At 60.3% G+C, this 51,102-nt stretch carries 46 protein-coding genes, 1 rRNA gene and 4 pseudogenes; 18 read left to right on the top strand and 33 right to left on the bottom strand.

The window, feature by feature from the left end:
• Window positions 1-1,165: 1,165 nt before the first annotated feature.
• The 3 genes from uvrA to FH061_RS28265 all read left to right on the top strand — a co-directional run bounded on the left by uvrA (window position 1,166) and on the right by FH061_RS28265 (window position 5,069).
• A complete protein-coding gene (gene uvrA, locus FH061_RS28275) occupies window positions 1,166-3,727 on the top strand; it encodes an excinuclease ABC subunit UvrA (RefSeq protein ID WP_151639173.1) in 2,562 nt (853 codons plus the stop codon).
• 166 nt (window positions 3,728-3,893) lie between these two features.
• On the top strand, window positions 3,894-4,715 hold the full coding sequence (locus tag FH061_RS28270) for a ParB N-terminal domain-containing protein (RefSeq protein ID WP_151639172.1): 822 nt from the start codon (window positions 3,894-3,896) through the stop codon (window positions 4,713-4,715).
• 108 nt (window positions 4,716-4,823) lie between these two features.
• Complete coding sequence (locus FH061_RS28265; protein WP_151639171.1) at window positions 4,824-5,069, top strand: hypothetical protein; 246 nt, start codon at window positions 4,824-4,826, stop codon at window positions 5,067-5,069.
• A gap of 482 nt (window positions 5,070-5,551) precedes the next feature.
• On the opposite strand, the gene FH061_RS28260 is transcribed toward FH061_RS28265, so the two are convergent.
• The gene (locus tag FH061_RS28260; protein ID WP_151639170.1) at window positions 5,552-5,929 is read right to left on the bottom strand and encodes a hypothetical protein; all 378 of its coding nucleotides are present in this window, start codon (window positions 5,927-5,929) and stop codon (window positions 5,552-5,554) included.
• Window positions 5,930-6,117: 188 nt separating this feature from the next.
• On the opposite strand from FH061_RS28260, the gene FH061_RS28255 reads away from it, so the two are divergent.
• The 3 genes from FH061_RS28255 (at window position 6,118) to FH061_RS28245 (ending at window position 8,393) form a co-directional block, all read left to right on the top strand.
• Complete coding sequence (locus FH061_RS28255; protein WP_151639169.1) at window positions 6,118-6,306, top strand: hypothetical protein; 189 nt, start codon at window positions 6,118-6,120, stop codon at window positions 6,304-6,306.
• Window positions 6,307-6,542: 236 nt separating this feature from the next.
• The gene (locus FH061_RS28250) at window positions 6,543-7,292 is read left to right on the top strand and encodes an ABC transporter substrate-binding protein (protein ID WP_151639168.1); all 750 of its coding nucleotides are present in this window, start codon (window positions 6,543-6,545) and stop codon (window positions 7,290-7,292) included.
• Between the two features lie 99 nt (window positions 7,293-7,391).
• Window positions 7,392-8,393 (top strand): MBL fold metallo-hydrolase, encoded by a 1,002-nt coding sequence (locus tag FH061_RS28245; RefSeq protein WP_151639167.1) that lies wholly within the window; start codon window positions 7,392-7,394, stop codon window positions 8,391-8,393.
• 132 nt (window positions 8,394-8,525) lie between these two features.
• On the opposite strand, the gene FH061_RS28240 is transcribed toward FH061_RS28245, so the two are convergent.
• Together FH061_RS28240 and FH061_RS28235 are read right to left on the bottom strand one after the other, a co-directional pair.
• Window positions 8,526-10,127, bottom strand: coding sequence for a class I adenylate-forming enzyme family protein (locus FH061_RS28240; RefSeq protein WP_151639166.1), 1,602 nt, complete (start codon window positions 10,125-10,127; stop codon window positions 8,526-8,528).
• Window positions 10,128-10,168: 41 nt separating this feature from the next.
• Entirely contained in the window at window positions 10,169-10,951 is a 783-nt protein-coding gene (locus FH061_RS28235) for an ABC transporter substrate-binding protein (protein ID WP_151639165.1), read from the bottom strand.
• A gap of 31 nt (window positions 10,952-10,982) precedes the next feature.
• Between FH061_RS28235 and FH061_RS28230 the strand changes: the two are divergent.
• A pseudogene (locus FH061_RS28230) lies at window positions 10,983-11,795 on the top strand (acyl-CoA dehydrogenase); the annotation flags it as partial.
• 202 nt (window positions 11,796-11,997) lie between these two features.
• Here the strand turns inward: FH061_RS28230 and FH061_RS28225 are convergent.
• On the bottom strand, window positions 11,998-14,052 hold the full coding sequence (locus FH061_RS28225; protein WP_151639163.1) for an Ig-like domain-containing protein: 2,055 nt from the start codon (window positions 14,050-14,052) through the stop codon (window positions 11,998-12,000).
• 285 nt (window positions 14,053-14,337) lie between these two features.
• Here FH061_RS28225 and FH061_RS28220 point away from each other — a divergent pair, with 285 nt between their 5' ends.
• Window positions 14,338-15,003, top strand: coding sequence for a Crp/Fnr family transcriptional regulator (locus tag FH061_RS28220; RefSeq protein WP_151639179.1), 666 nt, complete (start codon window positions 14,338-14,340; stop codon window positions 15,001-15,003).
• On the opposite strand, the gene FH061_RS28215 is transcribed toward FH061_RS28220, so the two are convergent.
• From FH061_RS28215 to FH061_RS30770, 7 genes and pseudogenes are all read right to left on the bottom strand, one after another.
• Complete coding sequence (locus FH061_RS28215) at window positions 14,954-16,534, bottom strand: AMP-binding protein (RefSeq protein ID WP_192805305.1); 1,581 nt, start codon at window positions 16,532-16,534, stop codon at window positions 14,954-14,956. The genes FH061_RS28220 and FH061_RS28215 overlap by 50 nt on opposite strands.
• 121 nt (window positions 16,535-16,655) lie before the next feature.
• Window positions 16,656-17,212, bottom strand: a pseudogene (locus tag FH061_RS31575) (AMP-binding enzyme); the annotation flags it as partial.
• 9 nt (window positions 17,213-17,221) lie between these two features.
• A pseudogene (locus FH061_RS31570) lies at window positions 17,222-17,422 on the bottom strand (ABC transporter substrate-binding protein); the annotation flags it as partial.
• The gene (locus tag FH061_RS31565; RefSeq protein ID WP_192805302.1) at window positions 17,422-17,880 is read right to left on the bottom strand and encodes an ABC transporter substrate-binding protein; all 459 of its coding nucleotides are present in this window, start codon (window positions 17,878-17,880) and stop codon (window positions 17,422-17,424) included. The gene FH061_RS31565 and the pseudogene FH061_RS31570, both read right to left, overlap by 1 nt.
• 207 nt (window positions 17,881-18,087) lie before the next feature.
• Complete coding sequence (locus FH061_RS30775; protein WP_225984946.1) at window positions 18,088-18,333, bottom strand: porin; 246 nt, start codon at window positions 18,331-18,333, stop codon at window positions 18,088-18,090.
• Window positions 18,300-18,704, bottom strand: coding sequence for a porin (locus FH061_RS28195; protein ID WP_192805300.1), 405 nt, complete (start codon window positions 18,702-18,704; stop codon window positions 18,300-18,302). Before FH061_RS28195 ends, FH061_RS30775 begins: the two co-directional genes overlap by 34 nt.
• A gap of 634 nt (window positions 18,705-19,338) precedes the next feature.
• Window positions 19,339-19,905 (bottom strand): glycoside hydrolase family 16 protein, encoded by a 567-nt coding sequence (locus FH061_RS30770; protein WP_192805299.1) that lies wholly within the window; start codon window positions 19,903-19,905, stop codon window positions 19,339-19,341.
• A 157-nt stretch (window positions 19,906-20,062) separates the two neighbouring features.
• Between FH061_RS30770 and FH061_RS30765 the strand changes: the two genes are divergently transcribed.
• Window positions 20,063-20,398, top strand: a complete 336-nt coding sequence (locus FH061_RS30765; RefSeq protein WP_192805298.1) for a hypothetical protein — start codon at window positions 20,063-20,065, stop codon at window positions 20,396-20,398.
• A 577-nt stretch (window positions 20,399-20,975) separates the two neighbouring features.
• On the opposite strand, the gene FH061_RS28185 is transcribed toward FH061_RS30765, so the two are convergent.
• The 5 genes from FH061_RS28185 to FH061_RS28165 all read right to left on the bottom strand — a co-directional run bounded on the left by FH061_RS28185 (window position 20,976) and on the right by FH061_RS28165 (window position 26,420).
• Window positions 20,976-22,208: a Bug family tripartite tricarboxylate transporter substrate binding protein gene (locus FH061_RS28185; RefSeq protein ID WP_151639157.1), complete on the bottom strand. Its 1,233-nt coding sequence runs from the start codon at window positions 22,206-22,208 to the stop codon at window positions 20,976-20,978.
• A 68-nt stretch (window positions 22,209-22,276) separates the two neighbouring features.
• The gene (locus tag FH061_RS28180; protein WP_404822523.1) at window positions 22,277-23,254 is read right to left on the bottom strand and encodes a Bug family tripartite tricarboxylate transporter substrate binding protein; all 978 of its coding nucleotides are present in this window, start codon (window positions 23,252-23,254) and stop codon (window positions 22,277-22,279) included.
• Window positions 23,255-23,345: 91 nt separating this feature from the next.
• On the bottom strand, window positions 23,346-24,764 hold the full coding sequence (locus FH061_RS28175) for a sensor histidine kinase (protein ID WP_151639155.1): 1,419 nt from the start codon (window positions 24,762-24,764) through the stop codon (window positions 23,346-23,348).
• The gene (locus FH061_RS28170; protein WP_151639154.1) at window positions 24,765-25,430 is read right to left on the bottom strand and encodes a response regulator; all 666 of its coding nucleotides are present in this window, start codon (window positions 25,428-25,430) and stop codon (window positions 24,765-24,767) included.
• Between the two features lie 195 nt (window positions 25,431-25,625).
• Window positions 25,626-26,420: an amidohydrolase family protein gene (locus FH061_RS28165; RefSeq protein WP_151639153.1), complete on the bottom strand. Its 795-nt coding sequence runs from the start codon at window positions 26,418-26,420 to the stop codon at window positions 25,626-25,628.
• A 107-nt stretch (window positions 26,421-26,527) separates the two neighbouring features.
• On the opposite strand from FH061_RS28165, the gene FH061_RS28160 reads away from it, so the two are divergent.
• Together FH061_RS28160 and FH061_RS28155 are read left to right on the top strand one after the other, a co-directional pair.
• Window positions 26,528-27,253: a GntR family transcriptional regulator gene (locus FH061_RS28160; RefSeq protein WP_192805297.1), complete on the top strand. Its 726-nt coding sequence runs from the start codon at window positions 26,528-26,530 to the stop codon at window positions 27,251-27,253.
• 8 nt (window positions 27,254-27,261) lie between these two features.
• A complete protein-coding gene (locus FH061_RS28155) occupies window positions 27,262-28,233 on the top strand; it encodes a tripartite tricarboxylate transporter substrate binding protein (RefSeq protein ID WP_151639151.1) in 972 nt (323 codons plus the stop codon).
• Window positions 28,234-28,395: 162 nt separating this feature from the next.
• On the opposite strand, the gene FH061_RS28150 is transcribed toward FH061_RS28155, so the two are convergent.
• Window positions 28,396-29,235, bottom strand: a complete 840-nt coding sequence (locus FH061_RS28150) for an alpha/beta hydrolase (RefSeq protein WP_225984943.1) — start codon at window positions 29,233-29,235, stop codon at window positions 28,396-28,398.
• Between the two features lie 463 nt (window positions 29,236-29,698).
• Here FH061_RS28150 and FH061_RS28145 point away from each other — a divergent pair, with 463 nt between their 5' ends.
• From FH061_RS28145 to FH061_RS30760, 3 genes are all read left to right on the top strand, one after another.
• Window positions 29,699-29,983 carry a hypothetical protein gene (locus FH061_RS28145; RefSeq protein WP_151639149.1) on the top strand — a complete coding sequence of 95 codons (285 nt, stop codon included), beginning with the start codon at window positions 29,699-29,701 and terminating at the stop codon, window positions 29,981-29,983.
• Between the two features lie 75 nt (window positions 29,984-30,058).
• The gene (locus FH061_RS28140; protein ID WP_151639148.1) at window positions 30,059-30,343 is read left to right on the top strand and encodes a hypothetical protein; all 285 of its coding nucleotides are present in this window, start codon (window positions 30,059-30,061) and stop codon (window positions 30,341-30,343) included.
• 167 nt (window positions 30,344-30,510) lie between these two features.
• The gene (locus tag FH061_RS30760; RefSeq protein ID WP_192805296.1) at window positions 30,511-30,681 is read left to right on the top strand and encodes a hypothetical protein; all 171 of its coding nucleotides are present in this window, start codon (window positions 30,511-30,513) and stop codon (window positions 30,679-30,681) included.
• A 345-nt stretch (window positions 30,682-31,026) separates the two neighbouring features.
• Here FH061_RS30760 and FH061_RS28135 read toward each other — a convergent pair whose 3' ends face one another.
• From FH061_RS28135 to FH061_RS28075, 14 genes and pseudogenes are all read right to left on the bottom strand, one after another.
• Complete coding sequence (locus tag FH061_RS28135; RefSeq protein ID WP_151639147.1) at window positions 31,027-32,019, bottom strand: tripartite tricarboxylate transporter substrate binding protein; 993 nt, start codon at window positions 32,017-32,019, stop codon at window positions 31,027-31,029.
• A gap of 59 nt (window positions 32,020-32,078) precedes the next feature.
• Window positions 32,079-32,519, bottom strand: coding sequence for an SRPBCC family protein (locus FH061_RS28130; RefSeq protein ID WP_151639146.1), 441 nt, complete (start codon window positions 32,517-32,519; stop codon window positions 32,079-32,081).
• 6 nt (window positions 32,520-32,525) lie between these two features.
• Window positions 32,526-34,244, bottom strand: a complete 1,719-nt coding sequence (locus FH061_RS28125) for a flotillin family protein (protein ID WP_225984942.1) — start codon at window positions 34,242-34,244, stop codon at window positions 32,526-32,528.
• Between the two features lie 40 nt (window positions 34,245-34,284).
• Window positions 34,285-35,115 carry a phosphoenolpyruvate hydrolase family protein gene (locus tag FH061_RS28120; protein ID WP_151639145.1) on the bottom strand — a complete coding sequence of 277 codons (831 nt, stop codon included), beginning with the start codon at window positions 35,113-35,115 and terminating at the stop codon, window positions 34,285-34,287.
• 8 nt (window positions 35,116-35,123) lie between these two features.
• Window positions 35,124-36,350 carry a Tm-1-like ATP-binding domain-containing protein gene (locus FH061_RS31350; protein WP_225984944.1) on the bottom strand — a complete coding sequence of 409 codons (1,227 nt, stop codon included), beginning with the start codon at window positions 36,348-36,350 and terminating at the stop codon, window positions 35,124-35,126.
• A 546-nt stretch (window positions 36,351-36,896) separates the two neighbouring features.
• Window positions 36,897-37,394 (bottom strand): annotated as a pseudogene (locus FH061_RS31345) (ABC transporter ATP-binding protein); the annotation flags it as partial.
• Between the two features lie 4 nt (window positions 37,395-37,398).
• A complete protein-coding gene (locus tag FH061_RS28110; protein ID WP_151639144.1) occupies window positions 37,399-38,199 on the bottom strand; it encodes an ABC transporter ATP-binding protein in 801 nt (266 codons plus the stop codon).
• Between the two features lie 105 nt (window positions 38,200-38,304).
• The gene (locus FH061_RS28105; RefSeq protein ID WP_225984941.1) at window positions 38,305-39,546 is read right to left on the bottom strand and encodes an ABC transporter substrate-binding protein; all 1,242 of its coding nucleotides are present in this window, start codon (window positions 39,544-39,546) and stop codon (window positions 38,305-38,307) included.
• 33 nt (window positions 39,547-39,579) lie between these two features.
• Complete coding sequence (locus FH061_RS28100; protein ID WP_225984940.1) at window positions 39,580-40,710, bottom strand: branched-chain amino acid ABC transporter permease; 1,131 nt, start codon at window positions 40,708-40,710, stop codon at window positions 39,580-39,582.
• Complete coding sequence (locus FH061_RS28095) at window positions 40,707-41,672, bottom strand: branched-chain amino acid ABC transporter permease (protein WP_225984939.1); 966 nt, start codon at window positions 41,670-41,672, stop codon at window positions 40,707-40,709. The genes FH061_RS28100 and FH061_RS28095 overlap by 4 nt, the downstream gene beginning before the upstream one ends.
• Window positions 41,669-42,964: a metal-dependent hydrolase family protein gene (locus FH061_RS28090; protein WP_151639143.1), complete on the bottom strand. Its 1,296-nt coding sequence runs from the start codon at window positions 42,962-42,964 to the stop codon at window positions 41,669-41,671. The genes FH061_RS28095 and FH061_RS28090 overlap by 4 nt, the downstream gene beginning before the upstream one ends.
• A 65-nt stretch (window positions 42,965-43,029) precedes the next feature.
• Window positions 43,030-43,815: an alpha/beta fold hydrolase gene (locus tag FH061_RS28085; RefSeq protein WP_151639142.1), complete on the bottom strand. Its 786-nt coding sequence runs from the start codon at window positions 43,813-43,815 to the stop codon at window positions 43,030-43,032.
• A gap of 42 nt (window positions 43,816-43,857) precedes the next feature.
• Window positions 43,858-44,643 carry an alpha/beta fold hydrolase gene (locus tag FH061_RS28080; RefSeq protein WP_151639141.1) on the bottom strand — a complete coding sequence of 262 codons (786 nt, stop codon included), beginning with the start codon at window positions 44,641-44,643 and terminating at the stop codon, window positions 43,858-43,860.
• Between the two features lie 25 nt (window positions 44,644-44,668).
• Window positions 44,669-45,541 carry a fumarylacetoacetate hydrolase family protein gene (locus tag FH061_RS28075; RefSeq protein WP_151639140.1) on the bottom strand — a complete coding sequence of 291 codons (873 nt, stop codon included), beginning with the start codon at window positions 45,539-45,541 and terminating at the stop codon, window positions 44,669-44,671.
• 236 nt (window positions 45,542-45,777) lie between these two features.
• Between FH061_RS28075 and FH061_RS28070 the strand changes: the two genes are divergently transcribed.
• The 3 genes from FH061_RS28070 to FH061_RS28060 all read left to right on the top strand — a co-directional run bounded on the left by FH061_RS28070 (window position 45,778) and on the right by FH061_RS28060 (window position 48,770).
• Window positions 45,778-46,626, top strand: coding sequence for a helix-turn-helix domain-containing protein (locus FH061_RS28070; RefSeq protein WP_151639139.1), 849 nt, complete (start codon window positions 45,778-45,780; stop codon window positions 46,624-46,626).
• Window positions 46,627-47,046: 420 nt separating this feature from the next.
• Window positions 47,047-48,090, top strand: a complete 1,044-nt coding sequence (gene pstS, locus FH061_RS28065) for a phosphate ABC transporter substrate-binding protein PstS (RefSeq protein ID WP_151639138.1) — start codon at window positions 47,047-47,049, stop codon at window positions 48,088-48,090.
• Between the two features lie 206 nt (window positions 48,091-48,296).
• Window positions 48,297-48,770: a hypothetical protein gene (locus FH061_RS28060; protein ID WP_151639137.1), complete on the top strand. Its 474-nt coding sequence runs from the start codon at window positions 48,297-48,299 to the stop codon at window positions 48,768-48,770.
• 688 nt (window positions 48,771-49,458) lie between these two features.
• Here the strand turns inward: FH061_RS28060 and FH061_RS31945 are convergent.
• The gene (locus FH061_RS31945; protein WP_404822522.1) at window positions 49,459-49,848 is read right to left on the bottom strand and encodes a PilZ domain-containing protein; all 390 of its coding nucleotides are present in this window, start codon (window positions 49,846-49,848) and stop codon (window positions 49,459-49,461) included.
• A 316-nt stretch (window positions 49,849-50,164) separates the two neighbouring features.
• On the opposite strand from FH061_RS31945, the gene infA reads away from it, so the two are divergent.
• Entirely contained in the window at window positions 50,165-50,383 is a 219-nt protein-coding gene (gene infA / locus FH061_RS28055; protein ID WP_151639136.1) for a translation initiation factor IF-1, read from the top strand.
• Window positions 50,384-51,005: 622 nt separating this feature from the next.
• On the opposite strand, the gene rrf is transcribed toward infA, so the two are convergent.
• Window positions 51,006-51,102, bottom strand: a 5S ribosomal RNA gene (gene rrf / locus FH061_RS32010); the annotation flags it as partial.

Genomic DNA, 51,102 nt, shown 5'->3' with positions numbered 1-51,102 from the left:
CGCGGATCTCATCAAGGCTGCGGGCAGCGTATCGACATGGCCCAACAAGCTAGCCGTATACATGCATGCAGACCGCTTTTTCGTCATTCGAGGCCTTGCAAAAGGTGTCGGGTCCATACATGCAGTAAAAACGAAAGCACCCCATAAGAATTGGACGCGATAGAGCGCTGCTTGACTTGGCAATTGACTATCGCGTCAGAGAAAGCCGAACAGCGCTAAATAATCGAGAGATCATTGCCAACAGTAGGCGGCTAAAAGCATTGCACAAGACAGTTTATCGGACTTGGCACAGGCAACACCTGCACCATCGACATGTTCATTCAGGCATGTCAGCAAATTGATGTGTTGGTAATCTTTCTAACTGAGTCGGCGGAGCACTACCAATAACGCTACTTGGATTAGCTAGCGTACACAGAGGGCATAGGTTCCACTCTTCGAGTTAGTTTGCGCATGAATCGAACGTATTATTACTTGAGCAGTATTAAAGAATGTTTCTGATGGTATCTTTACATAACTTGTGAATAAGAAGGTAGTTTTACTTCAAGAATATTTCATTGAAATATCGTTCCTATTTGAACAAGTTTCTATAAAAATTAGTCCCTTACCTTGGGAAAAGAGAATAGAAATTCACTTCAGAGCGCTCCAGAAGCTGCATCGGTGTGGCAGCTCGTCTCCTGTCTGCACCATGCAGTGTTTGATAAGTGCCGCGAGCGGTTCGGTGTTGCGTTAAGTTAAAGAGCGGGAGCGCATGCTTCCCGACGTACGCCAAACCCCGCAGACGCGTCTCCGCCCCCGCCCAAGACAGCAGCTTGGCAAACACGGCCCGAGGCATAGCTCACTCCATTTTTGCCAGGACGGCCTGCCGACAACCTTGGAATGCAATGCGCAAGCTTAAGGCATGCCGTACGGAGAACCCCGCAAGCGGCGGGCAACGCTGCGATGCGCACCAGGCAGGCCGAGGCGAGGCGACCATACGCCCGCCATCTTCTCCCGTACTCGGTCGACAGTATCGATGCGAACTAATGCATTGCTTTCCCGGTCCTATTAATAATATTGCCATTCTTATATGAAAATGCACGCCTCGCTTGGGCCGTATCGCTCATCCGCGGATCCATCTGCTGCGGCGTCGAGCTCGCGCAAACCATCGGCATCGGGATTAACGTGAATGCGTAAAAAGGATAATCAACTTGACGTACCGCCTTCGGGAAGCGAGGTCACCGGCTTCGTCCATGTCCGCGGGGCTCGCGAACATAACCTCAAGGATATCGATCTCGACATTCCCAGAAACTCGCTCGTCGTCTTTACCGGCATTTCTGGTTCGGGCAAGTCGTCCCTGGCCTTCGGTACCCTTTACGCCGAAGCGCAAAGGCGTTACCTCGAATCCGTCTCGCCGTACGCCCGTCGGCTTTTCCATCAGATGCCTGTCCCGGAGGTCGACAGCATTGACGGACTGCCTCCCGCCATAGCCCTGCAGCAGCAACGCGGCGCTCCCACGACCCGGTCTTCCGTGGGCAGCGTCACCACCCTGTCGAACTCGCTGCGCATGCTGTACTCGCGCGCCGGCGACTATCCCAAGGGGCAAGAGCTCCTCTACGCTGAATCGTTTTCGCCGAATACGCCGGAAGGGGCCTGCCCGACCTGCCATGGCCTTGGCCGGGTGTATGAAGTCACGGAGAAATCGATGGTGCCGGACGATTCGCTGACCATACGCGAACGGGCGGTCGCGGCGTGGCCTACCGCCTGGCATGGCCAGAACCTGCGGGACATCCTGACCACCCTTGGCTTCGACATCGATCGCCCCTGGCGTGAACTGTCAAAAAAGGATCGTGACTGGATACTCTTCACGGAGGAACAGCCTGTCGTGCCGGTGTTTGCGGGGTTCAGCCTGGAGGAAGTGCGCCGCGCCCTGAAGCGCAAGGAAACGCCAAGTTACCAGGGGACCTTCACCGGCGCCAGAAAGTATGTGCTGGATACCTTCGCCAACACGGAAAGCCCCTCGATGAAGAAGCGGGTGTCTCAGTACATGGTGGGCAATGAGTGCCCCCTGTGCAAAGGCAAGCGGCTTCGGCCCGAATCGCTTTCCGTCACCTTCGCCGGATACGATATAGCGGAGTTTTCCAGAGTGCCGCTCAAGAATCTGGCTACGCTGCTCAGCGCGTACGCAGAGGGAAAAGCCCCGGGCTGGGAAAAAATGGCTGCAAGGAGCCCCGAAAAGGCGATTGTCACCCAGCGCATCGCGGCAGACCTTTGCGCCCGCCTTGCCGTCCTGCTTGCAATGGGACTGGGCTATCTGAATCTGGAAAGGAGCACGCCAACCCTGTCGCCTGGAGAATTGCAGCGCTTGCGGCTTGCGACCCAGGTGCACTCCAGTCTGTTCGGTGTGGTGTATGTGCTGGACGAACCCTCGGCCGGACTGCATCCGGCGGATACGCAGGCGCTGCTCGAAGCGCTCGACCGGTTGAAGCAAGCCGGAAATACCCTGTTCGTGGTGGAGCATGCACTCGGGGTCATCCGTCATGCCGACTGGATTGTCGATGTCGGGCCGGAGGCGGGCGAACGCGGCGGCCACATCCTGTACAGCGGCCCCCCGAAAGGTTTGGCGGAAATAGGTGCATCGCATACACGGCGGTATCTCTTCGGCGAAGACTCCCCTGCCCTGCGCGCAGTTCGCGCACCCGCGGGCTGGCTGCGGCTGTCCGGGGTGAGCCGCAACAATCTTGACAAGCTCGATGTCGCTTTTCCCCTGGGCGTCCTCACCAGCGTCAGCGGAGTTTCGGGCTCCGGCAAATCCAGTCTGGTCAGCCAGGTTCTGGTCGACCTGGTCGCCGCAGAGCTGGGACATGAAAGCATGCGCGAATCGGAAGAAAGCGATCCTTTGGAAGAGGCGCTTCCGGTCACCGCAGACGGCAAGATAACGGATGGCATGGACAGCATCAGGCGTCTGGTCAAGGTCGATCAGAAGCCCATCGGACGGACGCCCCGCTCCAATCTCGCGACCTATACCGGACTGTTCGATCATGTCCGCAAGCTATTCGCCTCGACACGCTCGGCACGCGCGCGTCACTATGACGCCGGCAGGTTTTCCTTCAACGTGGCAAAGGGACGATGCGACAACTGCGAAGGCGAAGGCTTCGTCATGGTCGAACTGCTTTTCCTGCCAAGCGTGTATGCGCCCTGTCCTGTCTGTCATGGAACGCGTTTCAATGCCAAGACGCTGGAAATCAAGTACCGCGACAAGAGCATTGCGGACGTCTTGGCGATGACGGTGGACGCGGCATACGATTTTTTTGCCGACGAATTGTCGATCCAGCGCCCCTTGAATACGCTGCGCGAAGTCGGACTGGGGTACTTGCGCCTTGGTCAGCCGGCCACCGAACTGTCGGGCGGAGAGGCCCAGCGCATCAAGCTCGCGACCGAACTGCAGCGTGCCTCGCGCGGCAATACGCTATATGTTCTGGACGAGCCTACGACCGGATTGCATCCGGCCGATGTCGACAAACTGATCCTCCAGCTCGACCGACTGGTGGAGTCCGGCAACACGGTAATCGTCGTCGAACACGATATGCGGGTACTTGCGGCGAGCGACTGGGTCATCGACATCGGCCCGGGTGCCGGCGATGAAGGCGGCAAGGTGGTCGCGGCAGGTCCGCCTGCAAAAGTCGCTGCGGCGCCGCGGAGCCGGACTGCTCCTTTTCTGAAAAGAGTGCTTCCGCATAGCCTGTCTTGAGAAGGTCCTGTTTTCTCCACTTCCGAATGCCTCCGGAACACCCGGCCAAACTATGTGACGGATTTGACAACGTTGCGCCAGCATCAATGAAGCGGGACCGCATTGAGCGCCCTCACCGGCTTTCGTTGTGTAAACTACTGCCACTATTTTCTATTTTGGCTTGTCCATGACGATTACGATCAGTGAAGAGCTGCGGGCCTATATCGACCCGCTGACTGAAAATGAATACGATGCGCTGGAACGCAGCCTGCTCGCCGAGGGATGCCGTGATGCGCTGGTGCTGTGGGGCGATCTGCTGGTGGATGGTCACAACCGATACGGGATATGCCAGAAGCATGGCATACCGTTCAACACGGTGCAGAGCAAGAACTTCAAGACCATGGAGGATGTGCACCTGTGGATGATCGACAATCATCTGGGGCGCAGAAGCGTATCCGATTTCCAGCGCGGCGTGCTTGCATTGCGAAAAAAGGAAATCCTTTCCGCCCGCCAGACGCCGGCGCATGTGCCCGAAGCACCGGAACCTGCGGAAGCGGCGCAGCCGGAAATTGCCGCACCGACCAAAGCCGGTCCGCCGTTGACCCGCGAGGCTGTCGCGCGCACCGCCCGAGTCAGCAGTGCAACACTGGGCCAGATCGAGAAGATACAGAAGACGGCCGCTCCTGAACTCGTCGGTGCGGTGAAGGCAGGGATCATTTCAATCAACGCAGCGGCTACGGTTGCTTCCCTGCCGGTTGAAAAGCAGGTCGAAGCGGTTGCCGGCGGCAAGAAGGAATTGCGCAAGACCGCCAGGCAAGTGCGTGAAGCGCGCCAGCCTGCGAGGCCGACGCCAGTGGCGGAGCCGCCTCCCGAAGACGCAACGCCGGACCAACTGGCCATCCATCGTCTGCAGCTATTGGTGGATGAACTGACCAAGGAACGCGACCAGCTCAAGCTGAAGGTGCAGCATCTGACCATCGCCCTCGCCGAGGTGCGTTCTGGAAAGTGATGCCAGCAATCCCGCAGCAGCAAGGATTTGACTGCACCGCACCGGAAACAAGGCGCCTCCTATACTGTATGCTACACGCCCACATCACTTTCCCTTGCAGCCATGGCAATGACATACGAAGACTATCTCGATGAAGTTACGACGCTCCTGACCGAGATGTACGATATGAGCGACGAAGATGCCATCAGCGAAGTCGTACGTGCGCAAGCGGCGGATTACTTCAGCTTGCACGACGATCGGCCCGAGATGCGAACCCAGGAGCGGGCGGTACAAGATGCAAAGACCCTCTACGAGCGGCGCAGCAAGGCTCGCTCCGCCACACCGCCTAAACGGCCCGGCAAGGCCAGGAAATAAAGACCTGCGCGGCCGCATGCGGATGCTGCATGGTCGTGCCGATCGTCTTTGCAGTGCAAATGTGCTTTGTGTACCGCTTGGTGTCGCTGGATGCCGCCTCTCATTTCGACAGGCGGCGTACGTATCCGCATGCCAGGAGGCTCTCCCGCGTTCCGCGTCAACGCCATCGGCGCTGAATCGACCAATGGGCCATCACCCTCATGAACAGATTCGTGCGGTCGGCTTTCCGGGGTTGAGCTGGCAACGCTTCTGCTTCACTGCACTTCAACGTCGATAAACTGGAGATGTCGGATCAGGCGTGGGACAGAAGGCAGGAATGTGCTTCTTATACCAATCTCAAGCCGCTCCATCGCATGAGCTCGCGTTTATTCTGCCTGACCGCACTGCACTCGTTATCCATACCCACGCCATGAACGGCTGATTTGCCACCTCGACCTTGCCTGACGCCCCGGTTTCATCTGTAATGGAATAACTCAGAATCGTTATATCCCGTCCGAACCGGTCTTGTTTTTTGCGGCGCGCTTCTTTTTACCAAACAACAGGTGCATGGCAAACACGTAGAGACCGGCCGCACCGCCAATGAAAGCGACAGCCATTGCGAACCTGCCTAGAAGCGTCAAATAATAACTGGCCGGATCGGAGTCTTTCAAAGCCCTGTCTGCCGCTTCCATCTGCTGCCGCTTTTCGGCCGCCAGCATTTCGCGCTTGCGCATCGTCGCTTCGCATTCTTGATTGCCGCCGCAGAAAGCCACGGCGCGTTCATTGGCAATGGCAGGCTCCTGCCCGCTGTCGGCCATGGCAGACGTTGCGAACAACACGGCATAACAGAGCACAACAAGCAAACGAACGATGATGGACATTATGGAATGAGAAAAGGCAGAGCGAGACTATACCGGCATTTTTGACAGATGGGCACTCTACCTAAAGATACGATTGGCCGCAGCGGCTGATCCGCGGGTGCAAGGTCCTCCGGCTTGCTTATGGCGAACAGGTTCTCTTGCATCACATGGAGTCCACGCCTGGCCCTGATCGCGAGGTTCAGGAATCCATGCTTGCTCCCAAGGTTTCCGAGCTGGAAGTCAACGATGACGAACCGTGCGAGAGCATTGAAGGCAACCAGCTCGCCGAGAGGAAGAAGCGCGGTTCCGAGCTCATCATCTGTAGGGCTTTACGACTTTACGATTTGCGCGACCCGCTGGAGAGACCGAGGCCGGATTTTTTCTTGCCCTCCCGTTAATCATGAACAAGACGGTTCGAAATCTACAATTGGGTTAGACTTTTGTTTAAAACAAGGCAACAGCTTGTTATGCCAACGAGCTGAGAAACCAGGAGACAATTGTGATAATTCCAACAACAAAGGCACCGGATCGATCTTCCAGAGCCGGCCGGCTTACCGACGGACGTCCAGTGAAACGAGCTGCCCGTGCAATAGGCGCATTTTCGCTTGCCGTCTTGCTCGCCGCGTGCAGTTCCATGCCTTCAGGTCCGGATTCCTCCAAGGCCGCAGCCGCCGAACTGGCGCCATCCGGAACGCTGCGCGCAGCGATCAATTTCGGCAATCCAATCCTGGCGGTTAAAGATCCGGCCACCGGACAAGCGCGCGGCGTTTCGGTGGATCTTGCGCAAGAACTGGGGAAAAGACTTGGCGTGCCGGTCGAACTGGTGACCTATTCGGCCGCGGGCAAGGTCGTGGAAGGAGCCAAGTCGAAGGAATGGGACATTGGATTCGTGGCGATCGATCCCAAGCGGGCAATGGACATGGACTATACGGATCCCTACGTGATCATCGAAGGCGCCTACATGGTGCCGCAAGCATCGCCGATCAAGAGTAATGCGGATGTCGACAGGGCCGGCACGCGTATCGTAGTCGGTGCCGGCAGCGCCTACGACCTTTATCTCTCGCGTGAAATCAAAAATGCCCAGATCGTACGGGCGCCGACCTCTCCACTGGTAGTGGATACGATGGTAAGGGATTCCCTGGAAGTGGCGGCCGGCGTCAAGCAGCAGCTTGAGGCCGATGGCAAGCGCATTCCCGGACTTCGGCTGCTTGATGGACGGTTCATGGTCATCAATCAGGCCATGGCCACGCCGAAGGGGCGTCCAGTCGGGGCAACATACCTCAGGCAGTTTATTGAAGAAATGAAGGCGTCGGGCTTTGTTGCCAACGCGTTGAGCAAGCATCGTATCGAAGGCGCTGCGGTTGCACCCACGGCGAGTCGCTAAACGACATGCATCCGGCAGACCTGACTGGCCGATATCTGCAGCTCAATATTTCCAGACTCTTTCCAGCCTTATCGTGTCACTTAACAACAGGGAGACTTTATGCGTCATCTGACTTGGCTTGCCGCCTGGGCGGCCTTAAGCACGACCGTAGCTTGTTCAACACAGCCACAGGCACCAGCCCAGAACTCGAACCAGGCGCGCCCGGCAACCGTGAAGGTGACGCCGCTTGGCGGCATTGACGGCGAATTCTGTGCGCAGGACCGGGCTCTCGTCTTCGAGGACCCCAACGGAACACGCATTCTCTACGACCCGGGCCGCACCGTCGCCGGCGCGGACGATCCCCGCCTGGGCAAGATCGACATCATCCTCGTCAGCCACATGCACGGCGACCACGTCGGGAATGCGCATGCCAAGGCGCCGAACTCGGGAAGCTGCGCAGCTCCCGACATGTCAGTGTCGGCCATGCCGAATTCGAGCGCGGTCAATATTGCGCTGGCCAAGAAAGCGAAGATCGTCACCGGCAGCGAAATGCCGCCCTTCTTTGCCGAAAAGCTCAAGGCCAATGGCGGTGATCCCGCCAATTCGGTACTGGCCCGGTTTGGCGGCAGCGTCACCATCAATGGCGTGCGCATCGCCACCGTGGCGGCACTGCATAGCAATGGGCTGGATCCCGACTACTTTGGCGGCGTCATCGGCAAGGCCATGAAGGAAGCCGGGATCGCTGGCGCCGTGGGGCCGGCAACCGGCTATATCCTGAAGTTCAGCAACGGGCTTGTCACCTATCTCTCTGGAGATACCGGCATCATGGCGGACCAGGAGCTGGTCGTTCGCAATCACTATAACGCCAAGCTGGCGGTCATGAACATCGGCGACGGCTTCACGACGGGTCCGGGCGAAGCTTCCTATGTGATCAACAACCTGGTCAAGCCCGCTGCGGTGATTGCCTCGCACGCCAACGAAGTCGGGACAGTGGGCGGCAAAGTGCGTGCCGGCAGCAAAACCGAAACGTTCATGAAGGCCGTCAAGGTGCCGGTGCATATCCCGCTATCGGGAAAGACCATGGAGTTCGACGCGGCAGCCAATTGCACCGCGGGTTGCTGATCGGGTGCATCGCACTGGAACGGTTTCACCCCGGCCGGAGTACGCCTAACAGCCATTCTCCGGCCGCGACCTTGATCAGTCGGGATGCACCATGCCGGGTGTTTCCTGCCCTGCCATCGCCGCGCGTCGAGATTACGCGTCAGGCGGCACTATCCTGTCGCGGAGTTCGCGCTTGAGCAGTTTGCCATTCGGATTGCGCGGCAAGGCTTCCGACTGGATCGTGAAGCTTTCCGGAACCTTGTAATCGGCCAGACGCTGTGCGCAGAATGACGCCAGTTCCCGTTCACTGACCGCGGAGGCTATGGATACGAAGACATGGACACGTTCCCCGAGAACGGGGCAAGGCTTGCCGACAACCGCAGCTTCGATGACTGCGGGATGGGCAACCAGCACGTTCTCCACCTCGACGCTATAGATCTTGTAGCCGCCGCGATTGAGCATGTCCTTCCGTCGGTCGAATACCGACAGGTATCCATCCCTGTCCAGGCTGCCGATATCGCCGCTATGCCAGAAGCCGCCGGTGAAATTCGACGCGGTCGCGGCCGGATTGTCCCAATAGCCCTTGACAACCATCGGGCCGCGCAGCCAGACTTCTCCGGCCTCTCCGCACGGCAGTTCCCGGCCGGCTTCATCGACGATCAGGATCTCTCCGCATGGCACCGCCTTCCCCACGCTTTCGCCGCGCGTGCCGGCATCGCCGGGCAAGGTCATGGTCGCGGGCGAGGTCGTCTCGGTCGCGCCATAGGCATTGATCAGGGTGAGATCCGGGAATGCCTGCGCCATCGACCGAATCGTTGCCAGCGGCATCGGTGCGCCGCCATAGCCGCCGATTCTCCATGCCGACAGGTCATGCCTGCCGATGTCTTCCTGCATCAGGCACAGGTTGTACATCGCCGGCACCATGATGGTCATGGACATGCGCTCCTGCGAAGCAAGCTGCAGGAAATCCGGCGCGCGGAATTCCGGCACCACGATCAGCGCGCCGCCGCAGCGTACCGTGGCCAGCATCAGCGCCACGAGGCCGGTGACATGGCTGAGCGGCACTACCACCGCCGCCCGGTCCTGCGCATTCAGCCCCATCACAAGTTCGTAATGCATGGCCGAGTGGACAATGTTGAAATGGGTCAGCATCGCCCCCTTGGGCTTGCCGGTCGTGCCGGAGGTGTAGAGAATTGCCGCGACGTCCTCTTCCTCCACCGATGCCGCATTGTCCAGGGGAATGGAACGCAGCAAACCGGAAAAATCTTCCGAGCCCGCGAACGGGTCGGCGGCAATGCGCAGCCGGACCGCGGGCGCATGGGTGGCGGCGGGCAGCAGGCCGCCCAGCGCGCCATCGTGGACGACCGCCACCGCGCCGCAATGATTGAACAGATAGGTCAGGCCCGGCGTCTTTTCCCGCGTGCTGACAGGCACGATGATCGCCCCGATCGCCATTACCCCGAGTGCGGCGATGACGAATTCCGTCCGGTTGCCAAGCAGCAGGACCACGCGCTCGCCCTGGCGGACGCCTCGTTCCTTCAGGCCCGCGCCGAAGCGCATCGCGGCATCATGCAACTCGTCCCAGGTCATGCGTGTTGATCCACAGACGAGCGCTTCCTGCCCGCCCCGGCGCTTTACCGTTTCCCTGAACATGGCATGCACGCTCCCGGGCCGGTCGCTGAAGCAGCGGACCACACGGTCGCCGAAATGGGATTCGAGCCGCATTGCAAACGCTGCGCTGTCTTCGGGAATCATCGTTGCTCCTTGCTGGAACGTGTTGCCGCCTGTGCCCGCGCCTATGATCGCGCCGGCCGTTTCATCTGGCAGGAAGTCGGTTGCGCGGCAACATAGGCATCGATCTTTTTCACGGTCTTCCATTCGAAGCCGGTATTTTCCATATCGTATTTCACGTCCTTGCCATTGACCTTGTCCCAGCTCAGCAGGTAAAGGGGCTGCTGCACCTGGTGGTCTTCCTTGCGCATCTCGATCTGGCCGACCGGTCCGTCTATCTTCATGCCTTCCAGCGCAAACGCCACCTTGACCGGATCGACGGATTTCGTGTTGCGAATGGCCTGGCCCATCATCGTGAAAATGGTCCGGCTGGACATGATGAAGAAATCTTCGTTGTGTTTCTTCTTGTAGGCATCGACATAGTCGACGCCCTGGAAACCTTCATTGTTCGCATGCCAGGGGAAGATGCTGAACAGGCGGCCGACGCCGGATTCCCCGACCGGGGTAGGCGCGCCGTACTGGATCGCGGAGAAGGCATGCAATGGCGTATTCAGTCCCGCTTCCTTGGCGGCCTTGACCAGCAGCGTGAAGTCGGGACCCCAGTTTCCCATCAGCACCACGTCCGCGCCGGACGCCTTGATCTTGGCGATATACGGCGAGAAATCCTTCACCTGGCCGATCGGATGGAGGTCGTCTCCGACAATGGTGATGCCCGGCCGCTTCTTGGCCAGGTACTCCCGCGCCGACTTGCGGATCTGCTGGCCGTAGGCGTAGTTCTGGGCGATGATGCAGACCTTCTTGATCGACATGTCCTTCGCCAGGTGGGTGGTCAGCGCTTCGAGCTTCATGTCGGAATTGTCGAGAAAACGGAAGTGCCAGAAGCTGCCCTATGTGGTCGACCGCGCCGCGAACGCCTTCTTCTCCCTGGCCGCGAATGCGCTGGCCGGCTATCCAATGATCGCCGCCGCCAATGCCAGCCTGCTGATGGCGCATGGCAGCGCAGTGCGGAAACAGGTGTTTGCGGGCAGCATCCATGCCGGCCGCGCGCTCGGCACCATGTGCCTGTCCGAACCGCAGGCCGGCTCCAGCCTGTCCGACATCGCCACCCGCGCCATGCCGAATGGAGAGGGCTTCGCCGGCGATCCGCTCGGGCCCCGATACCGGCTGCGCGGCACCAAGATGTGGATATCGGCCGGCGAACATGAACTCAGCGACAACATCAGCCACCCCGTGCTGGCCAAGGCGCCCGACGAAGACGGCGTGATCCGCCCGGGAACGCGCGGCATTTCCCTGTTCATCGTGCCGCGCCACCTGGTCGGCGCCGACGGGACCCGCACCGGCACGCGCAACGATGTCGTGCTTGCCGGACTGAACCACAAGCTCGGCAACCGCGGCACCGTCAACACCCTGCTCAACTTCGGGGAAGGCCGGCATCTGGACGGGGGCGGCGCGGTCGCCTACCTGGTCGGCAAGGTCGGGCAAGGGCTGCAGCTGATGTTCCACATGATGAACGAGATGCGCATCGAAGTCGGCATGGGCGCGGCGATGCTCGGCATGGCCGGCTATCTCGCATCCCTCGACTATGCCCGGCAGAGACCGCAGGGACGGCCCATCGGGCCGTCCGGCAAGGATGCGTCCCGGCCGCCGGTGAGCATCATCCGGCATGCCGACGTGCGCCGCATGCTGCTGGCCAGCGACGCCGGCAAGCATATCTCGGGGACGTTCCTGCCGGTGGATGGAGGCGCGTTGGCCGTGGTGGCCGGATGAGCGGAACATACTGAAGAAGCAAACTCACGAATAAAAACGCCGGCAATGCGATTGCCGGCGTTTTTCGTGAAAGGCCGGCTCAAGCTGCCCGGCCGTTTGAACGGTCGACGTTCAAAGGATCAATGCATCAACCGAGAATGATCTCCGTGGTGTGCAAGAGACTGCTGCCGGTAATCTTCACGGTCGTTCCGTTGCTGTTGTTTTCAGCATTGTTATGGCCTGCGGAACCGCCGGGCGCCAAGTCATCGCCATTGCCCCACCCATTGTTGCCCTTCGGGCCGCCATTGCCGCCGTTGCCGCCGTTACCGTTATTGCCGTTATTGCCGTTATTGCCGTTATTGCCGTTATTTCCATTGTTGCCATTGTTTCCGTTGGCAGGATTGCCTTGCGGAGTCTCCGGCACAACCACTGCCGAACCGACGCCATTGACGCGGAACGTTACCACGGCGGTATCGGACGCCTGGTGCGAATCCGTCATCATGTAGACAAATGACAGATCCCTGAAATCACCGGCGTCGAGCGCGTTGAAGGCGCCCTTCGCATCATAGGTCCATTCGCCGTCTCCACCCAGTTTCAGCTCGCCGGGGCCGGTGAATTCCACGAGCGTCCAGAGATGAGAATCGCTCGCGTCCACATCGCTGTCGTTGGCTGTGACATTACCCTTCAGAACTTCGTTTTCATTGATGGCGCCGCCGTCATCATCCTTAGCCACCGGACCGTCGTTCTTGCCGAGCACGGTAAGGGAAACCACTGCCGTGTCCGATGCCAGGTGATTGTCGGTCATCGTGTAGGCGAACGAGACAGTCGCCGATTCGCCGGCGCCGAGGTAATCATAGAAGCTACCCGCGTCGTAAGACCAGCTGCCGTTTTCGTTGAATACCAGCGAGCCGTCGCCCTTGAGCGCATCTGCGGTATAGATGTGGTGATCCAGGCGGTCGACGTCGCTGTCGTTCGCACTGACATCGCCCTCCAGCTTCCCGCCCTGCACGACCGGGCCGGCGATGTCATCGGTGGCATCGGGGCCGTCATTGCTGCCCATCACGGTGAAGCTCACCTTCGCCGTGTCCGATGCCTGGTGATTGTCGGTCATCGTATAGAGGAATGACAGGTCCAGGGTCTCGCCTTCGCTGAGGTAATCGAGCGCGCCGCTGGCATCGTAGGACCATGCGCCGTCGCGATCGAAGGCGAGCGCGCCGGGGCCGTTGAATGTGCCATGGTCAAGGCTCCAGGCATGCGTGTCGAGACGGTCCACATCACTGTCGTTGGCACCGACCTTGCCTGCCAGGACGCCGTTCTCGTCCACGCTGCCGGCCTGGTCGTCTTCCGCGACGGGGCCATCGTTTTCACCGACGACGGTCACGTTGAAGAATGCGGAATCCGAACTGGTTTGACCGCTGCTGGACGAAGTGAGCTTGTAGGAAAATTTATAGGTCAGGGTTTCACCGGAAGACAGCCCCCTTGCGGCGGTGGCATCCAGGCTGTAGGAACCGTCCGCATTGATTGTCAGCGTGGCGCCCGCGGCGTTATTCAGCATCAGCGCCTGCCCCAGCAGGCCGTCGCTCCAGCCGCTGATCCGTGCATTCTGCAGCGCATGGCCGTCGTTGTTCAGCAGATTGCCCGACACGGACATGGCACCGGCCACGGTGGCGCTGTCGTTGACCGCATCGACGGCGAAGCCAGTGGTTTCGAGCAGCTTGGACGATTCGGCACGTGCGCCGGAGACGGTTCCCACCGATGTCAGGCGAACGCCGAAATCGACATTGGCGAAATCGTCGAGCGTCAGCGAGCGGCTCGAGCTCTTGAGGGTGAAGCCGAAGGAACGGATGTCGTCGCTGCCGAGTCCGGCCGAACCGATGACGATGCCGGCGTCAAACCCGCCGTCGCCGTTGCTGCTCACCAGCCCGTTCATGTTTGCGCCGTTGCCGAGATCCTTGATGGAGTCGTCGCCGGCTTTCAGTGAACTGGAGGCAGTCTGTTCGCTGATGGACAATGATCTGGCAAGCGCGCCGTCGGCCAGCGTATTGAGATCGAAGAACAGGCCGCGCAGGTCGCCGACGATGGCGCCTTGCTGGGTGACGCTGAACTTCAACGCGCCGTCGGCTTCGGTGATGGTGATGAAAACTTGCGGATTGACGGATCCGGTGGACGAATCATTGACTTGAAAGGTCATCGAACGTGACATTTTACTAACTCCCTTTGATCGCTATGTTGGCTTCAACAGGCAGATCGTTTTTTGGGATCGAACCTTTCATGTACGCAGCCCATTATCTCCATCGTTGTATTTCATTGCGAACGGTAAATATTTGTAACCGTAAACAAGTTTACGTCTGTAAGATTTGCGTGGTGCAAACTGGCTTTGCCTCCCGATGCGGCGGCAAACGCAGCCACGATTTCTTCGGCTTGCTTCCATCGCGGGCATGACGCATGGCCGTGACGGAATGCGAAGTTTATTGATTGGCAACATCTCATGGCTCGCCCCACACTCGCCACGCTCAGGTCCGTCAATTCGCTCTCCCAGCTGCCGCTGCATGAACTGGAGGCACTGCTCGCCGTTGTCCGGTGGCGTTCCTGCGAGGCCGGCGACGTGATTCCGAATGCATGCACAGGTCCGGGGCCGGTGCTTTTCATCCTGTCGGGATACGTCAAGATCGTGCGCGGCGGAACGCACCGGCAGGCCGCGCCGGCGCGGCAGCCGCTGGACCGGCGCACGCGCCCGCGCCATGAGGTGATGGTGGCCCTGCTGAGTCCGGGGAATATGCTGGGCGAAGCCGCAGCGATGCTCGGCGTCGAGGATACGTCCTCCTACATCGGGCTGACTCCCTGCCAGATGGTCGAGGTTCCGCGCGAGAAATTCCATTCGTACATGCACACCTATCCTGCGTTTTCAGCTGCGGTGGCCGCGCATGTCGCGCGGCGCCAGCTGCACGCCGAACAGCAGCTCGAACTGATGCGGGGCGATCTCGAGGGACGCATCCATGCCTTGCTCAGGCATTGCCGCATGCTGGGCCTGGACACCGCAAAGTGGCTGAGCAATGCGGAAATCGCCCGCATGGTCGGCGCCACGAGAGTCGCGGTCAGCCAGGTCATGGGGCGCATTCAGCACCAGGACACTGTCTGCGCCGAAACGACATGACCCTCTTTCGACGCCGGCGTGGCATGTCCGTACGGTGATCAGCCACAGGCTGCCCTCTTGAAAAAACGCCCGCCGGAGCGGGCGAACGCCGGCTGCGGGGCAGCGCCTCCATGAAGTCGATGCTGCGCGGGCACTTGTAATGGGCAAGCCGCTCGCGGCAGAAATCGATGATGTCCTGCTCCTTCGCCTGCCCCTGCATGCCGGGCCGCAGCACGATGCAAGCCTTCACGCATTCTCCCCATTTATCGTCGGGCACGGCGATCACCGCGCAATCGAGCACCGCCGGATGCTGCACCACCACGTTCTCCACCTCGACCGGATAAATGTTCTCGCCGCCGGAGATGATCATGTCCTTGATGTAGAGATAGCCATCGCGCAGGTAGCCGGCGTCGCCGCTGCGGAACCAGCCTATGCCATCCTGCTTGCCCTCCGGGTAAGCCTCCCGGGTTGCCTTCTCGTTGCGCCAGTAGCCGATCATGTTCTGCGGCGCGCGGATCCAAACCTCGCCGATCTCGCCTTCCGGCAGATCGCGCCCGGCGGCATCGACGATGCGCAGGCCGGTGCCCGGGCAGGGCTTGCCAGCGGCACGCAGCAGGTGCGCGCGCGGGCCGCCGGGATCGTCATCCTCCGGCAGCTGCGCCACGATGGTGCCCGTGGTTTCGGTCAGGCCGTAATTCTGGATGAAATCGCATTTGAAGATCCGCATCGCTTCGGTCAGCACGGTCTCGGTGATCGGCGCCGCGCCGTAGCCCATCACCCGCAGCGAGGAAAAATCGGCCTGGTCGACGCCCGGCACCTGCAGCAGCAGATGGATCATCGCCGGCACCATGAAGGTATGCGTGACGCGATGCCGGGAGAGCGCCTCGATGACGCGCGGCGGATCGAACTCGGGATGGGACACCGTCATGCTGCCCGCGTACAGGGCGACGAAGGACATGCCAAGCCCGCCGATATGGAAGGTCGGCGCGGCATTGAAGGTGACGGTTTCGGAAAGGGAATAGCCGTAGGCGCTGCCGATGGTTTCGCAGACGCCGATCCGGTTGCGGTGCGACAGTTCCACGCCCTTGGGCAGGCCGGTGGTTGCTGGCGAATACAGCTGGAGCGCGGTATCGCCGGATGCGGCGGAGTGGCCGGGGTCGCTGTCGGGCGAAGCGGCGCACCAGCCTTCCATGCCCTCTGCTCCGGGTGCGGCCTGGGTGCCGACGACGGCCAGCAGCCGCGGCAGTTCCAGCGGCGCCAGCACGGGCAGGAAATCCGCATCGGCCATCATGAAGCGGGCTTCGCCGTGATAGACCGCGCCGATCTTGTTCGCCGCCAGCACGAGAATCGTGCATTCGGCGATATGGCGGGTCAGGCAGGCAACCCGCTCTCCCGGCTGTATGCCCAGCGCCCGCAGCGCATTGGCAAGGCGATTGGCGGTCGTATCGACGTCGGCGTAGGTCCAGGTGCGGGCGGGCGCGACATAAGCCGGGTGCGCAGGCCGCGCACGGGCCCGTGCCTGTATCGCACCGTGGAAGCTGGCATGCTCCATGTCTGTCTCCATTGGAATCGGATCATTGCGGGACGGGCCGGTGATGCGGTCACCCGCCGTCCTTGTCGTTGTTGCCTACATTTGCCTGCGTTCGCCTGAATTCCCCCGCGCGGGCGCCTGCTCAAGCCGTCGGCAGCCGGTAGTCGCGGTACTGGTCGCGCAGCCTGGTCTTGAGCAGCTTGCCGGTCGCGGTGTGCTGCAACTGGTCGACGAACACCACGTCGTCCGGCACCCGCCACTTGGCGACGCGCTCGCCGAGGTAACCAAGCAGCTCGTCGCGCGTCACCTGCTGGCCCGGCCGCCTGACCGCCAGCAGCAGCGGCCGCTCCTGCCATTTCGGATGCGCGACGCCGATGATCGCCGCTTCCACCACGGCCGGATGGGCGATGGCGGCGTTTTCCAGGTCGATCGATGAAATCCATTCGCCGCCGGACTTATCACGTCCTTGGCGCGGTCCACCAGCTGGACATAGCCGTCGGGATCGATGGTAGCCACGTCGCCGGTCGGGAACCAGCCGTCGGCATCGAGTACCTGGCCGCCCTCCCCCTTGAAGTAGCCGCTCGCGATCCAGGGGCCGCGCACATGAAGATGTCCGTAGGCCTTGCCGTTGTGCGGCAGTTCGCTACCGTCGTCGCCGACGATCTTCAGGCCGACGCCCCATACCGCGCCCGAGGCCTTGATCTTGGCGACATAGGGAGAAAAGTCCTTCACCTTGCCGAAGGGATGCAGGTCCTTGCCGACAATCTGGACATCCGGCCGCTTCTTCGGCAGCGTGGCCGTGACCGCCTTGGCCAGCTGCTGCCCGTGCGCGTAATCCTGCCCGAGCACGAATACCTTCTTGATGGCCTGGTCCTTGGCCATGTAATTCGTGAGCGCCTCGACCTTCATCAGGTTGTGGGCATCGAAGCTGTAGTACCGGAAACTGCATTTCGAATTGGTGAGCTCGGGTCGTTCGATGCATAGTTCAGGAACAGCACCGACTTGCCGGGATTGCGCTCGTTCCACTTGTTGACCGCGTCGATGAGCGCACCGGCGGCGCCCGAGCCCTGCCCCTGCACGATGAAGCGGATGCCGCTGTCCGTCACCTTCTTGAACAGGGCCAGCGATTCTTCTGGACTGGCCTTGTTATCCATCGGAACGATTTCCAGCTTTTGCCCGCCGAGAACGCCGCCCGTGGCGTTGACGTCTTCGGTCGCGGCAACGAAGCTCTTGTAGCCGAAGTCGCCGATGCTTGCAAATGCGCCGGAAAGCGGATCGATGTACGCAATCTTCACCTGGGCGGCGGCGCTGAGCGTGCCGCCAAGGGCCGCGGTCGCGGCGAGCATGAGGACGAAAGCTTTCAGCATGATGGTTGCTCCTCCATGATGGTTATTTCTGCCTGCGCGGCTTTCCGGCGCAGGCGGGCCGGTTATTTCCCATGCGGCCATTATGGAACCCGGGCTTCGCCCGGGCCTCGTCGGAAGGGACAATTTTCGGAACAGCTTTCCCTGATGAAAAATGCTTCTGCGCGCGGTTCCCGGTTCCCCGCATGCAGGCGCCGGCAAGGAAGTCGTTCAGAACAAGTGATTGATACCCAGGGAAATGCCGGTCTGCCTGCTCTGTGCCGACGATGCGATCAATCCGCCCCGGTATCTGGTGCGATCAATTTCCGCGTACAGGCTGGTGCGCTTGGACAGCGCGTAGTAGCCGGCCAGGATGAACAGGCCCCTGCTTCCATCCACGCCTGCCACTTCCGTATTGTTGCGGTAGTAGGCCCCCGCCAGGCTCACGGCGGGCGAAATCGCATATTCGGCGCCCAGCCAGGCGTACTTGCTGGTCGTGTCGAGCGCCGCGGTTTCCTGTTGAACAGGGTATTGGCGGCATCGAGCGCACCGGTTCCGGTATTGAATCCGGACTCCAGCGTGAAGTGCGCGTTATAGCCTCCGCCCAGGTCTTCCATGCCACGGAAGCCGATGCGGTTGGACATCGACGTGCCGGTGGACCCGACCGTGACCCGGTCGTCGCCGGCGGCGTTGACGTTCGAGAGCCTGCGCACCCCGCCGTCGAAGGAACCATATATCGCGGCGGATACAAATTTTCCGGCACAACGGTCTCCCTCCTTAACCATTAAGGATTCATCCAACACCTGTTTGTATTTATTCCGAATTAATCCGGTTTGATTATTGTCCACATGAGGCATGCGCGGCGGCGTCGAAAGAGACGATTTCCTGCTTTCTTGATAATCAGCCGATATGCATGGCAACTTCCGGGGTCAAGCCGGCATGATGTCCCCAGCCGCTTGCGCAGCCGCTGTTTGATAGGGTGTGGTTCGGGATTGGCATCGCATGAAGAGGCTCGAAGCTTGGATCGCAGCACCATGTAGATGCCACGTACCAGCAGTAACGATGATTGCGATGTGAGTGCAGGCGAATCGCAATGCTGTTCGCTATCTCAAGCGTATCGTGAAACCGGACCGCTTGAGATAATTCGGCATTCGGCATTCGGCATTCGGCATGATTTTGCCGTCTTCGCCTTCTACAAATATCTGACTCGGCTCGCCGGCCGTTTAACGACGAGAGCAGAGCAAGGCTTTAAGGTCAGGTTAAAGGATGGGAGCGCATGTACTCCCATCCATTTCAACACGCGAGCGCAAACGCGGATACGTAGAAAACGTATACGTCGAACATATCTGCAAGCCACGTTAGGCACCTGCCAGGCACCTGCCGGGAAGATCCGGCCAGACCGCTGCTTATCCTGTTGCAGGGCATTCAGAATATTGCGGCGAGCCCGTGCTTTCGTAAGCGATTCTGTCGAAGAAGGTCAGGCTATTTGAACTGCCACGCTTTCACATAGTTGATTTCAAAAGCGTTGGACTCGCCTGTCGGTGTAGAGGCGTCGGGGTCGCCACTGGCACTACCGAACCAGAGGTCGACTATGGGAAATAAGGGATCGGAAATGGAAGCCTGCAGCGAGTAGACTTCCCTGCCGTCGAAATAGAAGGTCATTCTATCGGGTTCCCACTTGAGGCCATAGCGATGGAATCCGGCAGACATGTCAGGCGTCTCAACCTTTGCATAGCCGGCTTGGCTGTCGCGGTCATTCCACACCACCGGCGCGTACATCATTGGTACGGGAACGCCGTCTGCGCCAGGTGCGCCCCACGGGGCGGCGCCGCCCGGGTAGGCTTCGAGAATATCAATTTCAGGACGCCTGCCGTCTTGATATCCAAGCAGCCAGAACGCTGGCCATACGCCTTTGCCTTTGGGAAGCTTGGCTTCCATTTCAAAATATCCGTAGCGCTGCGAAAAGCGACCCTCGGTATCGAATGTGCGGTCAAAAAATTCACCGTTAGTCCCGCGTTCGGGCCAGATCTTAAGCGCGCCGTTATTCACCGCGTAATTGGTTACCGCGATATCGGCGTCCGTGCGCTCGGTGTTCCAGACATTGCGGTCCAGACCGGCGTCGAAGCTGTCGTGAAACGTGAGAGTGTAAGCGCTGGAATCTTGACCGGCGGGCCCATCTGATGCCGGAAGACTTGCTGGGGATGTATTGGAAGTGCTGGAAACTTGGGGCGAAGCGGAGTTAACAGGGGAAGAAGATGCAGAGGAAGTCGATGCGGGGGAAGTCGATGCAGGGGAAGTCGATGCAGAGGAGGTGGATGCCGGGGGAGCCGCCTGCGGTGGGCTGTCGGTTGTGCCGGAAACTACGTTCAAGTGGGATAGCGTCTTCGAGGAGTCGGGAGCCACTCCCGCTCCATCACCCACCGAGGAACCGCCGCATGCTGCGAGCAATCCAGTGACTGCCGCTGACACCAAATACATGTTGATTCTTGAATTGTGTTCGATCACTAAAGATTCTCCGTTGCAAAAAAATGTAGTTCGATAGACATGACTCCTCAGAGTTCAAAAAATAATCTTTAATCTCTAAAAAATTTTCCATTTCGACGTGAACAACATTCCTTTAACAAAAGGGAATAAATGTTAATTTAATAATGATGATACGTTTTTCAAATTGTTAATTGCCGGGATTGTCCAGTTCCAGGTATCCCCGCCGCACTAGTGGCGGTGTCCGGATGCCAGATTGGCAAACGACATCCGGTAGCGGCCACTGACCGACTATCGATTTCACACAGGGCGCCGACGAATGCAGGTGGCGGAATCCATTTCACATGCGCAATCTGCGTGGACTTTACGAAACGGTGTAGTTCATTGGCATTGGCGGACATGGTTGAATTTCCTATGTGAGAGCCCATGGAACTGCCGGAGCATGACCCTCACATATGACGACAAGCCAGTCATTCGAGATGCAAAGCAACACCTGATTATTTTCATGACGGGTACGTTGGCGGGCGTTCCGGGCGCAACAGATAAGACCCGCTCCTGGCCTTGATGCACTTGAATGCCCCACGTCCCTGGTCACTGCGACGCCTGTGCCGGTTAACAATCTCGAACACTCCACATGATCAAGTGCTCTGGATTTTTGCGTCCTTGATCAGCTTGGCGTACTTGTCGAGTTCACTGCGCCAGAACTGCCTGAACTGCTCTGGAGTCCCGGAACCAGGCTCTTCGCTCAAGTCCTTGAATCGCTTGGCGACATCGGGTAACTGGATGATTGCGTTGATTTCGCTGTTTAACCTTGTCACGATTTCCTGAGGAAGTTTCGCCGGACCGGCAAGGCCATACCAAGTGGATATTTCATAGCCGCGCAAGGTTTCTGCAATGGTGGGAACCTCCGGGTAATTCGCCAGGCGCTTTGGCGTGCACGTCGCGAGCAGCTTCAGCTTGTTCGTATTGATGTTCTGCACGACGGATGCAGCGGAACTGAAGCTCAAGTCGACGTCACCCGACAGCAAACTGGTCATCGCTTCGCCGGTGCCCTTGAAAGGCACATGCAACATCTCGACTCCGGCAGCCAACTTGAATGCTTCCCCTGCCACATGCTGAACGCTGCCGTTGCCCGACGAGGCAAACGTGAGCTTGCCGGGATTCGCCTTTGCGTACCTGATCAACTCCGGAATGCTGGCTATTTGCAGACTCGGCCGATGCACGAGCAGCTGTGGCGCAATACCGACGAGCCCGATCGGCGAGAAATCATTGAGAGGATCGAATCGTCCCTTCGCAACCAGCAGAGGGCCGATCGCATTGGAATTGATATGGGCAAGCTGAAGGGTGTAGCCATCCGCGTCCGATCTCGCCACCAGCTGGGAGCAGATTGTGCCAGTGGCTCCTGGACGGTTCTCCACTATGAATTGCTGGCCAAGCCGCTCCGACAATTTCTGCGCCACCAACCTCGCCATGCTATCCGCGCCACCCCCGGCGGGAAAGCCAACCAGAAGCTTAACCGGCTTTGTCGGCCATTTCCTGCTCTCCTGCGCCAACGCAGGCACGACGACGACTGCGGGAATTGCAGCCATCCCGGACACAAACCGGCGTCGTTTCAGATTGATTTCCATATCCCTACCTCGTAAAAAATTAATGAACACCCTGCGGCCGGCAAACTGCATCGGCTGATGCAGTGCCTGCAGCAATGGAATGATGTGTGAACCCAAGGGTCCGCATGAAACAGACGCGACCTGGTCCCAAGCCCGCGAGTCCCCTGCAACGCCCTGCCAACGGTGCCGCAGTGCCGCAGCGGCGCAGTGCTTAAGCGCGTCTATCAAGGTGCCGCTGCCTGCCTGCATCTTCTTGCGGCACATTTGGACTGTCGTCGTCGGCGGGACTTGCCATCGTCATGTTGATGGACGCTCCAGGTTTTATCCGTTCTTTATCTGCTGCGCGCAGCGATCCCGAATTCCAATGCCATCTTTTGATACTGCTGGATGCACTTCTTCACGTAGGCATCCAATTCGGTTCCGACCAATCCCATCGGGTATAAGCCATGCCTGTCGCGTAGTGCGGAAAATTCCGGGGTTTGCACCAGTTTGCCGATGGCGTTTGTCCATGCACCGAAGTCCGCATCGCTGACCTTTGGCCCCATGTAGAAACCGCGCGCCGTCACCCATTCGACTTCGTAACCTTGCTCCAGGGCGGTCGGCACGCTAGAGAGCACGCCTGGCAGGCGCTTATCGGTCAACACGGCGAGCAAGCGAATATTTGCTCCCGCTCGAATCTGTGCCGCCGCTTCCGATGCGTCGCCGGTATAGACGTGCACGTGCCCGCCTTGCAGCGCCTTCAACGATTCGCCACCGCCTTCGAACGCAACGAAACGCATCGCCTTGTGGCTAACACCGGCGGCCTTCGCCGTCATCGCCGCCTTCATCCAGTCCTGGCTTCCGACCGTACCGCCGGCCCCGAATACGATCTTGCTGGAATCGGCCTTCAATGCATCGACGAGATCTTTCATCGATTTGTATGGCGAATCCTTGCGCACGGCAATCACGCCGTAATCCGCCCCGACGACAGCCAGCCAGCGCACATCGCTCGCGCTGTATTTGCCGAACTTTCCCTGGGCCAGGTTCAGCAAGGAGCCGCTGGAGAACGCCACGATGGTATTGGGTTCGCTGGAGCGCTGTCCGGCAAGCGTGTTGTACGCGACGGCGCCGATGCCACCGGGAACATAGGTGATGCGCATCGGCTCCTGGATGATTCCTGCCTCCAGCAAGGCGGTCTGCGCCAGCCTGCAGGTGAGATCGAAGCCGCCGCCGGCCTTTGCGCCAGCGATGCATTCCGTCCTGTCGAAAGGGGCCGCCGCTGCCACCGGGGCAAGCATTGATAGGAAAAGACCCAAGAATAGTCCTTTCATTATCGTCTCCGTCATTGATTTCCGGCTGGGCGCCGGTATGGCATGAAGATAACAAGCCGTTGCTGTCAGCAAGCTGTCAATTCCGTGTTTTTCAGACGCCGGAAACTTGGGCAGCCGTTGGAATGGACAGGATCACATTGCATCCGCGTCCATGTCCTCCATTCTCGATGCGAAGACCGCCGCCATGGCTTTCGGCGACCGCCCTGGCAATGGCCAACCCAAGCCCTGAACCATCCGCGGACGAATTGCTGGCACGATAGAAGCGACGCCCGATATGGGGCAGGTCCGCCTCTGGTATGCCTGGTCCATCGTCGCTGACGGATAAAGCGATCAAGCCACCGGCCTGCCTCAGGCGCAATACAACATTGCCCCCTTCAGGCGCAAACTGCACCGCGTTATGCAGGAGATTCAGGAGTGCCTCGCGCAGCAATCCTTCATGGCCAAGCACCGTTACCGCACCCTCCGGGCTGTCAAATTCCAGATCGAGCTTCTTTTCCCGCGCGGCGGGCACCACCTCCCTTACGACTCGCCGAGCCAGTTGCAAGATATTCACCTCGACAGCCGGAGCGGCGACCGCATCGGCATGGCCGAGCGCAAGCATCTGATTGGTCCGTCGTATTGCAAGATTGAGTTGCCGGGACACGGCATCCAGGGCTTGCTGCACATTGGCCGGATCCGTTTCCCGCAGAACATAGTCGAGCTGGGTGCGGAGTGTCGCCAGCGGGGTACGCAGTTGATGCGAGGCGTCGTCAATGAAGCGACGCTGCCCTTCAAGTATTCCCTGCGTCCGGGCCATATGCAGATTGATTGCATCGGCCAGCGGTCTCAAATCGACAGGCACGCCGGTTGTGGCAATTGGCGTCAGGTCGGCGGGCGAGCGGGAGCTCACTTCGTCGCGCAGACGCGCGAGCGGCTTCAGGGTCAGATGCAATACCAGCGCCAGGATGCCAATCGCCGCGGCGAGAAGGAGAAAGTCACGGCGTAGCGCCTGCAATAGAAGCGCGTTGATGAAATCCGAACGCGATGTCAGCGCCTCGGCGACCTGAATCACGATGCGGCCGTGACTATGCAGCTGCGAGCCCCCGGCGACGCCGAGCTCGCGGGCATAGCTGCCGATTCTCACTCTCTGTCCAAAGTAGACGGCGTCATAGAACTGCGGCACCTTGGTCTCCAGCGCCTGTGGCGGATGCGGCAGGTCGAAACTTCCGATCTCGACCAGTCCGTCTTCCGTGCCGACCCGGAAGTGGACATTGCCGGCGGCGGTCAGCTGGAAGAATTCCAGCATGGTGTATGGCAACTCGACCGAGACGCCGCCGGATGCCGTCGAAATGTTGGCATCGATTGCCTTGATGGCGCCCAGCAGCGAACGGTCATACGCGGAATTGGCGGCATCGACCGCGGTTCGGTAGGTGGACCACATTTCGATGGCGCCCACGACGAGCAGAGCGGGAATCAATAGAGTCAGGACGGTTCTTCTGACGCTCCATTTGTAAAGAATCGCCCCGCGCATTCAATGCAGCTCGAGCAAGTAGCCGATGCCGCGCAAGGTGACAACCTGCACCGCACTGCCCTCCAGGCGCTTGCGCACACGGTACACCAGGACTTCCACCGCTTCAGGCAAGGCATCAATCTCGTCCTGGAAAACGCGATCGTGGATTTCCTGTTTTGTCAAAGGCTCCCCGGGATGCTGAATCAATGCCCGCAACAATGCATGTTCACGCTTTGACAAGTTGAGGTTTTGCCCGGACAGCGAAAAATGTCGTGTCACGGGATCATAGACAAGAGGACCGCATGCCATGCGAGGATGCTCGCTGCCACGGGAACGCCGGATCAGGGCAATCAAGCGCGCCTCGAGTTCGTCAATGGAAAATGGCTTGGCGACGAAGTCGTCGGCACCGCCTTTCAGGGTGCTTACCCGCTCGGCGACCGAATCCTGGGCGGTAAGGATCAATACGGGCAGCCTTTCATCCGACCGGCGCAAGCGCGCAAGCACTGTGTGACCGTCCATGCCGGGCAGACCGAGATCAAGAATCAATGCATCGTACTTTACTTGACGCAAGCTGTTTTCCACCAGCCTGCCATCATCGACCCAATCAACCTGATACCCGTTCTGATGCAGCGCTCGACAAAGCCAGTTTGCCAATTCCGGCTCGTCCTCGGCTAAGAGAATGTGCATGGTATTTGCACCGGAGGAAGTGTACCGGGTGGTTCCCGATGCGGCGGATCTATTGCCGTTTGCAAAGGAATGTTCAGCATTCGGCGTATTTCTTTCATTGCTGTCTCCATCTTATGGCCCCTTCCTGCGACCGGTCTACGGGGCTTCCCTTCATATTAGGCATCGCAGCTGTCATCTACCTGTCAGTCCTGCCTGTCATTCGCCAAAGCGATAAAGTGCGCGAGGTGCGCCGCCCAGCACCATGTCTTCTGAATCGGGTGAAGGAATCCATGTGCGCAGCATGCCCTGGCATTCGGTATAGGATCGCCCGGACTCATGATTTGTCCAGGGCCAGTCAGTCCCCCAAAGCAGGAATTCAGGACCAAGCTCCTTGAGATACAGCTCGGCGTACTTGCCAGGATTCACCCCGCGCAAGCGATAAGGCGCCGACAGCTTGACAAAGACCTTGCGGCGCCTGGTTTCCTGAAACAGGGCAAGAATCCCCGGACAATATCCGGCGGCGTGGGGATCGGGCAAACCGAAGTGATCAATAACAAGTGCAAGCGGTATATCCGGCAGCACGGACAGCAGTGCTGCCAGGCGCTCTCCTTCGCATTGCACTTCCAGGTGCCATCCGAGTTCCACCATCCATCTGAAAATCTTGCTCCACTGCGGCCCGCCGAATACTGATAGATCCCCGATCCCTATCAGATTCAGGCGCACTCCTCTAGCACCGGTCCGGTTCCATTGCTGCAACTGCGCCTTGCCCACGGAAGAGTCAATGACGATGACGCCGCGCAGCAGCTCCGGCCGTTGCTCGAGCGCTCCCAGCAGCAGGCTGTTGTCGGTACCCAGAAAGCTTGGCTGCACCAGCACGCCATGGGTAACCCCGGCCGGCGGCCACAATGCGAGCCAGTCTTCGATCTTCGCGTCATAGTTCGGGCAATAGCGAGCCCCTGGCATGAAAGGCCCGGCGGCAGAGAAGATATGAGCATGGGTATCGATAATCATAGGCGAAGAGAATGTTGACCTGTAAAGGGACGTGCACTATTATAGTCCTCTAGAGGACTAGTTAACAACAAGATGAGGAGAAGATGATGGGATCCGCAGGATCTGTTATGTCTGACTTGCGCCTGCCCCGCTACGAGCAATTGCGCGACGCATTGCGCGCGCGCGTGACTTCGGGCGAATGGCCGCCGGGAAGCATGCTGCCATCGGAGACCGATCTTGCCAGGGAGTACAAGGTTGCTCTTGGCACCATGCGCCAGGCGCTGTCACGCGCCGTCGAAGACGGCTTGCTGGAACGTGTTCATGGCAAAGGCACTTTTGTCCGGTCAGAACTTCAGGACGCATTGATGTTCCGGTTTTTCCGGTTCCGGGACAGCGACGCGGAGGGCAAGGTGACGATTCCGCGTTCGGTAATACACGAGCTTCGCGAAATCCCGCTGGAGCAGGAGGCGGCTGATCACTTGAACCTCAAAAAAGGCGCGCGCGGCATCTTCATATTGCGTACCCGCGTCCTGGCCGATATGCCGGCTTTGCTGGAAAAGATATGGTTGCCCTATCAGGCGTTCAAGCGCCTGCTCACTAACGGGAAAGACCATTTCGGCGATCTTCTTTATCCCACTTACCACAAGCAGTGCAACGTGGTGATTACACATGCGCGCGAAAACATTGGATTCGGCACGCTGAGTCATGCGGACGCCAGGCTTCTCAAGAAATCCGCGGGCTCGCCGGTTGCCGTGATCCGGCGCACCGCGTTCAGCCTGATCGGCGACCCGGTCGAATACCGGATCAGCCAGGGCGATGCCCTGAGCTTCCACTACAACGTTGAAATCAAATAGGAGTATCCATGTTTGCCAAACCCCTGGCGCAAGCGATTGCCTTCGCCGCCCTCGCCTCCGCAGGCGTTCTTGCTCATGCCCAGGAATATCCGACCAAGCCCGTCAGGCTGGTCGTGACCTACCCGCCCGGTGGCGGCGCCGACATCATGGCGAGGCTGATCGCGCAGAAACTGAGCGTATCGCTTGGACAGTCCTTCGTGGTTGAAAACAAGCCCGGAGCAAGCGGGCAAATTGCAGCACTGAGCGTGGCCAAGTCAGCGCCCGACGGTTATACGCTTATGGTTGACGCATCGTCCTACGCAGTCAATCCAACCCTTTATCCGAAACTGCCTTATGACACGCAAAAGGCCTTCGCTCCCATTACAACGCTTGCGCTGTTTCCCAATATGCTAGTGACGAGCCCGGACTTCCCGGCCAAGTCGGCCAAGGAACTCGTCGCCATGGCCAAGGCCAAGCCTGGCGCGATCGCCTATGCTTCATCCGGCAATGGATCGGCCCAGCACTTGTCGGGTGAACTGTTCAAGCAGCAGGCCGGTATCGACTTGCAGCATATCGCCTACAAGGGCGGCGGTCCGGCAATGAATGATGTTATCGCCGGACACGTTCCCGTGTTCTTCGCCAATATGGCTTCCGGACTCGGCCATGTAAAGTCGGGCAAGCTCAAGGCACTGGCTTCCACGGGGGCCAAGCGTTCCCCGAACATGCCTGACCTGCCGACAATGGCCGAGGCAGGGGTGCCGGGCTATGAAGTCTATGAGTGGAACGTCCTCGTCGCCCCTGCCGGAACACCCCCGGCCATCATCAACAAGCTGCATGCCGAAGTGAAGAAGGCTTTGGCGGATAAAGATGTGAAAGAACGCCTTGATGGACTGGGCGCTGAAATTGTTGCCACTCCTCCAGCCGAGACGGAGAAATTCCTCAACGGGCAGATTGAAAAATGGGCAAGGGTTGTCAAGGCGGGGAATATCAAGGTCGACTGACGGTACGTGCTGTCTATTCCATTACGCCATTCGTACGCCAGGCGCCGTTGCAACCGAGCAAGGAAGGCGAGATAGCTTTCGCCTTCGTCTCCCATCGGATCGGCAAGCGACGAAATTGTTTCAGCCAGAGTTTTTCGCCCTGCCCGGCCTCGTCGAGGCAGGTCAGGGCGAACCCGCTCTAGCAGCGCTCCTTGGAACATGCCGGTCCAGAAAGCGTCCCAGTTCGACTTGCCATCCATCGCGGGTGTAGAGAAAGCCGCCGTTATGGCCGCCCGCCAGTTCCAGAAATGCCTTGGCCCCCTTGGCGGCCGCGAACAGCCTCTCGCCATGATGAAACGGTACGATCTCGTCCTCACGGCTATGGGCAATCATGACCGGGCACGATACACGCTCAACGGCTTCAAGCGTATCGTAGCGATAGCGTGCCAGCCAGCGTGCAGGCAGCCACGGATACAGCTCCGCTGCAAGTTCCGGTACTGAAACAAAACTCGAAGCAAGAACCAATGCGGCTGGACGCTGCTCTGCGGCGAGCCGGGCGGCGACGGCGCCGCCCAGGGATTCGCCTGCCAGCACAATGCGCTCGGCGGGGAATCCGCGCTCCGTTACGAGATGACGCCACGCAGCGCGCGCATCCGCATAGGTGCCTTCCTCGCTTGGTTTTCCTTCACTGCGGCCGTAGCCGCGATACTCGAGTAACAGCAGGGAGAATCCGAGGCGATGGAACAGTGGCGCGTAGTCCACCCGATAGGCAATGCTGCCGGCATTGCCGTGGGCAAGGAGCACCACGCCACGTGCCGCCGGCGCGGGCACAAACCAGGCCTCGATGCGCACCTTGTCCTCCGTCGTCAGCCATACCGTCTCGTAGTCGAGCCCAACATCCCTTGGCGTGCGCCGGCTCTCGCGGCCGATATCCGGGTGATAGAGAAGTGCTCCCTGCAGCAGGAACATCATGCCTGCCAGTGCGGCATACCCTGCGCCGCCTGCGGATAACAGCTTAAGCATGATTTCCATGGCTGTACCTCAAAGGGATAAGTCGAGACCGGTCCGGTTTCTTCCCCGATGCCGGCTGCCAGGCATTCTGTCGCCCCGGGGCGGTATTTGCATTTGCGACTATAGAGTGGTTATTGACCCGTGCGTTCGCCCCGAAATGCAAACGCATGCCCCAAGCCCTTGCCGCTCTCCGCGCGACATTGATCAGTCTGTCGCATTTATCCACGCAGTCGGCGCCGGTCCAATGACGTGGTGTTGGTTTTCAACCGTCACCCGATGGCGGCCGATCTAGCCCATCCCGGCTTTCCTTTTTCTGGAAATCGCCGCAAACGCTTGTGCAGCAAGGCTTCGCAGCGTTTTCATCCGCTTCCCGCGACCGCTGGCACGCCCCCTGCTATATCTCGTTCAAGCGCGATGAAGCGCCCTCCACCCAACGAAGCAATCCATTCACCCCGTCACTCTCAGGAGAACCATCATGAAAGCACTGACCATCAAGGACCTGTCCGTCACTTCCGAACTCGATGCCAAATCCATGACTTCCGTTCGCGGCGGCCACGGCGCCGTCCGCTTCCCCGCCCTGTTCGCCGGTCCGCTGTTCAGCGCCTCGAAGAGCGAAATCCACTTCGATGCCAGCCAGTCGCTCGGCCAGAGCCAGAACACCCTGGTCAACAACGGCAACAACGTCGCCTTCGCTTCCGGCATCAAGTCCAATGTCAATCCGACTCAGACCGGCAAGAACACCATCAACTTCATGTCGTAAGCACCGCCGGCCGCGATGATCATCGCCATTTACCCGCTCACCTTCTTCGCCACGTTATTTTTAAGGATACTCATCATGAAAGCACTGTCCATCAAAGACCTGTCCGTTGCCAAAGATCTCGACGCCAAGGACATGGCAAGCGTCGCCGGCGGTACCGGCATGTTCAAGATGCCCGCGCTGTTCGTCGGCCCGCTGGCCAGCATCTCCAAGAGCCAGGTCAACTTCGGCGCCGAGCAGGCGATGGGCCAGGAGCAGAACACGCTGGTCAACAACGGCAACAATGTCGCTTTTGCGGCCGGCATCAAGTCCAGCGTGAACCCGACCCAGACCGGCAAGAACACCATCAATTTCATGTCCTGAAGCCGGCACGCCGGCGGAGGCCTGCCTCCGCCGGAACACTTGCCACGACAGACAGCGACAGACAGCTCCAGGCTAATCATCATGGACCATCGCCTGTCCAGGAAGATCTGAAGCTTCTTTACGCCATGCGCGGACAATCAAAGTGACCATATTGCCATGTCACTCCGATGGCTCCCGAAAACGCCAGTTTCCGCGCGGCGGGATTAGCTCCTCTTGATTTGATCGAGAGCCAGGATCAGGTCATACCATTTTTCAAACGCGTCGAAGCTGGTGAAGTAAAAGAAGGAATTTGGCTGGGCTTGAGGATCGGTCATGGCAAAGGGCTTTTGGTTGGTTAGCCGGAATTGACATCTGACTCAATCCATGAAAATCGGTTCCAGTTAGCAATTTTTCTATGCGTTAGCGATGGTGGCAACATTGGCAAAAGTCTTGTTCGGACATGATGCCAACTCAACAAGGCTTAACTTGATTCAATCAGGGCATCATTGCCCAAACCATGAACATGACGATTCAGGCAAGACACCGTTTTCAGCGATCGATGTCTTTCCCGCAAGCTGCAGCGCCGAAGGTGTTTTTATCCGACTCCAATCGATCACGTGCCATGAGAGCGATAGCTGACGCGCGCAATGCGGACAGATGGAAAAAGACGCGATCCCATGGCATGGAATGGCTTGAATTTGGTATTAGTCCACCTTTCCGATTTTCTTCACCACATCCTTCATCTTTTCTGCGTCGGCTGCCAGATAGCGCTGGAATTCCGGTGCATCCATATACATGATCGGGCTGCCCGCAGTACTGATGGCTTGCTTGACCGCGGGATCGTCGGCAACCTTTTGCGCAGCATCGCGCAGCCTGGCGATGACGGGCTCGGGTGTATTTGCCGGCACGAACAAGCCCGACCATTGCGCATACTCGACCGGGAAACCTGATTGCTTGAGGCTGGGCACGTCAGGCAGCGCGGCGAGGCGGTCGGTTCCCCAGTGGGCGAGTGCCCGCAGCTTGCCCGACTTGATGTGCTGCACCACGCTGGCGGGACCGGTCGACACGGCATCGACCTGGCCGCTGAGCAGACCAAGCACCGCCGGTGCGGCGCCGGTATAGGGAATATGCAGGATACGCAGATTGGCCTGTGCCTTGAGCATTTCCATTGGCACATGCATGGTTCCGTAATTGCCGGAGGAACTGTATTGATAAGCGCCTGGCTTGCTGCGCACGGCGCTGATGAAATCATTGAGATTGTTCCAGGGACTGTCTGCCCGCACCACCAGTACGGTCGGGTCGGCCGTGAAGCGGGCAATCGGCTTGAGCTGCGCCAGCTCGAACATCGGCGGCCGCCCGAGGATCTTGTCGGCCTCGGGAATGGTGGTCATCGACGACAGCGACATCAGCAGGGTATGGCCGTCCGGCGTTGCCTTGGCTACCTGCGCAATGCCGATGCCGCCTCCGGCGCCGGCGCGATTTTCCACCACCACGCTTTTCTTCAGCTCCTTTGCCAGCGCCTGCGCCACCGGGCGGGCAACCGTGTCGGCCACGCCTCCAGGCGGGAAAGGAACGATCATGGTAATCGGCTTTGAAGGCCAGGCCTCATCGGCTGCGGCCGCGTACGCGGACACGCCGGACAACATGAGCACGGCGCTTGCAATCAGGATGGGCAATTGAAAATGTATGCGCGGCATGACGGTTTTCCTGTTCAATCTATTGAATGTTGATGTTTCATGTATCCGGCACTGCAGCATCAGCGTCCGGCGACGAGGCTCTTGAGCGAATCGAACGCCGCCTGAAAGACGCCCTGCCCGATCGACTCGGCAAGCTCCTTCTCGCGCTCCCTGGGGCAATCGAATTCCGCCGACCATTCGGCGAAGGTACGATTGCCGTCGGTGACCGGCGTCAGCTTCAATGTCGCCACATAATTTTCAACGCCCATCGGGCTCTCCAGTATCGAATAGACGCAGGTGTACTCGTAATCCGACAGGGAGAGCAGCTGTTCGCGAATCGTGCCGCCGGAGCGCAGCTGGAAGTGGCGAATGCAGCCGATGCGGTCGGACGGAAGATTGCCCTCGATCCGGCTTTCGGCGACAAACGGCGTCCACTGCGGCAGGCCGTTGAAGTCGCGCACTTTTCCCCATACCTGATCGGCCGGAGCATCGATAACGCTGCTGGTGTACACGCGTATCATCTGCGCCTACTCCGACGACTTGCCGTCTTTATGTTCGGCTGCGGTGGTTGCGGCCGTAGCGTCCGCCGCGTCTGCCGTCACTGCCGCCGGCAATGCCGTTGCAGCGGCACGCGTCAGGTCCTTGGCATCCAGTCCAATCTCGCGCAGCAGCTGATCGACGATCGGTGCCTGCGCGCGGTAACGCAATGCGGAGCTCACCACGCCGTCGGCCAGCCCGCCCTGGCCGTGATCCCCTCCGCTGCCGCCATTACCGCCATTACCGCCCGCGCCGCCAAAACCGTCGAGTTGCAGGATCTTGATGCTTTCGATGCGTTCCATCGGCTTGACCGATTCGCGGATGATGGCATCCATCCTCTCCACTACCTTCATGCGCAGGGCCGAGGTACGAGCGTCCGCCGACAGCACATTGGAGGCTTCATTCATCTGCCGCAGGCCTTCGGCTTCGATTTCCTGGCGAATGCGGGTCGCCATGGCGCGGATCTTCTCGGCATCGGCCTCGGCCTCGGCATGGGCGCGGATCGCTTCGCCACGGTCGGCGGAAGCGAGCTTCTCCGCCTCGGCTGCCAGGCGCTTGCCGAGCGCTTCGCGTTCCGCGGCCTGGCTGGCGGCGATCAGCTCGATCTGCTTGCGGCGCTCGGCGATTTCCACTTCACGCGCGGAGAACACTCTCTCCTCGGCCGATACCGCTTCGGCACGGGCGGCATCGGCGGCGGCCTGGGCCTCCGACTGTGCCTTTGATTGCCGGGCCACGGCGATGGCGCGCTGCTGCTCCGCCAGCTCCAGCGCCTGGCGGCGCTCGATGTTGGCAGCCTGGATCTCGCGCTCCTTCATGATGCGCTCGGCTTCGATCAGCTTCTCGGAACGCACCCGCGCCTGTTCGATCGCTTCACGCGAGGCAATCTGGGCACGCTCTGCCTGGTGGTCGGTTTCGGCCCGCTCCCGTGCCAGTTCCGCACGCTGCTGGGCGCGGGCGATTTCCACTTCGCGTTCCTGGGACAGTCGCGCATACTCGGCCTCGCGGTCGATCGAGAGCGACAGCTTCTCGGCTTCCAGGTTCTTGGTGCGGATCGAGATCAGCGTGTCCTGCTCGATATCGTTGCGCTGCTTCTTGCGGCGCTCGATCTGCTCGGTCAGCCGAGTCAGGCCTTCGGCGTCGAACTGGTTGGAGGGGTTGAAATACTCCATCGATGTCTGGTCGAGCTGGGTCAGCGACGCCGCTTCCAGTTCCAGCCCGTTCTTGGTGAGGTCGTCGGCAACGATGGCGCGCACCCGCTTGACGTATTCGCCGCGCTTTTCATGCATCTCCTCGATGCTCATCTCGGCGGCCGCTGTGCGCAGCGCATCGACGAACTTGCCCTCGACCAGTTCCTTGAGCTGCTCCGGCTCCATGCTGCGCTGGCCCAGGGTCTGGGCAGCGATCGCCACCGCCGATGCATTGGCAGCCACGCGCACATAGAACTCGGCGATGACATCCACACGCATGCGGTCTTTGGTGATCAGCGCCTTGTCACGGCCGCGCGTCACTTCCAGCCGCAGGGTATTCATGTTGACCGGGATGACGTCATGCACGATCGGCAGCACGAATGCCCCGCCGTTGAGCACCACCTTCTCGCCGCCCAGGCCGGTGCGCACGAAGGCGCGTTCCTTGGACGAACGCAGGTACAGCCAGTGCAGCAGCCAGACCGCCACTGCAACGACGATGGCCACCGTGACGAGGCCCAGCATAAACATTCCGAAATCAGCACCGCTCATGGTCATACTCCTGTTAATACTTGATGTTCTTGAATTCGCGCGTACGTTCGGTCAGCGCGACCTCTACCGGCAGACGCTCCATGCTGGATGCGCCATAGAAGCCGTTGCATTCACGGCATTCGCCAAGGAGGAATCGCGCATCGGCCGGCGTGGCGATCGGCCCGCCATGGCACAGCACGATCACCTCCGGATTGATGCGGCGCGCCGCTTCGGCCCACGCCTGTATGCGCGGGACACATTCGGCCAGCCCTAAAGCCGTTTCCGCACCGATCGCGCCGCCAGTGGTGAGGCCGAGATGGCACACCACGATGTCGGCGCCGGCACGCGCCATGTCGGCGGCATTGTCTTCGCTGAATACGTAAGGGGTGGTGAGCAGGTCGAGTTCGCGGGCCTTGCGCACCAGGTCCACTTCCAGGCCGTAGCCCATGCCGGTTTCTTCCAGGTTGGCCCGGAAAGTGCCGTCGATCAGTCCCACGGTCGGAAAGTTCTGGATGCCGGAGAAACCGAGATCGATCAGGCGATGCAGGAACTGCTCCGGAATCATGAAGGGATCGGTGCCGTTGACGCCTGCCAGTACCGGCGTGTGCTTCACGACCGGCAGCACTTCATGCGCCATCTCCACCACGATCTCGTTGGCATTGCCATAAGCCAGCAGGCCGGCCAGCGACCCGCGCCCGGCCATGCGGTAGCGGCCGGAGTTGTAGATCACGATCAAGTCGATGCCGCCGGCTTCCTCGCACCTCGCCGACAGTCCGGTGCCGGCGCCGCCGCCAATGATCGGCTCGCCGCGTTCCATCATGGCCCGGAACCTGGCCAGGATCTGTTGTCGTTCGATTCTTGCCATGTCGCCTCCTAGCGTGCCTGGCGCTGCGGCGCCCGGTTGTTGACGGCAATCTCCAGCCAGGCGTCGACCAGCGCCCGCGAGAAAAGCGCATCGTTGATATTGCAGGGCAGCTTGATCAGCCGGCGCTGCGGTCCCGTGCGGAAGTTCTTTTCGATCGCCGAAAACAGTGCGCGGTCGGCCGACGGGTCGTGAAAGGGCTGGCCGGGCGCATCCAGCAGCGACACGCCGCCCTCGGGAATCAGGAAGCGCACCGGTCCTTCCATCCGGTTCAGCTTGGCGGCGATGAATTCGCCGAAGCGGCGGTTTTCCTCGGGCAGAGTGCGCATCAGCGTCACATTGTCGTTATGCCTGACCAGGGTGCGGCCGCGGAATCGGCTCGGGATGGTGTCGATGCCATGGAAGTTCACCATGTCGAGCGCGCCGCAGGAGCCGACGTAAGGCAGGCGGCTCCGAATGATGGCGTCCATGCGCTGCTCGCCGGCAGAGAATACGCCGCCCACAATGTGGTCGGCGATCTCGGTCGTGGTGATGTCGATGACGCCGTCGAGCAAGCCGGATTCCGCCAGCTTTTCCATCGATTGCCCGCCGGCCCCGGTGGCATGAAACACCAGGCAGTCGAAGCGATCCTCGAGCGCCTTTGTCACCGCCTGCACGCAGGGCGTGGTGACGCCGAACATGGTCAGGCCCACCGCCGGCCTGGCTTCGGCGGCGACTTGCACCGGGTGGGCAATCATGCCCGCCAGCGCATGCGCGGCATTGCCCAGCACCTGCTCGCTGATGCGGTTCAGGCCGGAGACGTCGGTGACCGAGTACATCATGCAAATGTCGGTCTGCTCGACATACGGCTTGATGTCGCCCGAGGCCACTGTCGACACCATTACTTTCGGCATGCCCACCGGCAGCGTCCGCATGGCGGGCGTGGCCAGCGCGGTGCCGCCCGAGCCGCCGGCCGAGATGATGCCGCCCAGATCGCGCCGGGTGATCAGGAAGGCTTTGAACGCTTCCGCCATCGCGCTCACTGCCGCCCCGCGGTCGCCGCAGAAGACCGCCTGCTCGCCTCCCGGATGGAAGCGCGCCACTTCGCGCGGGTGAACGTTGGCGGACGACGGCGCGCCGCTCGTCGATAGATCGACAGTGACCGTGCGGATGCCCATCCGGTCAATGCAGCTGCGCAGGTAAAACAGTTCGCGGCCCTTGGTGTCGAAGGTGCCGACGATATAGGCGGCGCGCTCCATGGTTGCCGCCACCGGGAAGTCGAAGACACGGGCGTTGTCGGCCGCCTTGCTGGCGTCGCTAGCGGCTGCCGGTGCAAGCGGGGAGGCAAGCCGGGGCGGCAGCGAAGGCTGCGCCGAAGCGGTGGAATCGGGCTGCTCCCAGCGCGTCACCCGCTCCAGGTTGGCGCCATCGTCGTCACGGGTAAAGGCGTCGCCGCCACGCCGTATGGTGAGCACCTCGATGACGGCGCCGTTCCGTTCATCTTCGCCACCGCCATCTTCCGCAGGCGCGAGGCGCAGGACGGATTCCTGAGTCTCCTCTTCGCCGCCGCCGCGCACGCCAAGCAGTCGCTGCTGCAGCTCGCGGTCGGCGCCGAGTTCGGCGGCTGGCAGCACCCGCGCCACCCGGCCGTTGACCAATACCGCAATCGTATCCGCGACATCAATGGCGACACCCAGGTTCTGCTCGATCAGCAATACCGAGACTCCCGCATCCTGGGCCAGCCGGCGGATCATGTCGGCCACGTGCTCGACAATCACCGGCGCCAGGCCTTCGGTCGGTTCATCCATGACCAGCAGCTTCGGATTGAACAGCAGGGCCCGGCCAATCGCCAGCATCTGCTGCTCCCCGCCGGACAGCTGGGCGCCGCCGTTTTCCTTGCGCTCCCCCAGCCGAGGAAACAGTTCATAGATGCGTTCCACGGTCCATTCGCCGCGCCGCGCCGTGCGCGACGCCAGCCGCAGGTGTTCATCCACGGTCAACGACGGCCAGACCCGGCGCCCCTGAGGCACGTAGCCGATGCCGGCATGGGTAATCCGGTGCGGCGACATGCCAAGCATTTCGCTCCCCTGGAAGCGCACGCTGCCGCGCGCCGGAACCAGTCCCGTGACGGCATTGCACAGCGAGGTCTTGCCCATGCCGTTCTTGCCGACGACAGCCAGCACGCCCTTGTCCAAGCCGAGCGATACGCCCTGCAGCGCATGCGCCTGCCCGTAGTACACATCCAGGTCGCGGATCTCGAGGATGGCGGCCTCGCTCGCGCCGCCGGCCCGGCCGCGCAACATGTCCTTAATGGTGGCCATGGCCATGCTCTCCCATGTAGATCGCCTGCACCTGCGGGTTGTCTTCGATCTCGCGCGGCGTTCCGTGGCAGAGCACGCGCCCGTTATGCATGACCGTGACCCGCTCGACGACGTTGAGCGCGATCTCCAGGTCGTGCTCGATGATGATGTATCCGATGTGCTGCGGCAGGCCCTTCAGCAGCGCCACCAGTTCCTTGCGTTCGGCCGGCGACAGCCCGGCGGCCGGCTCGTCGAACAGGATCAGGCGCGGCGCTCCGGCCAACGCCATGCCGATCTCGAGCTGGCGCTGCTGGCCATGCGACAGCTCCGACACCGGGGCGTCGGCCAGGTGCGACAGGCGCGCATGCTCGAGCAGGTCTCCTGCCGACACCGCGCTGGCGTCGTCCTTCCCGGGACGGAAGAAGCTGAAGCGGCCGCGATTGACGCCGCGCACCGCGAGAAACAGATTGTCCCGCACCGTCAGGTCGCGAAACAGCAGCGACGACTGATAGGTGCGGCGCAGGCCGCGCCGGATGCGCTCCTGCGGCGGCAGCACGGTCACGTCCTCGCCGAACAGCAGGACGCGGCCGGCGGTCGGCAGGAAGTCGCCGGTGATGGCGTTGAACAGCGAGGTCTTGCCTGCGCCGTTCGAGCCCAGTACCGCATAACGCTCGCTGGCGGCGACGTTGAAGGAGACGTCGTCGATGGCCTTGAGCGCTCCGAAACTGCGCGACACGCCGTGCAGTTCCAGGGCATTGCCGGAGTTGAATCCGGTTGCCGCGCGAGTTGCAATGCTGGTTGCATTCATGGAGTAAGGTTCCGAATGGGTCCTGTTCGCCAGGCACCGGCGCTCCGCCGCCCGCCGGAGAATGGCGGGCGGCGGACGGCGCCGATGGTCCTGGTGCCTCGATGCTTACTTGCAGTCGGGGTTGGTGCGGGAGCCGATGCCCATCTTCTGGAATTCGTCGCGGCTCAGGCCCAGCGTCTGGGCTACATTGGGCGATACCTTGACCACCTTGTTGTACAGGTTGCCGTCCGGCCCCTTGGCGACTTCGGTGAGGAAGATGCTGGCCACGCCGTTGCGGTTTTCATCCAGCTTGACATCGCCGGTGGGCGTCTTCAGGGTCATGGAGGAAAGCTGCTTGCCGAGTTGCGAGACGTTGCCTTTGGTGGCGTCCAGGCCGGTCAGCACCGCCTTGGTGTTGACATAGTAGGCATGGGCGAACAGGCCGGGAGTTGGATACGCATCCTTGAAACCGGCCTGCTGATAGGAGGTCACGAATTTCTTCCAGTCGGCATTGTCCCAGTTGTCGGCGATCGGGCCGGCGGCCGGCGTGCCAACCAGTCCATCCCGGCGCTTGCCCTTGTAGCCAAGCACGGTCTGGTCGACGGTGATGGAGCCGGCAATGAATGGCTTGCTGCCGCCAGCCTGCTCGTACTGGGAAAAGAAGTTGACCGCATCGGAGCCGCCCAGCACGACGTAGATGGCGTCGATGTCGTTCGGCAGCTTGGCAATCACCGAGGAGTAGTCCTTGGTGCCGAGCGGCACCCACTGCTTGTCCACCACTTTTCCGCCGACCTTGCAAAACTCGGTCATGAAGCCCTGCACCTGGGAATACGGAAAGGCATAGTCCTCGGCCACGACCGCCACCTTCTTGTACCCCTTCTGGTAGGAATAGGAGCCGAGGCCGTAGGACCACTGAGCGCCGTCGGTAGTGAAGCGGAAGAAGTTGGGTGACGGATCGGCCAGCGTTGTCTGCTGGGCCGCCGAGGAGCCGTTGACGAAGATGACGTTGGGCTGGGTCTTGGCGTAATCCTTGATGGCGATGCCTTCCGAGCCGGACAGCGGCCCGATCAGCACCTGCACCTTGTCCTGCTCGACCAGTTTGCGGGCGGCGTTGACCGCGACGTCGGGCTTGCCGTTGGAGGAAGCGCGGATGACCTCGATCTTCTTGCCGCCGGCGCTGAAGTTGTGTTCCTTCATCGCCAGTTCCATGCCGCGCATGCCGTCCTGGCCCGATACGGCGAGCGCGCCTTCGAGGGTGGCGAGTACGCCGACCTTGATCACCTCCTGGGCATTGGCGGACATGCCGATGGCGGCCAGCGAGAGGGCAAGGACCGTGGCGCGCAGTTCTCTGGTGTGCAGTTTCATCATTCGTCTCCTAGTTTTGATTATGGAAAACTCACCCTATCGCTTGGTGGCCGGGTGAAGGTAGCCACGCGCCCGATGCCACAATCCAAGCAGGCCATCAGGGGAAAACAGCACGATCAGCAGGAAGGCGCCGCCGATCACGAGGTTGAAGCGCTCGCGGTCGATCAGGTCGATCGCGAAATTCTGAAGCAGCACGAACACCAGGGCGCCGATGAAAGGTCCGATCGGATGGCGCATGCCTCCCAGCACGGCCACGACCAGGATGTTGATCAGGGCGTCGGCACCGATCGTGCCCGGTGAAATGCCGGCGTTGTACCAGACCAGCAGCACGCCGCCAATGCCTGCAATCAAGCCGGCGAAGGCATGCGCCGCCACGCGGTGCGCCGTCACGTCGAAGCCGAGTGCCCGCATCCGCCTGGCGTTGTCGCGCACGCCTTGCAATGCCATGCCGAACGGCGCCCGCACGAGGTACTTGACCGCCGCATAGGCGCTTAGTCCGAGCGTAAGCGCAACATAAAAGAACGGAATCGGGTCACGCAGGCTGATGCCGCCGATCACCGGCGCCGTCACGCGCGAAAAACCCTGGAAGCCGTTGAACACGGTATGGTTCTGCTGGGCCAGATAGAACATGGCGACACCGATGGCCAGGGTGATCATGATGGTGTAGATACCGTCGGTGCGCACCGAGATCAGGCCGATCAGGGTGGCGACGATGACCGCCAGCACCACGCCCGTCAGCGCGGCCAGCCACCACGGCCATCCCAGGCTGATATTGCCTACCGCCGACTGCCCGAAGATCGCCACCGCATAGCCGGCGATTCCGGCCACGGTCATCTGCGACAGGCTGACCATGCCGCCGTAGCCCGCCAGGAAAGCAAGCGACAGGCCGATGATTCCCAGCACCAGGGCCTGCCCGGCGACCTGGAAGGTGAAGAAGGAGGAAGCCACCCAGGGATAGACCGCGAGCGCAACCAGCACCACGGCATAACGCAACACCTGCATTCCCCGCCGCGGGCTTGCCGGGGAAGTGTCAACGGCCGGCGGCGTCGCGGCGGCAAGCTTCAGGCGCGGCCGGGCTTCGGCCTTTGATGCCGAGGATACGGCGGCCCGGTCATGCCGCGGCATCGGCACAGTGCTGGTGGCATGCCGCCACTTGTTCGCGCTCATGCTTTTTTCCCCATCAGGCCTTGCGGACGGAAGGCCAGCACCGCCACCATGATGACGAAGGTAAACACGACGCCGTAGGTGGGAGCGTAGGCCATGCCCATGGTTTCGGCGATGCCGATCAATAACGCGCCGACCGCCGCGCCGCTGATGCTGCCCATGCCGCCGACGATGACCACGATCAGCGAAGCCAGCAGATAGCGGGTGTCTTCACCGGGAGCGATCGACAGCGCGGTGCCCCCGATGACGCCGGCCGCGCCCGCCAGGCCGGCGCCGATGGCAAACGTCAGTGCGAAGATGCGCTGCACGTTGACGCCGCTGGCCGACAGCATCCGCTTGTCGTCGACCCCGGCGCGAATCATCATGCCGATGTGGGTGCGGTTGAGAAACAGCCATAGGACCAGCCCCACCGCGACCGCCGCCAGCAGCACCAGCAGGCGGTAGCCGGGATAGGCATTGATGATCGGCATCGGCACCGGGAATTGGGTCCACTGCGGCGGGTCGAACTGGTAGGTGTCGCCGCCCCAGATCCACAGGAAGATGTCGGCCAGCACGATCGAGATGCCGATGGTGACCATGGTCTGGCGCAGGTCTTGTCCATCCATGTGGCGCAGCACGAAGACCTGCAGGAGCAGGCCGGCCAATGCGGCAAACAGGAAACCGGCCGCCACCGCCAGCAGCCAGGATCCGGTGGCCTCCCCCACGCTGTAGCCGACATAGGCTCCCATCAGGTAGAGCGAGCCGTGCGCGAGATTGACGTTGCGCATCAGCCCGAACACCAACGTAAAGCCGCTCGCCACCAGGAAATACAGCGCGGCCAGCGTCAGGCCGTTGAGCAGCGAGAGGATGAACAGCTTGGGCTGCGTCGACAGCGCCAGGATGGACAGCGCCAGCAGCGGGATGCCGATCAGCGCGGTTGCCGCCAGCGTCGACGCGCGCGGCATGGAAGCATGGGCGAGCATCATGCGTAGGCCGCCCAGCGCGAGGGGGAAGCGGTGCGCGTGTTGCGGATTGCCGGCGCCTTGTGGAACTCGCCGTCCTTCATCACCGCCAGGATGCGCTCCGGATCCTGCAGGATGCGGATATCCGCGAGGGGATCACCGTCGATCAGGAGCATGTCGGCCAGGTAGCCCTCCTTCACCTGTCCGAGCTCGTTCGGCCGCATCATCATTTCGCCGCCGTACTTGGTTGCCGAGATCAGCGCTTCCATGGTGGAGAAGCCGAGGTATTTGACGAAGTACTCCAGGTCGCGCGCATTGGTGCCATGCTTGATCCAGGCGAAGCCATAGTCGCCGCCCGGCAGGATGCGCACGCCGCGCTTGTGGATCTTCTTCATCGACTCGATCGCGTGTTCGAGTTCGCGGTGGTAACCCATCGCCTTGGCGGCTTCCGGCGTGATGCCGTACTCGCTGGCGTTGTAGCTGGTGTTGATCAGCCAGGCCAGGCCGGGCGCCACGAACACGCGGTGCTTGTTGGCTTCCAGCAGGTCCAGCGCTTCATCGTCTGTAAAGCTGGCGTGGTAGATCACTTCGATGCCATGACGGATGCACTGCTTGATCGATTCGCAGGAACGGGCATGGGCCGCTACGCGCTTGCCATGGCGCCGCGCCTCTTCGACCAGCGCCGCGATCTCGGGATCGGTGAACGGGCTGGACTCGGCCGAACTGCCGGCGATGTACTCGCCGGACAGATTGATCTTGAGCGAATCGACGCCGTACTTGATGAAGGTGCGCGCCACCTTGCGCATTTCATCGGCGCCGGTCGCCACGCAACCGAAACTCAGCTCCGGATACGGCAGATGCGGACGGGTTTCGTCGCCGAGGCCACCGATGGTGGTGATCTCCTGGCTCGCGGCCAGGTAGCGGGGTCCGGGAAATTCACCGGCGTCGATGGTGTTGCGCAGGACCACGTCCAGCCGCGCCTTGGCGGTGGCTGCCCCGACGCAGGAAGTCCAGCCCATGTCCAGGTAGCGCTTGGCCACCCGCACGCACCACAGAATGTGCTCTTCCGGCGGCATCATCTGGATCGCCGACAGCGAAGGCTGGTCGTTCCACGCAAAATGCGTATGGGCCTCGGTCATGCCCGGCATCAGAAAGGCGCCGGAGCCATCGATCACGGTGACGTCGCCTGGATGAAAGCTGCGGGCGCTGCGGGCAATGCGGGTGATGCGATTGCCTTCGACCAGCACTTCGCCGCTGTAAGGCTGGGTGCCGCTACCGTCGAAGATGCGTACATTCGTGAACAGTACGTTGGCCATGTTTGTCTCCTTGTCGGTGTTCTTTTCTATCTGCGGCTGCTGCTCGGAAGTTGCTCGGAAGTTGATCAGAAGCGGCCGGCGTGGAATTCCCGGAGGTCGCGCAGGCACTCCTCCGGCCGTTCGAAGGTGGTCCAGTGCCCGCATTGCGGATAGACGACGGTGCGGCTGCCGGCAATGCGTTCGCCGATGGCGCGCACCGACTGCGGCGGCGCGACCACGTCTTCGTCACCGGTGACCAGCAGGGTCGGACACGCGATCCGCTCCACCGGCGGCGCGACTGCCTCGGCCAGCGCTTCGCAGCTTCGCGCATAGCCCTCGGGATCCTGGCGCATCACGCTTTCGCGCACCATGGCCACCGTGACCGGCTGCTCGCGCCGGGTGCGGGCCGATAGGGCCGCGCCAACGATGGCATCCGCGATCTCCTGCATCGCCGCGACTCCGCCCTCGCGCGCCTTGGCTGCGCGGGCACGGATATTCGGGCGCGCGGCGTCCGGCGGGCATAGCAGCGGACCGAACAGCGCCATGCTGCGCACCAGGCGCGGCTCCATTACGGCCACCTGGAAGCAGACGATGCTGCCGAGCGAATGGCCGAGGAAACGGGCGCCGGTGATGTCGAGACGCCGGCAGACGCCGATCACGCTTTCGGCCAGCCGTTCTATCGACAGCGGACCTTCCACCAGGGCGGAGCGCGCGCTGCCCGGCATGTCGATGCGCACCTGGCGCATTCCCGACAGTGCCTGCCCGACAGGCGTCCAATTGTTGGAAGAGCCGCCGAGGCCGTGGATGCACACCACCGGTTCGCCTTCGTCGTCGACTTCTACCGCAATACGTTCAAAGAATTTTGTCGTCATCGGGTCGCTATTTCATCTTGAGTGTTGTTCGGCGCAAGGTAGTCATGCTGCCTTGCGCAGGAAGCTGTTGAGTTCGGCTCCGCAATGGGCGGGCTTTTCGATCGTCGGCCAGTGACCGCATCCGGCCAGCACCACCACCCGACTGGATGGAATGCGCGCCGCCATTTCCCGGACCGCCGTCACAGGAGCCACACCGTCCTGGTCGCCGGTAATCAGCAAGGTCGGCACCTCGATGCGCTCGATGGCGGCCGCTTGGGCGCTTGCCAGCGCCAGGCAGCTTTGCGCATAGCCCTGCGGCGACTGGCGCATGACGCTTTCCCTTACCAGCGCCACGGCGGCTGGCTGCTCGGCCCGCGTTTCATGGCTGGTGGCGGCCGCCACAATGGCATCGGCTATTTCCTGCATGGCGGGCAGTCCGCCGCTGCCGGCCTTGGCGGCGCGGGCAATGATGTTGGGTCTTGCCGCATCCGGCGGACAGGTCAAGGGGCCGAACAGCGCCAGGCTCAGCACCAGCTGCGGATGCAGGATGGCAATGTGCTGACAGACGATCGTGCCCATCGAATGGCCGATGAAGTGAGCGTTCGCAATACCGAGGTGACGGCAGACTCCCACTACTGCGTCCACCATTTGCGCAATGCTCAGGGCACTGTCGGTGGTGGCGGAACGGCCGCTTCCCGGAAGGTCGATACGCACCACGCGGTAGCCCTGCATCACCGGCAGCAACGGCGTCCAGGTATTGCTGCTGCCGCCCAGGCCGTGCACGCAGACGATCGCCTTCCCTTCTCCTTCTACCTCGACTGCCAGGTTGGTGATGATTTGCGTCGCCATGGTTTTCCTCTGCTAAATGGCAGGATCAGACAAAACGGTTTTCGATCGCGCCGAGGCCGTCGATCTCGATGCGCACCACATCGCCAGACTTGAGAAAACGGGGTGGCTGCAGACCCATGCCGACGCCGGCCGGCGTGCCGGTAGCGATGACGTCGCCGGGGTACAGAGTGATGCCGCGCGAGACCGTCTCGATCAGCGTCGGGATGTCGAAGATGAGGTTCTCGGTGGGGCCGTCCTGGCGCAGTTCACCATTGACCCAGCAGCGCACCCGGGTTCGGGTGCCATCGAGTTCGTCGGCAGTCACCAGCCAGGGACCCATCGGACAGAAATTGTCGAAGGACTTGCCCATGTCCCATTGCTGGTGGCGCATCTGCACGTCGCGCGCGGTCACGTCGTTGACTGCGGTATAGCCGAACACATGCTGCATGGCGTCGGCGCGCTGGATGTTCTTGCCACCGCGGCCGATCACCACCGCCAGTTCCGCTTCATAATCAATCTGCTCGGAGACCGCAGCGCCCGGCAGGCGGACGTCGTCGTAAGGGCCGACCACGCATTCCGGCACCTTGGTAAACACAATCGGCCAGGATTCCGGATTGGCATCGTTGCCCTTGAATACCGAGGCCTGCAATTCCTTGGCATGCGCATGATAATTGCGCCCCACGCACCAGATGTTGCGGCGCGGCACCGGAATGGGCGCCTCTAGCCTGACTGCCGATATTTCCAGCGTCGGCCCCTCTGTCGCAGGCAGAATTTTCCCGGCTGCCAGTAATTCGACGATCGCCATTGCGCCGCGCTCGGCTTGTTCCTGTGACAAGGCCAGTGGTGTCACCTTGCTCTGATCCGACGAAACTATTCCGACGAAACGCCTGCCGCCGACTCGATAACTTGCAATTCGCATCTGTTCATCCTTCCAAGATGATGTTGCCGCCAAGGCAGGTTGCCAAGGCGCTGTTCAGGTGGATTGGAGTGTAGGAAGGGATCGCAAAATACGCTTATCGGCCGGTCGCCCGGCTTATCCGATGATCTTCAGGCTTATCGCTAAGTCTGATATCTTTTGCGTGAATAGCTGATATCACCAAAAAAGTATGGTTACAATCGGCCAACACGCTGGATAACCGGCGGGAGGAGACAAGCATGTCAGAGGCATACGCTTTTCATGAAGGCCCCTTCGGTCAGGCCATCGTGCTGGAATCTCGTACCAGTCTCGTGGCGCACTCGCACACCGAGTCGCAGGTAGCGTTCTGGCTTGGCGGCGCTCGCGCCAAGGCCCAGGTCGGCAAGACGGTGGTGCATTACGCCGAGGATGTGGGCGTTGCGACCAATGCCTACCAACTGCACGACATGGAACTGCTGGAGCAGAACGGCACTGCCGTGTTCCTGCTGCTGATGATTTCCCGCGACTGGCTCAACGAGCGGCGCAAGGCGACCGGCCGGCCCTTTCTATTTCCCTGTCCTCGCATTCCGATCGACGACAACTTGCGCAAGGCCTGCTGGCGGCTGCTGAACATTCTCATGACGAACAGCGGCAACCGCGCGCTGATCGATGCCGAAGCCGAAAGCCTGATCGATGCCTCGGTTGCCGCGGCGACCGGCTCCAAGGAGGCAGCCGGCGTACGCATGCTGCCGCCACTGCTTGATCATCGTCTGCGCGCTGCCATTTCATTGATGCGGGACCATGTCGGCGGCGGCATCGGCGTCGAGGAAATTGCGGAGAGAGTGGGCATGTCGCGCGCCCATTTCTTCATGCTCTTCAAGGAGCAGCTCAATACCACGCCCCAGGTATTCTGGAGTGCCCTGCGCGTGGAAGAAGCAATGCGGCGGCTGATCGCGCCCAAGGCGACACTGACTGACGTCGCCTTCGATCTCGGTTTTTCCGCGCCCAGCAATTTCTCCCGCTTCTTCAAGGAACATATCGGCGTCTCCCCTTCCACTTTCAGGCGGGCGGCCATCGGGCAGTGCACGCAGACGCAAGCAACAGCCTAGAACGGATTGCAGGCATTGGTTCGGCGCGACTCTACAGCGTCCATTGCTTGCGGGAGGCTCTGCCACCAGGACCAGCGCCCAAGGCTTGAACGTCAGCGCGCTTGTGGTCGATGTCGGCTGGAAAGATGGACATTCCGCCCTGCGCCATGTCGACAGTACCATCCCGTTTGCTCTACACCGTAGGAGTGAAATGCCGGCCGCCTGCACCCCGCCGACTGAACGCGGCTCTCAAGTCGTTCCATCGCATCCCATTGCTTCTTTTCCGCTTGGCCGCATTGCACTCGTCACCTCTTATCCTTCGATAGCTTCATCATCCGCTGAATACGCACTGCCAGCCATGGCGGCCTGGCAATCCTATCGGCATGAAACGACTTGCGATTGATAAGGATAAAATTGCGTCTCCCTTTTACAGGACTAGAAATGCAGTTGAACAGACTTCTCAAAGCCATTCCCGTATCGGTTGCCATTGCGCTTGCATGTTCCTGCGCATCAGCAGCTGAAATCACGGGAGCGGGCGCTACGTTTCCCTATCCGATTTATGCGCGATGGGCCCAAGACTACAAAGCCGCCACCGGCACCAGCCTAAACTACCAGTCAGTCGGCTCCGGCGCCGGAGTCAAGCAAATCAAGTCGAAAACGGTCGACTTCGGCGCATCCGACAGACCGTTGAAGGCAGCAGATCTGGAGAAGGAAGGATTGATACAGTTTCCTGCCATTATGGGAGCCGTAGCCCCGGTGGTTAACCTGAAAGGAATCGGACCTGGCCAGATCAGGCTGACGGGAGAAGTGCTTGCACAGATCTTTCTTGGCAGGATCACCAAGTGGAATGCGACAGAAATTGCCGCACTCAATCCCGGGCTGAGCCTGCCGGCGGAAGACATTGTTGTCATTCGACGTTCGGATGGATCGGGAACGACCTTCCTGTTCACCGATTATTTGTCCAAGGTCAGCCCTGAGTTCAAGTCCAAAGTCGGCGCCAGTACGGCCGTCAAGTGGCCGGTCGGTATAGGGGGAAAAGGTAATGAAGGTGTCTCCGCGTATGTGCAGCGAATACGGAATTCCATCGGTTACCTCGAATACAACTATATCAAGCACCTCAAGATGAGCCATGTCCAGCTGCAGAATCGCGAAGGGCTATTCGTGCAGCCGGTCGACGAATCCGTAAAGGCTGCTGCGGCCAGCGCCAACTGGAGCCAGACTCCGGGATTCGGCGTGGTACTGACCAATCAGCCGGGTAAGGACAGCTGGCCGATTACCGGTGCATCCTTCATCCTGATGCACAAGGTACAGGCAAATTCGGATAGAGGCAGGGAGGTGCTGAAGTTTTTCGACTGGGCCTACAAGAACGGCGGTACTACTGCCGCGAAGCTGAACTATGTTGCCATACCGACGCCGCTGGTGAATCAAGTGCAGGAAGCGTGGAAGTCGCAAATAAAAGATGCTGCTGGTAAGGCGATCTGGTAGTTGCGTATCTGGTGTGGCATGACAAAGGCAACATAACCCGTGTGCCGCGGGCATTGGCTCGCGCGAACCACTGTCGCTGCGTTTCATGATTAGGAATGCAGTTTTCTAATTATCACGAAATATTTCTTACATTTTTATAACACTGAGCCAAGGCCTGCTTGCCTATATTAAGCGCACGACAATAAGTCGGGCATCCAAGGATTGATATGACCAGGATCACTTCATTCGTCTTATCTGCTTCTTTGCTCGCCGGAGCAAGCTTGTCGGCACAAGCCGGGTCAATCGGCATTGGATCGGGTACCGGTATTGGGGCAGGTGCGGGTGTCGGCGTTACGGCTCTGGGCGTGCAAGCTAACACAGGGGTCCATCTGGACGCCACCGCAAAAACGAACGCGAACGGCAATGATGCGCTCGGTTCGGGTAGGGACGCGGCGCGCGCCGCCGTCCAGTCTCGTGAGCAAGGCTCTGTCCATACTGGAACCGATGCGGCTGCAAAGACCCAAGCGAAAGCACGTGCAGACGCCAGACTGGCTACCGAGGAAGCAACGCAGACGAAGAACGCTGTGGCCGCGGAAACAAGCAAGCAGACTAGCTCCATGCAGAATCACATCCAAAGAGCCGCGTCGAACGTTAATGTGGGTGGCAACGCTTCAGGTTCATTGAAGGCTGCTGCGCAATAATCGCGAAGCGAGCGAATGATTCACTGACAAGAATAAGGACTGCGCAGGCGAGTCGATGCAGTCCTTTTTTCGCCGCATGCCATGCTCAAGATAGACCAAAGTGAAGACGGACCGAACTGGCCGGAGGCCCGCACCGCCGAAGCAATCGGCATCACGACCCGCAGCCTGGAGAACCGGTCCCACCGGTTGGCATCGCTATACGATGCATTTGCACCCGAAGAGGCACTGCGACTGGCGCGCAAACTGGAATTGGCGCATACGCCCAAGCATGGCAGCTGGTTAATATGGCCGAGCCGGGGGGTGGGTGTACTGACACGGCAATGCCTCGACCAGCGTATTGGTGTACAGGATCGGGTGAACGAGCTTGCCAGGAACTGCTCCAGACGCGCAATTGCCGGCAATTCCGTACTGCTAAAGCGCGCATCAAGATCAAGCTGCAGTACCTTTATCTAAAAATCCAAGAGTGCGCCACTACCAGATCCAATCGCACAGCACCGTATTGGCACGATGCTGACGCTTAAGAATGCCTAACGAGCGCAACGCAAGAGCCTGACTGTCGTAGATGACCGGGATCTTCGGGGCGTTCGATATCTGCGTCGAAGACCCATTCAACACTTCTCGCTTCGTGTGCAGATGATTGAATGAATATTGCAGTTTGAACGTGGCAGGACCGCCTGATGCTCTCGTCTCAGGATGCATGCTGAGCCAGCTTCGATGATTCACCTTCCGCCCTGGATATCACGTCCGCAATGCTTTCTTCGAGAAGTACGCGACTATCCGGGTCCATCTCACCCAGCCGAATTCCGATGTGAAAGCGCTGGTCGCCATGGCGAACGCAATGTATCGCTGTAGCCCAGGCATTGATACGCCGTCTCCCATGCCGGGTTGTCACTTCAAAGGCAACCGCACATCGGACTCCGACAGGTACCGCGCTGCCTGTTATCAGCCCCATCCCCTGTGTCGACAGATCAATGGCGGTGGCCTTGCATGGTCCGGCCGACGAAAGCAGCAACCGCGTCGCGATAGATACTGTGGCCCTGGTTGAGTGCCGCTTCTCGCATGCTGCCTTGCTGTGCATACGCTTCCTTACAAGCTTGAATGCGCAGGCGATAGGACTCTGCCTGCATGAGTATGTTTGTAAAGAAATTATTACACGAATCGACCGTTTCTCCAATGCATCAACTGCCATAGTATGCATGCTATGAAGCAGTCGTACCTGTCGCTATTTGGTAGCAGCTATGCCACAACACTGCCGTGTGAATGATTGATCAATTAGTCTGGGCTAATTCACCGGAAGAACCAGTAAAATTGCACATTGAGAGCTGCTTAAGTCGCCTCAATTCGACAAGTGGATGTGCAGCAAGCATGTTTGCAACATTCTTTTAGGAAAAACAATGGCTAAAGACGATGTCATACAAATGGAAGGGAGGGTCCTCGAGAACCTTCCCAACGCAACCTTTACGGTTGAACTTGAAAATGGGCACAAGGTACTGGGACATATTTCCGGGAAGATGCGCAAGAACTACATCAAGATCCTACCTGGGGATAAGGTCACTGTAGAGTTGACGCCCTATGATCTTTCAAAGGCCCGGATCGTATTTCGGACCAAATAATCACAGAGTAAGGAGTGGTGCTGGTTAACAACTTGTTAGTCAAAGGACAAAGAGGAATTACGACAATACAGTAGCAAGAGTGGCGCAAGGCCTCGGCCTTGCATACTTATCATTGTAGCGGCATGCTTGCGCCACATGACTATCATCAAATTTCTAAAGCGCACCACCAGCAATATTTGATAGTGGGATAGTAGTAATGTATTTCTAAGCCAAACTGCGTGGATGTCTTGAGATGTTGGTTCCCCGATCTGTTGGTTAGAACGTTTCGCCTTGATTTGACTCGACAAGGCCTAGAAGATTTGCCTGCGGGGCGCAGGTTTGGTTTGTCCCCTCGGCTTGCGCTGCCATAGCCGGAGGGGTATCAATTCGGCCCGTGGCCGAAGGCGTTGCGACACGACATGGCAGTCAAGCCGAAAACGCTCTAGGCTATTTTTGATAAGCCGCTGCGCGCTCCGGATTGGCGCCTGCGTACTCGGCTTACCCTGCCGACGCGTGCGCTCCTCGGCGCTAATCTGAACTGCTCGCAACGCTTATCAAACACCCCCAAGGCGGCATGCATTGCGCACGCGCAAAGCAAACAGCCCTGCGTCCGTAAGGAGGCAGGGCTGATGCGGTAGAACTAGCCTGACGATGACCTACTTTCACACTGGTTGCAGCACTATCATCGGCGCAAAGTCGTTTCACGGTCCTGTTCGGGATGGGAAGGGGTGGGACCAACT

The sequence above is a fragment of the Noviherbaspirillum aerium genome (assembly GCF_008929045.1).
Lineage (GTDB): Bacteria > Pseudomonadota > Gammaproteobacteria > Burkholderiales > Burkholderiaceae_D > Noviherbaspirillum > Noviherbaspirillum aerium.
The sequence above is the reverse complement of the archived record's forward strand: the minus strand, read 5'-3'. Positions and strand labels throughout refer to the sequence as shown.

What these genes read in the sequence shown, in the direction of transcription:
- FH061_RS28100 (WP_225984940.1), bottom strand. Translation starts at nt 40,710, where the DNA reads ATGAGCGCGAACAAGTGGCGGCATGCCACCAGCACTGTGCCGATGCCG.
- FH061_RS28185 (WP_151639157.1), bottom strand. Translation starts at nt 22,208, where the DNA reads ATGTGCCGCAAGAAGATGCAGGCAGGCAGCGGCACCTTGATAGACGCG.
- FH061_RS28130 (WP_151639146.1), bottom strand. Translation starts at nt 32,519, where the DNA reads ATGATACGCGTGTACACCAGCAGCGTTATCGATGCTCCGGCCGATCAG.
- FH061_RS31350 (WP_225984944.1), bottom strand. Translation starts at nt 36,350, where the DNA reads ATGGAGCGCGCCGCCTATATCGTCGGCACCTTCGACACCAAGGGCCGC.
- FH061_RS28165 (WP_151639153.1), bottom strand. Translation starts at nt 26,420, where the DNA reads ATGATTATCGATACCCATGCTCATATCTTCTCTGCCGCCGGGCCTTTC.
- FH061_RS28240 (WP_151639166.1), bottom strand. Translation starts at nt 10,127, where the DNA reads ATGATTCCCGAAGACAGCGCAGCGTTTGCAATGCGGCTCGAATCCCAT.
- FH061_RS28260 (WP_151639170.1), bottom strand. Translation starts at nt 5,929, where the DNA reads ATGTCCATCATCGTTCGTTTGCTTGTTGTGCTCTGTTATGCCGTGTTG.
- FH061_RS28125 (WP_225984942.1), bottom strand. Translation starts at nt 34,244, where the DNA reads ATGCTGGGCCTCGTCACGGTGGCCATCGTCGTTGCAGTGGCGGTCTGG.
- FH061_RS28145 (WP_151639149.1), top strand. Translation starts at nt 29,699, where the DNA reads ATGAAAGCACTGACCATCAAGGACCTGTCCGTCACTTCCGAACTCGAT.
- FH061_RS28255 (WP_151639169.1), top strand. Translation starts at nt 6,118, where the DNA reads ATGCTTGCTCCCAAGGTTTCCGAGCTGGAAGTCAACGATGACGAACCG.
- infA (WP_151639136.1), top strand. Translation starts at nt 50,165, where the DNA reads ATGGCTAAAGACGATGTCATACAAATGGAAGGGAGGGTCCTCGAGAAC.
- FH061_RS28060 (WP_151639137.1), top strand. Translation starts at nt 48,297, where the DNA reads ATGACCAGGATCACTTCATTCGTCTTATCTGCTTCTTTGCTCGCCGGA.
- FH061_RS28090 (WP_151639143.1), bottom strand. Translation starts at nt 42,964, where the DNA reads ATGGCCAACGTACTGTTCACGAATGTACGCATCTTCGACGGTAGCGGC.
- FH061_RS28245 (WP_151639167.1), top strand. Translation starts at nt 7,392, where the DNA reads ATGCGTCATCTGACTTGGCTTGCCGCCTGGGCGGCCTTAAGCACGACC.
- FH061_RS28140 (WP_151639148.1), top strand. Translation starts at nt 30,059, where the DNA reads ATGAAAGCACTGTCCATCAAAGACCTGTCCGTTGCCAAAGATCTCGAC.
- FH061_RS28150 (WP_225984943.1), bottom strand. Translation starts at nt 29,235, where the DNA reads ATGCTTAAGCTGTTATCCGCAGGCGGCGCAGGGTATGCCGCACTGGCA.
- FH061_RS28265 (WP_151639171.1), top strand. Translation starts at nt 4,824, where the DNA reads ATGACATACGAAGACTATCTCGATGAAGTTACGACGCTCCTGACCGAG.
- FH061_RS28085 (WP_151639142.1), bottom strand. Translation starts at nt 43,815, where the DNA reads ATGACGACAAAATTCTTTGAACGTATTGCGGTAGAAGTCGACGACGAA.
- FH061_RS28135 (WP_151639147.1), bottom strand. Translation starts at nt 32,019, where the DNA reads ATGCCGCGCATACATTTTCAATTGCCCATCCTGATTGCAAGCGCCGTG.
- FH061_RS28250 (WP_151639168.1), top strand. Translation starts at nt 6,543, where the DNA reads ATGCCTTCAGGTCCGGATTCCTCCAAGGCCGCAGCCGCCGAACTGGCG.
- FH061_RS31565 (WP_192805302.1), bottom strand. Translation starts at nt 17,880, where the DNA reads ATGCTGAAAGCTTTCGTCCTCATGCTCGCCGCGACCGCGGCCCTTGGC.
- FH061_RS28070 (WP_151639139.1), top strand. Translation starts at nt 45,778, where the DNA reads ATGTCAGAGGCATACGCTTTTCATGAAGGCCCCTTCGGTCAGGCCATC.
- FH061_RS28160 (WP_192805297.1), top strand. Translation starts at nt 26,528, where the DNA reads ATGTCTGACTTGCGCCTGCCCCGCTACGAGCAATTGCGCGACGCATTG.
- FH061_RS28075 (WP_151639140.1), bottom strand. Translation starts at nt 45,541, where the DNA reads ATGCGAATTGCAAGTTATCGAGTCGGCGGCAGGCGTTTCGTCGGAATA.
- FH061_RS28095 (WP_225984939.1), bottom strand. Translation starts at nt 41,672, where the DNA reads ATGATGCTCGCCCATGCTTCCATGCCGCGCGCGTCGACGCTGGCGGCA.
- FH061_RS28215 (WP_192805305.1), bottom strand. Translation starts at nt 16,534, where the DNA reads ATGGAGCATGCCAGCTTCCACGGTGCGATACAGGCACGGGCCCGTGCG.
- FH061_RS28220 (WP_151639179.1), top strand. Translation starts at nt 14,338, where the DNA reads ATGGCTCGCCCCACACTCGCCACGCTCAGGTCCGTCAATTCGCTCTCC.
- uvrA (WP_151639173.1), top strand. Translation starts at nt 1,166, where the DNA reads ATGCGTAAAAAGGATAATCAACTTGACGTACCGCCTTCGGGAAGCGAG.
- FH061_RS28175 (WP_151639155.1), bottom strand. Translation starts at nt 24,764, where the DNA reads ATGCGCGGGGCGATTCTTTACAAATGGAGCGTCAGAAGAACCGTCCTG.
- FH061_RS28270 (WP_151639172.1), top strand. Translation starts at nt 3,894, where the DNA reads ATGACGATTACGATCAGTGAAGAGCTGCGGGCCTATATCGACCCGCTG.
- FH061_RS28120 (WP_151639145.1), bottom strand. Translation starts at nt 35,115, where the DNA reads ATGGCAAGAATCGAACGACAACAGATCCTGGCCAGGTTCCGGGCCATG.
- pstS (WP_151639138.1), top strand. Translation starts at nt 47,047, where the DNA reads ATGCAGTTGAACAGACTTCTCAAAGCCATTCCCGTATCGGTTGCCATT.
- FH061_RS28155 (WP_151639151.1), top strand. Translation starts at nt 27,262, where the DNA reads ATGTTTGCCAAACCCCTGGCGCAAGCGATTGCCTTCGCCGCCCTCGCC.
- FH061_RS28170 (WP_151639154.1), bottom strand. Translation starts at nt 25,430, where the DNA reads ATGCACATTCTCTTAGCCGAGGACGAGCCGGAATTGGCAAACTGGCTT.
- FH061_RS28080 (WP_151639141.1), bottom strand. Translation starts at nt 44,643, where the DNA reads ATGGCGACGCAAATCATCACCAACCTGGCAGTCGAGGTAGAAGGAGAA.
- FH061_RS28110 (WP_151639144.1), bottom strand. Translation starts at nt 38,199, where the DNA reads ATGAATGCAACCAGCATTGCAACTCGCGCGGCAACCGGATTCAACTCC.
- FH061_RS28105 (WP_225984941.1), bottom strand. Translation starts at nt 39,546, where the DNA reads ATGATGAAACTGCACACCAGAGAACTGCGCGCCACGGTCCTTGCCCTC.
- FH061_RS28180 (WP_404822523.1), bottom strand. Translation starts at nt 23,254, where the DNA reads ATGAAAGGACTATTCTTGGGTCTTTTCCTATCAATGCTTGCCCCGGTG.
- FH061_RS28235 (WP_151639165.1), bottom strand. Translation starts at nt 10,951, where the DNA reads ATGAAGCTCGAAGCGCTGACCACCCACCTGGCGAAGGACATGTCGATC.
- FH061_RS31945 (WP_404822522.1), bottom strand. Translation starts at nt 49,848, where the DNA reads ATGCACAGCAAGGCAGCATGCGAGAAGCGGCACTCAACCAGGGCCACA.
- FH061_RS30760 (WP_192805296.1), top strand. Translation starts at nt 30,511, where the DNA reads ATGGCTCCCGAAAACGCCAGTTTCCGCGCGGCGGGATTAGCTCCTCTT.
- FH061_RS28225 (WP_151639163.1), bottom strand. Translation starts at nt 14,052, where the DNA reads ATGTCACGTTCGATGACCTTTCAAGTCAATGATTCGTCCACCGGATCC.